This window comes from Lentzea sp. NPDC036949 (assembly GCF_055608075.1).
The window spans coordinates 1-57,671 of record NZ_JBVJRA010000025.1 but is presented as its reverse complement, the minus strand read 5'-3'; the positions used below and the strand labels follow the sequence as shown (position 1 = coordinate 57,671).

Sequence of the window (57,671 nt, the reverse complement as noted above, 5' to 3'; positions counted from 1 at the left end):
TTCCAGCGGGAGGAGGACCTGGAACCGCGTGTCACCCGGCTGTGACTCCACCCGGATGTCGCCGTGGTGCTTGTTCACCACGATCCGCCAGGAGATCTCCAGCCCGAGCCCGGTGCCCTCACCGACCGGTTTGGTGGTGAAGAACGGCTCGAAGATCCGGCTCCGCACCGCCGCCGGGATGCCGGGCCCGGTGTCGCCGATCTCCACCACGAGGTGCCGGTCCCGCCGGAACGTCCGCAAGGTCAGCGTGCCCGACCCGCCCATCGCGCTCAGCGCGTTGTCGATGATGTTCGTCCACACCTGGTTCAGCTCGCCGGCGTAGGCGGGGACGGAGGGGAGCGTCCGGTCGTAGTCCTCGACCACCCGCACGTCGCCGAACTTGCCGCCGAACATGACCAGGGTGGAGTCGAGCAGCTCGTGCACGTCGACCACCCGGAACGGTGCGCGGTCCATCTGCGAGTACTGCTTCGCGGCGGCGACCAGGGTGGACACCCGCGTGGTGGCGTCCTCGATCTCGTTCATCAGCATCTCGGTCTCGACCGTGTACCGCAGCCAGTGCACGGCCGAACCGGTGACGGCCGCCGGGCACGGCAGCAGCGAGGTCTCCAGCCACTCGACGTCCAGGCCGCCCGCGACCAGGACCGGTGCCACGTCCCAGCCGCCGCTGACGCCGTGGTCGTCGAGCCAGTCGGAGACCTCGTCCTCGGCGTCGCTGGTCTCCAGCGGGCTGAGCTTCGGTGCCTTGGCGACCCGTTCGACCGCCTTCTCCTGCAGCTTCACCAACGCCGGCAGTTCGGACGGGTCGAGCGCGCCCTGGGCGAGCAGGGCCAGTTCGTGGCGCATGCCCGCGACGCGTTCGCGCAGGGCCGCAGTGGCACGCACGGCGGCCGCGGCCGGGTTGTTCAGCTCGTGGGTCAGACCCGCGGACAACGCGCCGAGCGCGGTGAGGCGTTCGTGCTGGCCCACCGTCGCCTGGGTGTTGCGCATGCCCCAGAACAGGCCCTCCAGCAGGTGCATGGCCATCGGGAACCACGTGCGGACCATCGGGCCGAACTCGTCGGCGTCGAACTGCAGCATCGACGTGGCCGTGATCGACTCGACGGTCATCTGGTAGGTGGGCTGGTCGAGCTCCAGGTAGGCCTGGGTGGCGCCGAAGTACGAACCGCGCAGGTCGCTGCGGCTCACCTCGATGCGCTGGCCGCCGATGGTGCGGCACAGCGCGACGGTTCCTCCCAGCAGCACGAAGAAGCACGTCGCCGGCTCGCCCTCGGTGAGCACGGGGGTGCCCGCCGCGCGGGTCTCGACGTGACCGTGGGCGGCCAGCCAGTCCAGCTGCGCTTCGTCGAGCTTCTCGAACAGGAACAGCTCGCGCAGTTCCGCCGGGGTGAGCCGCTGCATCAGGACCTCTCCAGGTAGCGGTGGACCAGCGTGACGGCCATGGCGCCCTCGCCGACCGCGGACGCGACGCGCTTCACCGACTCCGCGCGGACGTCGCCCGCCACGAACACGCCGGGCAGGCTCGTCTCCAGGTGGTACGGCGCCCGCTCCAGGTCCCAGCCGGGCGGGGAGGTGCCGAGGTCGGGCCCGGCGAGCAGGAAGCCGTGCTCGTCGCGCTCCAGCGTGCCGTCCAGCCAGTCCGTGCGCGGGGCGGCGCCGATGAACGCGAACAGCCAGCTCGCCGGGACCGCCGTCGTCTCGCCGGTCTTGTTGTTCAGCAGCGTCAGCGTCTCCAGGTGGCCCTCACCCGCGCCGCCGCAGACCTCGGTGTGGGGGCGGACCTCCACGTTCCCGATCGCGTCGAGCTGGTCGATCAGGTACCGCGACATCGACTGCTCCAGCGAGTCGCCGCGCACCAGGATCACGACCTTGCGCGCGTGCCCGGAGAAGTAGACGGCCGCCTGGCCCGCTGAGTTCGCGCCACCGACCAGGTACACGTCCTGGCCCGCGCAGTTCGGGCCCTCGGTCGTCGAGGCGCCGTAGTACACGCCCCGGCCGGTCAGCTCGCCGAGGCCGGGCGCGTTCAGCAACCGGTACGACACCCCCGTGGCGAGGATGACGGTGTGGGCGGAGAGCTCGGTGCCGTCGCCGAACCGCACGACTCGCGCGGCACCCCGGCGTTCGAGCGCGACGACGTCACGGGTGGTGAGCAGCTCCACGCCGAACTTCACCGCCTGCCTGCGGGCCCGTTCGGTCAGCTGCCCGCCGGACACGCCGTCCGGGAAGCCCAGGTAGTTCTCGATGCGGCTGCTCGTACCGGCCTGGCCGCCGGTCGCGATCCGTTCCACCAGGACGGTCCGCAGGCCCTCCGACCCGCCGTACACCGCGGCACCGAGGCCCGCGGGGCCGCCGCCGACGACGATCAGGTCGTAGAAGTCGGCCGACGGCTGCGTGCTCAGGCCCACCTCGGCGGCGAGCTCCGCGTCGGACGGGTCGACCAGTGCCTTGCCCGAAGCCGTGACCACGACCGGCAGCGTCGTCCCGTCCTGGTGCGCCGCGGTCAGCAGGCAGCGCGCCTCCGGCTCGTCGAGCGCGTGCCAGCGGAACGGGACGTTGTTGCGCGCCAGGAAGTCGCGCACCTCGTAGGACCGCGGCGACCAGCGGTGCCCGACCACCCGCACCCGCTGCGGCGGCTGCCGGTCGCTCACCGCCCACGCCCGCAGCTGCTCGTCGAGCACCGGGTAGAGGTTCTGCTCCGGCGGGTCCCACGGCTTGAGCAGGTAGTGGTCGAGGTCCACGACGTTGATCGCCTGGATCGCCGCGTCGGTGTCGGCGTAGGCGGTCAGCAGCACCCGCCGTGCCTGCGGGAACACGTCCATCGCCTGTTCGAGGAACTCGATGCCGCTCATCTGCGGCATCCGGTGGTCGGCCAGCAGCGCCGCGACCTCCTCACCGCGCAGCTTGATCTCGTGCAGCGCCTCCAGCGCCTGCGGCCCGGACTCCGCCCGCACCACGCGGTACTGCTCGCCGTACTTCCGCCGCAGGTCGCGCGCCACCGACCGGGACACGGCCGGGTCGTCGTCCACCGTGAGAATCGAAGGCCGCGCGACGCGACCGGCAGTCGTCATGCGCCCAGTCAAACACCAGAAGTTGTTGAAAGCTGCAATGGAGGTACCGTCGGGCCGTGACCACCACCACCTGCGAACACGTCGCCGACCTGGGCCCGGAGCCCACCCCCAGCACGACGGAGGGCTGCGAGGACTGCCTGGCCACCGGAGGCAGGTGGGTCCACCTGCGCCTGTGCCTGGGCTGCGGCAAGGTCGCCTGCTGCGACTCCTCGCCGGCCAAGCACGCCTCGAAGCACTTCGCCGAGGAGGGGCACCCGATCATCCGCTCGTTCGAGCCGGGCGAGGCCTGGCGCTGGTGCTTCGTGGACAGCACGCTCGTGTGAGCCGCGCGGTGCCCGGCCGGCTGAGTTCGCGTCGGCCGAGGCACCGCGCTCGTCATTCCACTCCAGATGGACAGAACGCCGCGGCGACGTCTCCGCCGCGGGGATTCACGGGACAGTCCGTCGAAGTCCTTTTGTGGTGCGGGTTGTCTTGCCACGTACCGCTCCTACCCGCATTGACGGGTCGAATCCGATGGGCAGCTCCTGGCCGTCCTGCCTGCGGGAAAAGCAAGGAACTCTCGGGTAACGCCCCGCTTCCCGATGTCGCAGATTCCTAAACATATGAACTTTTGATGTCGGAATGTGGACATATCAAGAATGCTCCTTTCGGCGGTGTTTGCGGCAGTGTCGGGGAGACACTGTTGTCCTCGGATTGCGTTCGTGGCTGGTTTCTGCGCGGGTTCCCTCGGATGATCGGGATTCGGCTGGGCTCCGGCACGTCCGCATCCGCTGCTGACGATCGACAGAAGAAGGAGAAAGTTGTGACCGACGACACCTACCAGGTCCTCGTGAACGACGAGGAGCAACACTCGTTGTGGCCTTTGGGCAAAGAGGTCCCGCACGGCTGGCGTGCCGAGGGCAAGCAGGGGTCGCGGCAGGAGTGCATGGACCACGTCGACACCGTCTGGACCGACATGCGGCCCCGTAGCCTGCGTGAACAGATGGCGGCCGAACAGAACGGCTGATCACTCGCCGTTGTCCGCAGGGGCGGCCGGAGTCGACGGCCAGGTGAACGGCGCCCGCTGCGGCAGGGCCCGGCGCACAGTTCGCCGTACACCGCAGAACTCACTTCGGGACTCCGCAGGCATTGATCTGCGGAGTTGTTCGACGCTGTCCTGCTGTCGATCGTGTGCATGGATTCCGAATGTTATTCGGGACAGCGTGGAATTTGTGTGAGGTGGGGTTGCGGCGGGTACCAAGGTTTGTCACGGGTTATGTGTGCCCGGTATTCAGCTTTTTGCGGAGTTCTACGGAAGGGTGATGGTGGACCACTTACGCGGGGTGCTCGAACGAGCGGCTCTCGCCAACGACGTACCGGGCGCACAGCTCGTGGTCCGGTGCGGCGGTGAGGCCTTTGAATTCGAGTTCGGAGAAGAGCGGCACGGTACGGGTTGCGCGGTCCGGCGGGACAGCAAGGTGCCCATCGGGTCAATCACCAAGACATTCACGGCGACGCTGTTGATGGTTCTGGTGTCCGACGGTGACGTCGACCTGGACGAGCCGGTCGTGGAGTACCTGCCCGAGCTGCGGCAGGCGCTCGGCGCCAACGCCGACGTCCTCACCGCCCGCCACCTGCTGAGCCACACCGGCGGCCTGCAGTCGGAGCTCATCGCCGCCGACGACCGGGCGGCGCTCGCGGCCTCCGTGCGGGACGTCGTGCAGCCGCCGGGAGCCGGGTTCTCCTACTCCAACACCGGCTACGCCCTGGTCGGACGCCTGATCGAGGCGGTCACCGGCATGGAGTGGGCGGAGGCGCTCCGCGCCGTGCTGCTCAAGCCGCTCGGCCTGGAGCTCGGGTTCATCGCCGGCGCCGAGGACGTCACCCCGGCCGCCAGCGGGCACACCGTCAACCGCGCGCTGCGGCTGGTGCGGCCCGTCGAGCAGGAGCTGACGCCGGTCGAGGCGCCGGCGGGCGGGCTCACCGCGAGTGCCGCGGACCTGGTCGAGCTCGCGCGGATGCACCTCGACCCGCGACACGGCGGCATCGACCCCGGCCTGGTCACGCCCGAGCACCTCGCCGAGATGCGCAGGCCGGTGCCCGGAGCGGACCCGTTCGGCCTGGCCGACGGCTGGGGGCTGGGGCTCGCCCTGTTCCGCAGCCACGGCGCCGGCTGGTTCGGCCACGACGGCACCGCCGACGGCACGTCCTGCCACCTGCGGCTCAACCCCGCGTCCGGCACGGTCGTCGCGCTGACCGCGAACTCCTCGACGGGTGCCGCCCTCTGGCGCGACCTGCTGCCCGAGCTGCGCGCGGCCGGCATCGACCTCGCCGACAGCGCCGCGACGATCAACGCCGAACCGCGCGCGTCCATCCCGGGCGAGTGCACCGGCACGTACGTCAACGGCGACACCGCCTTCTCCGTCGTCGTGCAGGGCGACGAGCTGCACCTGGTCGTCGACGACGAACCGGCCGCGCGGCTCGCGGTCCACGACGGGTTCGTGTTCTCGGTGACCGAGCTCGCCGGCGGCGCGACCGGTCACCCCGGCCGCTTCCTGCGCGATCCGCGCAGCGGCCGGATCGACCGCATCCAGATCGGCGGCCGGGTCGCCGGCCGGCGAGGCCGCGACCGCGACGTGGCCTGACCCCGCCGCAGGTCCCCGCACCCCCTTCCCCCAGTACCCGTGGCGCTGCTGCGCGCCCGAAAGAGGTTGAACGGCGATGACGCTCCACGAGACGGTGCCCGCCGGCACACCGCTCTGCTCCCAGTCGCGCGACACGGTGGTCAGCCTGTTCACCGAGCAGGTCCGGCGCACGCCCACCGCGGTGGCGGTGGTCGCCGAGGACGGCGAGCACACCTACGCGGAGCTGGACGTGCGGTCGGACCGGCTCGCCCGGTGCCTGCCGGCGCTGGGGGTGCGGCCGGAGCGGCCGGTCGGCGTGCTGGTGGAGCGGTCGGCCGAGCTCGTGGTGGCACTGCTCGCCGTCCTCAAGGCCGGTGGCGCGTACGTGCCGCTCGACGCCCGTGCGCCCGACGAGCGGATGACGACCGTGCTGGCGGAAGCCGGTGCGTCGCTGCTGCTCACCGACACCACGTGGAAGGCGGTCGCCGACCGCGTGCACATCGGCCACGTGCTGGTCGTGGGCGACGAGGAGGCGCACGAGGGCACGGGTGGGCTGGCGGAGGTCCACCCGGACAACCTCGCGTACGTCGTGTTCACCTCCGGCTCCACGGGCGTGCCGAAGGGCGTGGCGGCACGGCACCGCGACGTCGTGGACCTCGCCCGTGACGCGCGGTTCAGCGGCGGTGCGCACGATCGCGTGCTGGTGCACTCGCCGATGGCGTTCGACGCGTCCACTTACGAGCTGTGGGTGCCGCTGCTCTCCGGAGGTACCGCCGTCATCGCGCCTCCCGGTGACGTGGACGGACCGGTGCTGCGCAAGGCGATCGGCGAGCACGGCGTCACCGGGATCTTCGTCACGTCCGGCCTGTTCCGCGTGCTGGCGCAGGACGACCCCGCGTGCCTGACGGGTCTGCGGGAGGTGTGGACCGGCGGTGACGTGGTGCCCGCGGCGGCGGTGCGGCGGGTGCTGGAGGCGTGTCCCGGCACGACCGTGGTGGACGTCTACGGCCCCACCGAGACCACCACGTTCGCCACCAGCCACCCACTGCCCGACCTCGGCTCGGTGCCCGACGTCCTGCCGATCGGCACGGCCCTGGACGGCATGCGCCTGCACGTGCTGGACGACGACCTGGACCCGGTGCCGGACGGGGCGACCGGCGAGCTGTTCATCGCGGGCACGGGACTGGCCCGCGGTTACCTCAACCGGCCCGGCCTGACCGCGGACCGGTTCCTCGCCGACCCGTTCGGTGCGCCGGGCGACCGCATGTACCGCACCGGCGACCTGGTCCGCTGGACGCCGGAGGGCACCGTCGACTTCGTCGGCCGCGTCGACGACCAGGTCAAGATCCGCGGCTTCCGGGTCGAGACCGTGGAGGTCGAGGCCGTGCTGGCCAAGCACCCCGGCGTCGTGCAGGCCGCGGTGCAGGCGCAGCTCGACCACAACGGCGTGAAGCGCCTGGTCGCCTACGTCGTCGGCACCGCACCGTCCGACGACGAGCTGCGCGACTTCCTCCTGCGGACGCTGCCCGACTACATGGTGCCGTCGGCGTTCGTGGCACTGGACCGCCTTCCGCTCAACACCAACGGGAAGGTCGACCGCAAGGCGCTGCCGGCCCCCGACTGGGGCTTCGACCGGCGCACCGCGCACGTCGCACCGCGCACCCCCGCCGAACGCGCCATCGCGCAGGCCTGGGCAGAGGTCCTCGCGGTCGACCCCGGCCGCGTCGGCGCGCAGGACGACTTCCTGTCCCTGGGCGGCGACTCGATCCAGGCCCTGCGGGTCGTGTCCCGGCTGCGCACGGCGCTCGACGTGCCGCTGTCCACCGGCGACCTGCTGGACGCGCGGACCGTCGCGGGTCTGGCCGACCTGCTCGCCGACCGCCTGCCCATCGCGGCGGACGACCGGATCACCGCGGTGCCGCACGACGCCGTGCTGCCGCTGTCCCCGGCGCAGCAACGGTTGTGGTTGCAGCACAAGATCGACCCGACGGGCACCGACTACAACACCGGTGTCGCCCTGCGGTTGCGCGGCCCGCTCGACCTCGACGCCCTGCGGACCGCGCTGAACGGCCTGGCCGAACGGCACGAGACCATGCGCACCACCTTCGCCGAGGTCGACGGCCGCGGCGTGCAGGTCATCACCCCGGCCGCGGTGGTGCCGCTGCGCGTGGAGGACCTTTCCGCTGCCGCACACCGGGACGAGGCGCTCGACCGGCTGTGCGCGGAGGAGCTGACCACGCCGTTCGACCTGAGCACCGGCCCGGTGGTGCGCGCCGTGCTGGCCACGCTCGCCGACGACGACCACGTGCTGCTGCTCGACCAGCACCACATCGTCACCGACGGCTGGTCGGTCCGGGTCCAGGTCGACGACCTGCTGGAGCTGTACCGGGCCGCGGTTCGAAGAACAACACCCGACCTGAAGCCGCTGCCCGTCCGCTACGGCGACTTCGCGGCCTGGCAACGCCGCCGCGTCGAGGACCCGGCCGTCACCGGCCAGCTCGACCACTGGCGCACCGCCCTCGCGGGCCTCGAACCCCTCGACCTGCCCACCGACCGGCCCCGCCCCGCGCAGCGCACCACCCGCGGTGCCGTGCACCGCGAAACCCTGCCGGGACAGCTGGTGCAGCGCCTGACCGAGGTCGGTCACACCGGTGGCACCACCCTGTTCACCACGCTGGCCGCCGCCGTGCAGCTGCTGATGGCCCGCTACACCGGCCGCCGCGACGTGGCCGTCGGCACCGCCTCCGCCGGACGTGGCCGGCCCGAGCTCGACGACCTCGTCGGCTTCTTCGTCAACACCCTCGTCCTGCGGTCCACAGTGGACCCGGCTGTGCCGTTCGAGCGTTTCTTGGCCGACGTGCGCGAGACCGTGCGCGACGCGTTCGCCCACGACGAGGTGCCGTTCGACCGGCTCGTCGACGAGCTGCGGCCCGACCGCGACCCGAGCCGCACCCCGCTCGTGCAGGCGCTCGTGGTGCTGCAGCAGGAGATGGTGCGGTCCACGGCGGTCGGCGACCTGGACGTCACCGAGCACCACCTGCCCCGGCCGCGGGCGCGGTTCGAGCTGCTGGTGGAGTTCTGGCCGCGGGACGGCGCGCTGGAGCTGACCCTGGAGTACAACACCGACCTGTTCGACGCCACCACGATCGAGCGGATGGCCGGTCACCTCAGGACCCTGCTGGAGGCCGTGGCCACCGAACCCGGCCGGCCGCTGGGCGAGCTCCCGCTGCTCGACCGGCAGGAACGCCACCAGGTCCTCGACGCGTTCAACGACACCGCCGTCGACCGGCCCGCCGCCACGATCACGGCCCTGTTCGCCGACCAGGTCCGCCGCACGCCGCAGGCCGAGGCCGTCGTCGCCGGCGGCACCACGCTGACCTACGCCGAGCTCGACGCCCGTGCCAACCGCCTGGCGCACCACCTGCTCCGGCACGGACTGCGCGCGGAGGAACCGGTCGCGGTGCTGCTGGGCCGCTCGGCCGACCTCGTGGTCGCCGAGCTGGCCGTGCTCAAGGCGGGCGGCGCGTACGTCCCGCTCGACACCAGGGCACCCGCCGAACGCCTGGCCGTCCTGCTGGCGGGCAGCGGCGCCGCCGTCGTGCTCACCGACCGGACCTGGCAGGCCACCGCGCAGGAGGTCCACGAGGGCCACGTCGTCGTGCTGGGTGACGAGGACGGGGCGACCTCCGCGCCGGACGTGGTCGTGCACCCCGACCAGCTGGCGTACGTCATGCACACCTCGGGCTCCACCGGCGTGCCCAAGGGCGTGGCCGTGCGGCACCGCGACGTCACCGACCTCGCCCGCGACCGGCGGTTCACCGGCGGCGCGCACGAGCGGGTCCTGCTGCACTCCGCGCCCGCGTTCGACGCCACCACCTACGAGCTGTGGGTGCCGCTGCTCTCCGGCGGCACCGTCGTGGTCGCCCCGGCGGAGGACCTGGACGCGGACCGGTTGCGCGACCTCGTCACCGGGCACGGGCTGACCGGGCTCTGGCTGACCGCCGGCCTGTTCCGGGTCATCGCGCAGGACGACCCCGACTGCCTGGCCGGGCTGCGCGAGGTGTGGACCGGCGGCGACGTCGTGCCCGCCCCCGCGGTCCGCCGGGTGCTGCGCGCCTGCCCCGGCATCGTCGTGGTCGACGGCTACGGCCCCACCGAGACCACCACCTTCGCGACCTCCCACCGCATGGCCGACGCCGACGCCGTGGACGACGTGGTGCCGATCGGCCGCCCGCTGGACGGCATGCGGCTGCGCGTGCTCGACGAGAGCCTGACGCCCGCCCCGGTCGGCGTGCCGGGCGAGCTGTTCATCGCGGGCTCCGGCCTCGCGCGGGGGTACGCGGGCCGGCCGGGGCTGACCGCGGACCGGTTCGTCGCCGACCCGTTCGGAGCGCCGGGGGAGCGGATGTACCGCACCGGCGACCTGGTGCGGTGGCGGCCCGACGGCACCGTCGAGTTCGTCGGCCGCACCGACGACCAGGTCAAGATCCGCGGGTTCCGCGTCGAACCGGGCGAGGTCGACACCGCCCTGTCCGCGCACCCGGCGGTCGGCCAGTCGGTGACGGTCGTGCGGGTCGACGACACCGGTCGGAGACGGCTGGTGACCTACCTGACCGCCGTGGACACCGCACCCGAAGCGGCGGCGTTGCGGGAGTTCCTCGGCCGCGTGCTGCCCGACTACCTCGTGCCGTCCGCGTTCGTCGTAGTGGAGGCGTTGCCGCTCAACGCGAGCGGCAAGGTCGACCGGCACGCCCTGCCCGACCCGGTGTGGGCCACCGCCACCGGCGCGCACGTCGCCCCCGCCGACGGACCGGAGGCCGTGCTGGCCGGGATCTGGGCGCAGCTGCTCGGCGTCGACCGCGTCGGCGCCGGCGACAACTTCTTCGAGCTGGGCGGCGACTCCATCCTCAGCATCCAGGTGGTGTCGCGCGCCCGGCAGGCCGGGCTGTCGCTGAGCCCCGGCGACCTGTTCCGCCACCCCACCGTGGCGGCGCTCGCGACCGTGGCGACCGTCGCCGGACCAGCCGAGACCGACCAGGGCCGGGTCGTGGGAGACGTGCCGCTCACACCGGTGCAGCGCTGGCTGTTCGCCACGAACCCCGACCACCCCGAGCACTTCAACCAGGTCCTGACCGCCGAGCTGGCGTCCGATGTGGACGTCAACGCCCTGCGCACGGCCCTGGCCGCGCTGGTGGAGCACCACGACGCGCTGCGGATGCGGTTCGAGCGCACGGACTCCGGCTGGCGCCAGCACAACGCGGCGGCCGAACCGGCCGAGCTGCTGACCACGAGCCCCTGCACGGGTTTCGACCTCGCGACCGGGCCGCTGCTGCACGCCCAGCTGCACGAGTCGGTGCTGCGCCTGACGATCCACCACCTCGTCGTGGACGGCGTGTCGTGGCGCGTGCTGCTCGAAGACCTCGTCACGGCCTACGACCAGGCGGCCCGCGGTGAGCCCGTCCGGCTGGCCGCCAAGACGACGTCGTTCCGCGACTGGGCGCACCGGCTCACCCGGCACACCGCCGACGGCGGGTTCGACGACGAACGCGACCACTGGACCGCGACCGCGGCGGTGGACCCGTCCCTGCCCGTCGACCACGACGGCCCCAACACCGCCGGGTCCACCCGCGCCGTCTCCGTGCGGCTCGACGGCGACACCACCAGGGCGTTGCTGCAGGACGTGCCCGGCGCGTACCGCACGCAGGTCAACGACGTGCTGCTGAGTGCACTCGGCCGGGTGCTCGCCGACTGGACCGGCCGCTCGCGGGTGCCGGTGGACCTGGAGGGCCACGGCCGCGAGGACGTGCTCGACGGCGTCGACCTGTCCCGCACGGTCGGCTGGTTCACCTCGATCTTCCCGGTCGCCCTCGACGTGCCGGAAGGCGACTGGGGACCGGTCCTCAAGTCGGTCAAGGAACAGCTGCGCGCGGTGCCGCGCAAGGGCATCGGCCACGGTGCCCTGCACGAGCCCGGCACCGGTGGCCCGCAGATCAGCTTCAACTACCTCGGCCGGCTCGACTGGACGGGCGTCGAGGGCGGCGTGCTGCACGCCGTGCGCGGCAGCCTGGAGCTCGACGGCGCACCGCGGGCGCCGCGCCCGCACCTGCTCGACGTCGTCGGCGCGGTCGAGCACGGCTGCCTGGAGCTCACCTGGTACTTCAGCGACCAGGTGCACGACGAGACGACCGTGCGGCGCCTGGCCGAGGCACTGGCCACGGCGTTGCGCGAGGTCGTGGTCCACTGCTCCCGGCCGGGTTCCGGCGGTCGCACGCCCTCGGACTTCCCGCTGGCACGCCTGGACCAGGCGGCGGTGGACCGGCTCACCGGTGACGGCCGCGACGTCGAGGACCTCTACCCGCTGACGCCGATGCAGGCCGGCATGGTGTTCCACGGCCTGGTCGACGGCACCACCTCCGGCGCCTACTTCAACCAGGTCCGCTTCCGGCTCACCGGCGTGACCGACCCGCACGCGCTGGCCGAGGCCTGGCAACGGGTCGTGGACCGCAACGCCGTGCTGCGCAGCGAGGTCGTGTGGGACGGGCTCGCCGAACCGCTGCAACGCGTGCGGCCCGAGGTGACCCTGCCGGTCACCCACCTCGACTGGACCGGCCTCGACGAGGACGCCGAGTTGCACGCGCTGCTGGAGAGCGACCGCGCAGCCGGGATGGACCTGACCGCCGCACCGCTGATGCGCGTCGCGATCGCCCGCCTGGCGCACGACGAGGTGCTGGTGCTGTGGACGTTCCACCACGTCCTGCTCGACGGGTGGAGCGCGGCCCAGCTGTTCACCGAGGTCTGCGAGCACCACGCGGCCATCACCCGCGGCACCGCGGGACCGGCCACGGCCCGCCCGCCGTTCCGCGAGTACCTGCACTGGCTGGACCGCCAGGACGGCGCCGAGGCCGAGAGGTACTGGCGGAGGGTGCTCGACGGCTTCGCCGAGACCACGCCGCTGCCGTTCGACCGCCGCCCCGTGGACGCGCACCGCGCCCAGTCCGGTGGCACCGTCCGGTTCGAGCTGAGCGCCGAGAGCACCGAACGGCTGCGCGAAGCGGCCCAGCGCAACGGCCTGACCGTGAACACCGTGGTGCAGGGCGCCTGGGCGGTGCTGCTGGCCCGCTACGCCGGCACGTCCGACGTCGTGTTCGGCACCACCGTGTCCGGCCGGCCCGCCGACCTGCCCGGTGTCGAGTCGACGGTCGGCATGTTCATCAACACCGTGCCCACCAGGGTCGCCGTCGACCGCGGCCGCGACCAGCTGTCGTGGCTGCGCGAGCTGCAGGCCGACCAGGCGGAGGCGCGGCGCTTCGAGCACGTGCCCCTGTCGCGGCTGCGCGGGTGGAGCGACCTGCCCGGCGGCGCGAACCTGTTCGACAGCATCCTCGTGTTCGAGAACTACCCGTTCGACGAGGACGCCATGGCCGAGCACGGCCTGCGGCTGCACGACGTCTACGCGCACGAGCCCACCAACTACGCGCTCACCGTCGTGGTCTCGCCCGGCCGGCACCTGGTCGTCGAGCTCGACCACGACCCCGACCTGTTCGACGAGGCCACCGTGCAGCGGCTCGGCGGGCACCTGCGGCTGCTCCTGGACGACCTGCTGGCTGAGCAGGACCGGCCGCTGCGCGAGCTGCGGCTGCTCGACGACGCCGAACGCGAGCAGGTGCTGGTCGAGTGGAACCCCACCGGCGGGAACTACCCGGTGGCGACGCTGCCGCGGTTGTTCGCCGAGCAGGCCGCGCGCACCCCGGACGCCGTCGCGGTCACCTGCGGGGACGAGCACCTGACCTACGCCGAGCTGGACGCCCGCGCCAACCGGCTGGCACACCTGCTCGCCGACCGCGGTGCGGGACCGGAGGAGTACGTCGCGCTGCGGCTGCCGCGGTCCACCGACCTGGTCGTGGCGGTGCTGGGCGTGCTCAAGTCCGGCGCGGCCTACCTGCCGATCGACCCGTCCTACCCGGAGGACCGGATCGCGGGCATGGTCGAGGACACCCGGCCGGTGACCGTGCTGACCGAGCTGCCGGACCTGTCCGGGCTGCCCTCGACCGCACCGGACGTCGTGCTGCGGCCGGAGAACCCCGCGTACGTCATCTACACCTCCGGCTCCACCGGCAAGCCCAAGGGCGTCGTCGTCCCGCACGCCAACGTGGCCCGGCTGTTCTCGGCCACCGACGCCTGGTTCGGGTTCGGCGCCGACGACGTGTGGACCCTGTTCCACAGCTACGCCTTCGACTTCTCCGTCTGGGAGCTGTGGGGACCGCTGCTGCACGGCGGCCGGCTCGTCGTCGTGCCGCACGAGGTGTCGCGCTCGCCACGCGAGTTCGCCGACCTGCTGGCACGGGAACGGGTCACGGTCCTCAACCAGACGCCGTCCGCGTTCTACCAGCTCATCGCCGAACAGCCGCGAGACCTCAGCCTGCGCTACGTCGTCTTCGGCGGTGAGGCGCTGGACGTGCGCAAGCTCGCGGCCTGGAACGGCCCCGGCGAGCTGATCAACATGTACGGCATCACCGAGACCACCGTGCACGTCACGTGGACGCCCGCAGACGGCACCGTCGGCGAACCCATCCCGGACCTGCGCGTGTACGTCCTCGACGAGGACCTGCGACCGGTCCCGCCCGGTGTCGTCGGCGAGATGCACGTCGCCGGCGCCGGCCTGGCGCGCGGCTACCTCAAGCGGCCCGGCCTGACCGCGTCCCGGTTCGTCGCCGACCCGTTCGGCGCGCCCGGCTCCCGCATGTACCGCACCGGAGACCTGGCGCGCTGGAAGGACGGCCGGCTCGACTACCTCGGCCGCGCCGACCACCAGGTCAAGATCCGCGGCTTCCGCATCGAGCTCGGCGAGATCGAGGCCGCGCTCGAAGCCCACGACGACGTCACCGCCGCCGTCGCCGACGTCCGCGAGCACGCCGGGCGCAAGGTCATCGTCGGGTACGTCGTCGGTGGCCGTGGCGCCGACCTGCGCGGGTTCCTCGCGCAGACGCTGCCCGAGCACATGGTGCCCTCGGCGTTCGTGCACCTGGACCGGCTCCCGTTGACCGGCAACGGGAAGCTCGACCGCAAGGCGCTGCCCGCACCGGAGTGGGAGACGACCGGCACCCGGCACGTCGAGCCGCGCACGGAGACCGAGCGCGTGCTCGCCGGCATCTGGGCGCAGGTGCTGGGGCTCGACCGGGTCGGCGTCGAGGACGACTTCTTCGAGCTGGGCGGTGACTCGATCATCAGCATCCAGGTCGTGTCGCGCGCCCGGCAGGCCGGGTACGCCCTGGCGCCACGCGACCTGTTCAGCCGTCCGACCGTCGCCGCGCTCGCCGCCGCCGTGCCCGCGGTCGCCGCGGAACAGCAGGACGTGCCGCGGGGCCCGGTGACCGGCGACGTCCCGCTGACCCCGATCCAGCGGTGGTTCCTCGACGCGGAACCGCCGCACCCCGAGCACTTCGACCAGGTCGTCGAGGTGGAGTTCACCGACGAGGTCGACCGCACGGCGTTGCGCACGGCGTTGGCGGCACTGGTCGAGCACCACGACGCCCTGCGGATGCGGTTCGAGCACACCGCGACCGGCTGGCAGCAGCACAACCCGCCGGTCGGACCCGTTGACGTCCTGTCCGAGGTGGACGGTTTCGACCTGGGACGCGGACCGCTGCTGCGGGCCACGCCGCTCACGTCGCACCGGGTCCGGCTCACCGCGCACCACCTCGTCGTGGACGGCGTGTCGTGGCGGGTGCTGCTGGAGGACCTGGAGACCGCCTACCTCCAGGCCGTGCGCGGTGAACGGGTCCTCCTCCCGGCGCGGACCACGTCGTTCCGCGACTGGGCGCTGCGGCTGGCCGAGCACACCGCGGCCGGCGGGTTCGACGACGAGGCCGGGCACTGGGCCGGCGTCACCGGTGACCCGGGCGTGCCCGTGGACCGCACCGGCACCGGCACGACCGGTTCCGTGCGGGGCGTCACCGTCGAGCTGAACGCCCAGGAGACCAGGGCCCTGTTGCAGGACGTGCCCGCCGCGTACCGCACGCAGGTCAACGACGTGCTGCTGAGCGCGTTGGGACGGGTGCTGGCCGGGTGGACCGGCCGCGACCGGGTGCTCGTGGACCTGGAGGGCCACGGCCGCGACGGCGACTTCCTCGACGGCGTCGACCTGTCCCGCACGGTCGGCTGGTTCACCGCGGTGTTCCCGGTGGCGCTCGACGTGCCGGCGGGGGACTGGGGCGCGGTGCTCAAGGCCACCAAGGAACGGCTGCGCGCGGTGCCCCGCCGCGGCATCGGCTTCGGCGCGCGGTACGGCGGGGTGCAGCCGGCGGTGGCGTTCAACTACCTCGGGCAGTTCGACGGCGTGGCGGGCACGGCGGTGCGCACGGCCGGTGGGATCAGCGCCGACGCCGCACCGGACACGCCCCGCCACCACCTGCTCGACGTCGTCGGCGCGGTGCAGGACAAGCGGTTGCAGCTCACCTGGTACTACAGCGACGAGGTCCACGACGAGCCGACCGTGCGCGTGCTGGCCGAGGCGATGGCGGTGGCGCTGCGGGAGATCGTCGCGCACTGCGCCCGGCCGGGAGCGGGCGGCCGGACACCGTCGGACTTCCCGCTGGCGGGCCTCGACCAGCCCGCGGTGGACCGGATCGTCGGCGACGGCCGCGCCGTCGAGGACGTCTACCCGCTGACGCCGATGCAGGCGGGCATGGTGTTCCACAGCCTGTCCCACGGCCACGAAGGCCTGTACACCGAACGGATCTCGTTCGTCCTCGACGGCGTCACGGACGTCGAGGCGCTGGCCCGTGCGTGGCGCGAGGTCGTCGCACGGACCCCGGTCCTGCGCAGCCGCGTCGTGTGGGAGGGCGTCGATCGGCCCGTGCAGGTGGTCTGCCGCACGGTCGACGTGCCGATCAACGACGGGACCGGCGGCGAGCTCGACCTCGGCACCGCGCCGCTGCTGCGGCTGGAGCTGACGCGCGAGTCCGCCACCTCCGTGCGGGTCGGCTGGACGTTCCACCACGTGCTGCTCGACGGGTGGAGCACGTTCCAGGTGCTGACCGACGTCTTCACCTGCTACGCGGCGTTCACCGCCGGTCGCGAGCCGGACCTGCCGGCCCGCCGGCCGTTCGGCGACTACCTGCGCTGGCTCGCCGCACAGGACGCGACCGAGGCGGAGGAGCACTGGCGGCGGGTGCTCGGCGGGTTCGCCGCACCCACCCCGTTGCCGCTCGACCGCCCCGCCGCACCGGGTCACGCCACCCGGACCGCCGCCTGGACCACGGTCACCCTGCCCGGTGGCGAGCTGCGCGAGTTCGCCCAGCGCAACGGGTTGACGCTCAACGCCGTCGTGCAGGGCGCCTGGGCGCTGCTGCTGGCGCGCTACAGCGGCCAGGACGACGTGTGCTTCGGCTCCACGGTCTCCGGCCGCCCGGCCGACCTGCCCGGCGCGGACGCCATCACGGGCATGTTCATCAACACCCTGCCGGTGCGCACGGAGGTCGTGCCGGACGAACCGGTCGCGGCGTGGCTGCGGCGCTTGCAGGCCGACCAGGCGGAGGCGCGGCGGTTCGAGCACGTGGCGCTCGCCGACCTCCAGGCCTGGAGCGACGTGCCGGGCGGCGTCGACCTGTTCGCCAGCATCGTGGTGTTCGAGAACTACCCGATCGACGAGGCCGCGGCCCACGGGGTCGTGCTGCGCGACCTGGACGCGGTCGAGACGACCAACTTCCCGCTCAGCCTGGGCGTCCGGCCCGGCGCGGAGCTGGAGTTCCGGCTCAGCTACGACCCCGACCTGTTCGACCTCGCCACGGTCGAGCGCATCGCCGGTCACCTGACCGCGGTGCTGCGCGGTCTGACCGCCGACCCCGGCCGCGCGCTGGGCGAGGTCGACCTCCTCGACGACGCCGAACGCCGGCTCGTCCTCCCGGAGCGCGTGCGGAGCAGCGTCCCGGACGCGACCGTGGCCGAGCTGTTCGCCGCCCAGGCGGACCGGGCCCCGGACGCGACCGCGGTGGTCGCGGGCGGCACGTCGCTCACCTACGCCGAGCTGGACGCCCGCGCGAACGCGTTGGCACAGCGGCTGATCTCGCTCGGTGTGCAGCCGGAGGAACGCGTCGGGCTGCTGCTGCGCAGATCGGCCGACGTGGTGGTCGCGGTGCTCGCCGTGCTCAAGGCGGGCGGCGCCTACCTGCCGCTGGACAGCCGGGCGCCGGTCGAACGCCAGGAGCTCGTGCTCGACCAGGCCGGGAGCCGGGTGCTGATCACCGACTCCGACACCGTCCCGTTCGACGGGCACGTCGTCGTCCCCGGCGGTGAGACGTCAGCCGAACGGCCCGCCGTGGCCGGACACCCCGACGGCCTCGCCTACGTGGAGTTCACCTCCGGCTCCACCGGCACGCCGAAGGGTGTGGCGGTGCGGCACCGGGACGTCGTGGCGCTCGCGCTCGACTCCCGGTTCGACGGCCCGGCCCACCGGACCGTGCTGGTGCACTCACCGCTGGCGTTCGACGCCTCCACCTACGAGCTGTGGGTGCCGCTGCTGCGCGGCGGCCGGATGGTCGTCGCGCCGCCGGAGGACCTGGACGCGGCCGCGCTGCGCGAGCAGATCACCGCGCACGGCGTGACGGCGCTGTGGCTGACCGCGGGCCTGTTCCGGGTGCTGGCGCAGGACTCGCCGGACTGCCTGGCCGGCGTGAGCGAGGTGTGGACCGGCGGTGACGTCGTGCCCGCCGCCGCGGTCCGCCGGGTCATGGCGGCCTGCCCCGGACTGGTGGTGGTCGACGGCTACGGACCCACCGAGACCACGACGTTCGCCACCTCCCACCGGATGACCGGCCAGGACGACGTGCCGGACACCGTGCCCATCGGCTCCGCGCTCGACGGCATGGCCACCTACGTGCTGGACGAGCGGCTGCGGCCCGTTCCGGTCGGCGTGCCCGGCGAGCTGTACCTCGCCGGGGCCGGCCTGGCCCGCGGCTACCTCGACCGGCCGGGCCTGACCGCGTCCCGGTTCGTCGCCTGCCCGTTCGGTGCGCCGGGGGAGCGGATGTACCGCACCGGCGACGTCGTGCGGTGGCTGCCCGGCGGCGTGCTGGAGTTCGCCGGCCGCGCCGACGACCAGGTGAAGCTGCGCGGGTTCCGCATCGAGCTCGGCGAGGTCGAAGCGGTCCTGGGCCGGCACCCCGGCGTGGGCGGGCTGGTCGTGGTGGTCCGCGAGGACTCCCTCGGCGGCAAGCAGCTCGTGGCCTACCTGGTGCCCGCCGACCCCGCTCGGGCACTGGAACCCGCGAAGCTGGCCGCGTTCGCGGGACGGACCCTGCCCGACTACATGGTGCCCTCGGTGTTCATGGTGCTCGACGCGCTTCCGCTGAGCACCAACGGGAAGGTCGACCGGGCCGCGTTGCCGGAACCGTCGGCCACCGCGTCCGCCGCGCCGTACGTGGCGCCCAGGACGGAGACCGAGGAGGTCATGGCCGGCATCTGGGCCGAGGTGCTGGGCGTGGAGCGCGTCGGCGCCGAGGACGACTTCTTCGCACTCGGCGGCGACTCGATGCGCAGCCTGCTCGTCACGTCCCGGTGCCGCGCGGCCTTCGACGTACCGCTGACCCCGCACGACGTCCTCACCGCCCGCACGGTCGCCGACCTGGCGGGGCTGGTCGAGGAGAAGATCCTGCTCGAGCTCGAACGACTCGCCCTCGAAGACGGCGCCAACCAGGAACTGTGAGGAGACACCACACCATGTCGTCGTCGATCGAGGACCGCATCGCCGCGCTGCCCCCGCACCTGCGGGAGCAGATGCGCCGCCGCCTCTCCGGCCGCTCGCAGCAGGCCGACGCCATCAGACCGGCCGACCGGACCCAGCCGCTGCCGCTGTCGTTCCCGCAGCAGCGGCTGTGGTTCCTCGACCGCTTCCAGCCCGGCGGTTCCGGCTACAACAGCGCGCTGGCGCTGCGCCTGACCGGACAGCTCGACGTGGCCGCGCTGACCGCGGCGCTCACCGGTCTGGTGGCGCGGCACGAGTCGTTGCGCACGACGCTCGACGAGGTCGACGGGGTCGGTGTGCAGGTCGTGCACCCGCCGTTCGACCTCGCCCTGCCCGTGGTGGAGCCGGCCGGCGACCTGGACGAGCTGCTGGTCGAGGAGTACTCCCGCCCGTTCGACCTGCGGCGCGGACCGCTGGTGCGGGCGGTGCTGGTGCGGCAGGCGCCGGACGAGCACGTGCTGCTGGTCACCGCGCACCACGTCGTCACCGACGGCTGGTCGATGGGCGTGCTCACCGAGGAGCTGGGCGAGCTGTACGGCGCGGCCGTGGCCGGACGGGACGCCGTGCTGCCCGCGTTGCCGCTGCAGTACGCCGACTTCGCGGCCTGGCAACGGGAGCGGCTCTCCGGTGAGGCGCTGCGCGGCCAGGTCGAGCACTGGACTCGGCGGCTGAGCGGCACCACCCCGCTGGAGCTGCCCACCGACCGGCCGCGACCGGCGGTGCGCACCACGAACGGCGCGGTGCAGGCGTTCACCGTGCCGGCCGCGACCACCGCGGCGTTGCGGGCGCTCGCCCAGGAGCGCGGCACGATCCTGTTCTCCGTGCTGATGGCCGGGTGCCAGGCTCTGCTGGCCCGCTACGCCGGGCAGGACGACGTGGCCGTGGGCACCGTGACCACCGGCCGCGGCCGCCCCGGTCTGGAGCGGCTGGTCGGGTTCTTCGTCAACACCGTCGTGCTGCGGTCCACAGTGGACTCCCGTGCCACGTTCGCCGAGTTCCTGGACCAGGTCAAGGACAACGTCAAGGAGGCGTACGCCCACGACGAGGTGCCGCTGGAGCACGTGGTCGACGCGCTGCGCACCGACCGCGACGTCAGCCGCAACCCGCTGTTCGACGTGATGGTGCTGCTGCAGAACGCCGATCGCACCCCGCCGCGGCTGCCCGGCCTGGCGGTCGAGCAGGTCGGGTTGTCCCGCCGTGCCGCCATCTTCGACGTGACCATCGAGTTCCAGGAGCGCGCCGGCCTGCTCGACGGCGTGGTCGAGTACAACACCGACCTGTTCGACGCCGCCACGGTCGCCCGCTTCTGCGACCACCTCGTGCGGCTGCTCGACGGCCTGGCGAGCGACCCGCACCGGCCGCTGGGCGAGCTGCCGTGGCTGTCGGACGCCGAACGCGACCAGGTGCTGACCGGCTGGAACGACGCCTCCCGCGCACCGGTCGACGCCACCGTCCCCGGCCTGTTCGCCGAGCAGGTGCGCCGGACGCCGGACGCACCCGCCGTGCTCTCCGACGACGAGGTCCTCACCTACGCCGAGCTGGACGCGCGGGCCAACGCGCTCGCTCGGGAACTGGTGGACCTCGGCGTGCGGCCGGAGGACCCGGTGGGGCTGCTCGTGGAGCGGTCGGCCGACCTGGTCGTGGCCGAGCTGGCGATCGTGAAGGCCGGCGCGGCGTACGTCCCGCTCGACGGTCGTGCACCGGCCGAACGGACCCGGCGGGTCATCGCCGACTCCGGCATCGCGGTCGTGCTCACCGATGCGCGCAACCGGGACGCGGTCGCGTCCGTCCACACCGTACTGCTCGACGGCGAGCGGACCGGCGCCGCCGATCCCGCTGTCGCGGTGCACCCGGACCAGCTCGCGTACGTCATGCACACCTCCGGCTCCACCGGCGTGCCCAAGGGTGTCGCCGTGCGGCACCGCGACGTCGTGGCGCTGGCGCTGGACTCCCGGTTCGCGGGCGGTGCGCACGACCGGGTGCTGCTGCACTCGCCGTCGGCGTTCGACGCCTCGACCTACGAGCTGTGGGTCCCGCTGTTGCGCGGCGGCCAGGTCGTGGTGGCACGGCCGGGTGACGTCGACGCCGACGTGATCAGGGCCGCCGCCGGTCGCGGTGTGACCGCGATCTGGCTGACCGCAGGACTGTTCCGGCTCGTCGCCCAGGAGGCACCGGACGCGTTCGCCGGGCTGCGGGAGGTGTGGACCGGCGGTGACGTCGTGCCCGCCGCGGCCGTGCGCGGGGTGCTCGAAGCGTGCCCCGGCCTGACCGTGGTCGACGGCTACGGCCCGACCGAGACCACGACGTTCGCCACGTCGTTCCCCATGACCGACACCGTGCCCGACGTCATCCCCATCGGCCGGCCGCTGGACGGCATGGCCGTCTACGTGCTCGACGAAGGCCTGCGCCCGGTTCCCGTCGGCGTGCCGGGGGAGCTGTTCCTCGCGGGCGCCGGCGTGGCCCGCGGCTACCTCGGCCAGCCCGGCCTGACCGCCGAGCGGTTCGTGCCCGACCCGTTCGGCCCGCCCGGCTCCCGCATGTACCGCACCGGTGACATCGGCCGGTGGCGCGCGCACGGCGTGGTCGAGTTCGTCGGCCGCACCGACGACCAGGTCAAGATCCGCGGCTTCCGCGTCGAGACCGGCGAGATCGACGCCCTGCTCGTGCGCCACCCCGGCATCTCCCAGTCGATCACCGTCGCCCGCACCGACGACGGCCGCAAGCAGCTGGTCGCCTACCTCGTGGCCGACGCCGCCCCGGCGCACGCCGAGCTGCGCACGTGGCTCACCCGCGAGCTGCCCGACTACATGGTCCCCTCGGCGTTCGTGGTGCTGGACGCGCTCCCGTTGAGCGGCAACGGCAAGGTCGACCGCCGCGCCCTGCCCGCACCCGAGGCCCGCACCGCAGCCGACCGCCACGTCGAGCCCACCACGCCGGTGGAACGGGAGCTGGCGCGCGTCTGGGCCGAGGTGCTGCGCGTCGACCGCGTGGGCATCGAGGACAACTTCTTCGAGCTCGGCGGCGACTCCATCCTCAGCATCCAGCTCGTCGCCCGCGCCCGCCGGGCCGGTCTGCGGTTGTCGTCCAAGGACGTCTTCCTGCACCCCACCGTCGCCGGGCTGGCCGCGACCGCGACCGCGGTGGCCGACACGGTGGCGGACGCGGTGGTGTCCGGACCCGCGCCGCTGACGCCGATCCAGGAGTGGTTCTTCGACACCGCTCCCGCGAGCCCGCACCACTTCACCATGTCCACGCACGTGGAGCTGGCGCCCGAGGTGGACGAACGAGCGCTGGCCACCGCCGTGGACACCGTGGTGGCGCACCACGACGCCCTGCGGACCCGCTTCCGCCGCGACGACGCCGGTCAGCCCTGCAACGCCCAGCCTGGCAACGCCCAGCCTGGCAACGCCCAGCCTGGCAACGCCCAGCCCGGCGCCGCCCAGCCCGGCGCCGCCCAGCCCGACCCCGCCCAGCCCGACCCCGCCCAGCCCGACCCCGCCCAGCCCGACCCCGCGAGCGCCGCTCCCGAGACCGCCCGCTGGGTCCAGGACCTCGCCCCCACCCCGCCGACCGGCGTCCTCCAGGTGCTGACCGGCCTCGACGACCACGCCTGCGACGAGGCCGCATTCGCCGCCCAGTCGAGCCTGGACCTCACCGAAGGCCCCCTGCTGCGGGCCGTCCTGTTCCGCCTCGCCGACGGCCGCTGCCGCCTCTTCCTGACCGTGCACCACCTCGTCGTGGACGGCGTGTCCTGGCGCGTGCTGCTCGCCGACCTCGACACCGCCTATCAGCAGGTCGTCCGCGGCGAACCCGTTGCGCTGGAACCGGTGCCCACCGCGTTCGCCACCTGGGCCCGCCGCCTCACCGACCGGGTGCGCGCCGGAGAGCTGGACGCCGACCTCGACCACTGGACCGGCTTCGCCGCCTCCGCCCCCGCCGAGCTCCCGCTGGACCACGACGGCGACCCCGCCGAGGACGTCCGGTCGGTCACCGTGCGGCTCAGCCCCGCCGACACCGACGCGCTGCTGCACCAGGTGCCCGGCGTCTACCGCACCCAGGTCAACGACGTGCTGCTCAGCGCGCTCGGCCGCGCGCTGGCCGGGTGGACCGGCCACGACCGCGTGCTCATCGGACTGGAGGGCCACGGCCGCGAGGACGTGCCCGACGACCTCGACATCTCCCGCACCGTCGGCTGGTTCACCAGCCAGTTCCCGCTGGCCCTGCACGTTCCGGCCGGTGGCTGGGGCGGTGTGCTCAAGTCGGTCAAGGAACAGGTCCGCGCACTGCCGCGCCGCGGCCAGAGCTACGCCGCGCTGCGCTACCTGGCCGCACCCGGTTCGCCGGCCGCCGCGTTGCGCGACGACCCGCACCCGTTGATCAGCTTCAACTACCACGGCCAGTGGGACGTCGCGGCCGACGCCGACGGGCTCGTCCGGGCCCGCTGCGCCCCGCTCGGCCGCGACAGCGCCCCCGGCAACGCCCGCGCGTACCTGATCGACGTCGTCGGGCTGGTGGAGAACGGCCGGCTCGAGCTCACCTGGCTGTACTCCGGGCAGGTGCACGACGAGTCGACCGTGCGGGGCGTCGCCGACGCGATGGTGCGCGGGCTGGCGGAGATCGTCGAGCACTGCGCGGAGCCGGGTGCCGGTGGCCGCACGCCGTCGGACTTCCCGCTGGCACACCTGGACCAGGTCGCGGTGGACCGGCTGGTCGGGACCGGTGCCGAGGTCGAGGACGTCTACCCGCTGACGCCGTTGCAGGAGGGGATGCTCTTCCACGGCTTGGCCGACCCGTCGTCCACGGCCTACTTCGACCAGGTGCGCCTGCGGCTGACCGGCGTCACCGACGAACGGGCCCTCGCCACCGCGTGGCAGCGCGTCGTCGACCGCACGCCGGTGCTGCGCGGTGCGCTGGTCTGGGAGGGCGTCGAGCGGCCCGTGCAGGTGATCCGCTCGCACGTCGACCTGCCGACCGCGCACCACGACTGGCGCTCGCTGTCCGAACAGGACCGTGGACGCGAGCTGGAAGCGCTGGCGGCACAGGACCTCGACCTGCGCCGGGCACCGCTGATGCGGATCGACCTCGCCCGGTTGCCCGGCGACGAGGTGCTGCTGGTCTGGACGTTCCACCACGTGCTGCTGGACGGGTGGAGCCTCGCCCAGGTGTTCGCCGAGGTGTGCGAGCAGTACCGGGCGATCACCGCGGGCAGCGCACCGGAGGTCGTCTCGCGGCGGCCGTTCCGCGACTACCTGCGGTGGCTGGACGCCCAGGACCGGTCCGAGGCCGAACGCCACTGGCGTGCCGTGCTGGCGGGCTTCTCCGCACCCACCGCCCTGCCGTACGACCGGCCGCCCGCCCGCGACCACGCCACCGAGTCCTCCACGGCGGTGCCCGTCGCGCTCACCGCCGAGCAGACCGACCGGCTGCGTCACACCGCCCGCCGCCACGGCCTCACGGTCAACACCGTCGTGCAGGGCGCGTGGGCGTTGCTGCTGGCGCGCTACAGCGGCGAGTCCGACGTCGTGTTCGGCACGACGGTCTCCGGCCGCCCCGGCGAGCTGCCCGGTGTGGAGCAGATGATCGGCCTGTTCATCAACACCGTGCCGGCACGGGTGTCCGTGCGCCCCGACGCCGAGGTCGCGACCTGGCTCGCGGAAGTGCAGGCCGCGCAGACCGAGTCGCGGCGGTTCGACTTCGTGTCGCTGGCCGACCTGCGGTCGTGGAGCGACGTGCCGGCGGGGTCGGCGTTGTTCGACAGCGCCGTGGTGTTCGAGAACTACCCGCTCAACGACGTCACCGAGGTCGGCGGCATCCGCGCGACCGAGGTGCAGGCGCGGGACACGACGACCTTCGCGCTCACCCTCAGCGCCGTCCTCGACGACCGGCTGCGCCTGGACCTCGCCTACGACCCGCACCTGTTCGACGCCGACACGGCCCGGCGCCTCGCCGACCGCCTGCTCCTGGTGGTCGACGCCATCGCCGCCGACTCCGCGCGACCGGTGGCGGACCTGCCGCTGATGACCGGCGACGAACGCCACCAGGTCCTCACCGAGTGGAACGCGACCACCCGTGACGTGCCGGAGAAGTCGGTCGTCGAGGTGTTCGAAAGTCAAGCCAGGACCACGCCGGACGCCACCGCACTGGTGGTGGGGGAGCGGTCGCTGTCGTTCGCGGAGCTGAACGCGTGGGCGAACCGGGTGGCGCGCGCTTTCGTCGCCGCCGGTGTGGGGCCGGAGCGCGTGGTGGCGTTGTCGCTGCCGCGGTCGGTGGAGTTCGTGGTGGCGCTGCTGGCGATCTGGAAGGCCGGCGGCGTGTACCTGCCGGTCGACCCGACGCTGTCCGCCGACCGCGTGGAGTTCCTGCTGCAGGACGCTGATCCGGTGCTCGTGGTGCGCGACGCGCTGCCCGAGGCCGACCGCTCGGACGACCTCGCACCGGTGGGACCCGAGCACGCGGCGTACGTGATCTACACGTCCGGCTCGACCGGGCGCCCCAAGGGCGTGGTGGTCGAGCACCGCAGCCTGGTGAACCTCCTGGTGAACCACCGCGAGGACTTCGCCGCCGGCAAGCGGTTGCGGGTGGCGCTGTCGGCGGTCTTCTCGTTCGACACGTCGCTGGAAGGCATCGTGCTGATGGCCGACGGCCACGAGCTGCACGTCCTCGACGACGACACCCGGCTCGACCCGCCCGCCCTCGTCCGGTACGTGACCGGCCACCGGATCGACTTCCTCGACCTGACCCCGTCCTACGCACGGCAACTGGTCGAAGCGGGCCTGCTCGACGGCGAACACCGCCCGCAGGTGCTGATGCTGGGCGGAGAGGCGATCGGCGAGGACCTGTGGCGGCGCCTCGCGGACGCCCAGGGCACCGCGAGCTACAACTTCTACGGCCCCACCGAGTCCACGGTGGACGCGCTGTCCGCCAGGATCAGCGGGCACGGGCGCCCGGTCGTGGGACGTCCGCTGCTCAACACCCGCGCCCACGTCCTGGACGACGACCTGCGCCCGGTGCCCGTCGGCGTGCCGGGAGAGCTGTTCCTGGCCGGGGTGCAGGTCGCCCGCGGCTACCTCGACCGGCCGGGGCTCACCGCGGACCGGTTCCTCGCCGACCCGTTCGGCGGACCGGGGGAGCGGATGTACCGCACCGGCGACCGCGTCCGGTGGCTCGCCGACGGCACCCTCGACTACCTCGGCCGCACCGACGACCAGGTGAAGATCCGCGGTTTCCGGATCGAGCCCGGCGAGGTCGAGGCCGTGCTGTCCCGGCACCCCGACGTCCGCGAGGCCGTCGTCATCGCCCGGCAGGACCACGGCCACCAACGGCTCGTCGCCTACGTCACCGGCGCCGCGACCGACCTGCGGACGTGGCTGGCCGAGCGGCTGCCCGACTACCTGGTGCCCTCGGCGTTCGTCGAGCTCGACTCGATCCCCCTCAACGCCAACGGCAAGGTCGATCGCCGGGCCCTGCCCGCACCCGACTTCACCGAGGCCCGCACCGAGCACGTCGCACCGCGCACGGACGTCGAACGCGACGTGGCCGACATCTGGTCCGAGGTGCTGGGCGTGCCCGGCATCGGCGTGCGGGACAACTTCTTCGAGCTCGGCGGCGACTCCATCCTCAGCATCCGGGTGATCTCCCGGCTGCGGGCCGCGTTCGACGTGGAGATGTCGCCGCGGGCCCTGTTCAGCCACCCGACCGTCGCGGGGATCGCCGCGCTGGTCGCGGAGTCGGCGCAGGCGCGGCTGGACGAGATCCCCGTGGTGCCGCGCGACGGCGGTCTGCCGTTGTCGTTCGCGCAGCAGCGGCTGTGGTTCCTCGACGAGTTCGAACCCGGCGGTGTGGAGTACCTGTCGCCGTCGATCCTGCGGCTGCGCGGACCCCTGGACGTCGGCGCGCTGGCCGCGGCGCTCACCGCGCTGGTCGCGCGGCACGAGTCGTTGCGCACCACGTTCGAGACGGTCGACGGGCGCGGTGTGCAGGTCGTGCACCCGCCCCAGCCCGTCGAGGTGCCGGTGGTCGACGTGACCGAGGACGAGCTGGCCGACGTGCTGACCCGCGAGACGACCACGCCGCTGGACCTGCGGCACGGCCCGCTGGTGCGGGTGCTGCTCGCGCGGCTCGGTGCGGACGACCACGTGCTCTCCCTGGTGCTGCACCACATCGTCACCGACGGCTGGTCCAACGGCGTGCTGCTCGGCGAGCTGGGCGCCTGCTACGAGGCCGCGACGTGCGGCCGGGACGCGAAGCTGCCCGACCTGCCCGTGCAGTACGCCGACTTCGCGGTGTGGCAGCGCACCGCTGCGACCGAGGAGGTGTTGCGGGAGCACCTGGCGCACTGGCGGCACGCGCTCGACGGCGTGCGACCGCTGGAGCTGCCCACCGACCGGCCCCGGCCGGCCGTTCGCGGCAAGCAGGGCGCGCTGGTGCACTTCCAGGTGCCCGCCGAGGTCACCGAACGGCTCAGGGCGCTGGCCCGCGAGCATGACGGCACGTTGTTCATGGCACTGGTCGCCGCCTGCCAGGCGGTGTTCGCCCGGTGGTCGGGGCAACGCGACGTCGCCGTCGGCACTGTCGTCTCCGGCCGCGACCGCACCGAGCTGGAGGGCCTGGTCGGGTTCTTCGTCAACACGCTGGTGCTGCGCAGCGACGTGGACCCGCGCCAGGGCTTCGGGCAGCTGCTCGGCCAGGTGCGGGAGACCGTCCTGGACGCCTTCGCCCACCAGGACGTGCCGTTCGAACGGGTCGTGGACGAGGTCCACCCCGTGCGCGACCCCAGCCGCACCCCGCTGTTCCAGGCGATGGTCGTGCTGCAGAACACCGGCGGCGACGAACCGCGCCTGCCCGGCCTGCGCGTCGAGGAGCTGCCGCCGCCGTCGGTCGCGGCCGGTTTCGACGTGTCGTTCCAGTTCCAGGAGGTCGACGGCCGGCTGGAGGCGGTGCTCACCTACGACACCGCGCTGTTCGACACCTCCACGGCCGAACGGCTCGTCGCGCACGTCGGCGTGCTGCTCGACGGCGCGACCGCCGAACCCGGCCTCCCCGTGGCCGACCTGCCGCTGCTCACCGACGACGAGCTGCTCGACGTGCTGGAGCGGTGGAACGACACCGGCACCGCCGGCCCGGTACCGACCTACCACGAGGTCTTCCAGGCCCGCGCCGCCCGCACCCCGGACGCGACCGCGCTGGTCGACGGCCTCCGGTCGTGGACCTTCGCCGAGCTCAACGCCGACGCCAACCGGATCGCCCACCACCTGATCGCCGCGGGCGTCGGGCCGGAGTCCGTGGTGGCACTGGCGCTGCCCCGCTCCGCCGAGCTGGTGCTCGCGATCCTCGCCGTGCTCAAGGCCGGTGGCGCGTACCTGCCGGTCGACCCCGAGCACCCCGCGGAGCGCATCGCGTTCGTGCTCGACGACGCCCGGCCCGTGCTCGTGGTGGCCGGGACCGACGTCGGCGGCGACCTGCCGCACGTGCGGCTCGACGACCCCGCCGTGGCCGCGCGCCCCGCGACCGACCCCACCGACGCCGACCGCACGGCACCGCTGCGCCCGGAGCACGCCGCGTACGTCATCTACACCTCCGGCTCCACCGGCCGCCCCAAGGGCGTCGTCGTCGAGCACCGCAACCTCGCCGCGCTCGTCGCCGACCACCACGCCCGCCTGCTGCCCCAGGACGGCACGGTGCTGCGCGGCATCGCCACCGCCGCCTACACCTTCGACGCCTCCTGGGAGGGCCTGCTCCTGCTCGCCGGCGGCCACGAGCTGCACCTGCTCGACGACGACGTCCGGCTCGACCCGCGGGCCGTCGTCGAGCACATCGCCCTGCACGGCATCGACTTCCTCAGCTGCACCCCGTCCTACCTGCACCAGCTCCTGCCGGAAGGCGTGCTCGAACGGCCGCTGCTGCTCGCACTGGGCGGTGAGGCCATCAGCGAACCGCTGTGGCGCGCGCTGGCCGAGGCCGAGGGCGTCACCGCGGTCAACCTCTACGGCCCCACCGAGTGCACGGTCGACTCGGTCTGGACGGAGGTCACCGACCGCGACCGGCCGGTGATCGGCACGCCGGGGCAGGGCCTGCGCGCCTACGTGCTCGACGACGGGCTGCGCCCCCAGCCGGTCGGCGTGCCCGGTGAGCTGCACCTGGCCGGTGACCAGGTGACCCGCGGCTACCTGCACCGGCCCGGCCTGACCGCGGACCGGTTCGTCGCCGACCCGTTCGGGCCGCCCGGCAGCCGGATGTACCGCACCGGCGACCTGGTCCGCTGGACCGCCGACGGCGTGCTGGAGTACCGCGGCCGCGCCGACGACCAGGTCAAGATCCGCGGCTACCGCGTCGAACCCGGCGAGGTCGAGGCCGCACTGGCCGGCCTGCCCGGCGTGGCGGAGGCCGTGGTCGTGGCCCAGGAGTTCGAACCCGGCACCCACAGACTCGTCGGCTACGTCGTCGGTGCGGCCGACGCGGACTCGCTGCGCGCGCAGCTGAAGCGGCAGCTGCCCGACCACCTGGTGCCCTCGTTGTTCGTGCTGCTCGACGAGCTGCCCACCACCGACAGCGGCAAGGTCGACCGCCGCGCCCTGCCCGCCCCCGACGCCGCGGGCTCGCAGGACCACGTGGCACCGCGCACCACCGTGGAACGGGAGCTGGCCCGGGTCTGGGCCGAGGCGCTGCACGTGGAGCGCGTCGGCGTGCACGACAACTTCTTCGGCCTCGGCGGCGACTCGATCCTGAGCATCCAGGTCGTGTCCAAGGCCCGCCAGGCCGGCCTGGAGCTGGTCACCAAGGACCTGTTCACCCACCAGACCATCGCCGAGCTGGCGACCGTCGTCCGCACGAGCGGGCAGAAGACCGCGCTCCCGGAGATCGCCGGCCCGGCGCCGCTCACGCCGATCCAGCGCTGGTACCTCGACTCCTGCGGCGGTGCCCCGCACCACTTCACCATGTCCGCGCACCTGGAGCTCACCGACGACGTCGACACCGGCGCGCTGGCACGAGCCCTGGCCGCGGTCGTGGCGCACCACGAGGGTCTGCGCACCCGCTTCACCCGCGTGGACGGCGAGTGGGTCCAGGACGCGGCCGACACCGTGGTCGAGCTGGAGGGCCACGCCGTGTCCACAGTGGAGGAAGAAGCGCTCGTCACGGCCGCCCAGGCCGGACTGGACATCGAGCACGGTCCGGTCGTGCGCGCGTTGTTGTTCTCCGGCAAGCGGTTGAGCCTGGTGGTCCACCACCTCGTCATGGACGGCGTGTCCTGGCGGATCGTGCTCGGCGACCTGGAGACCGCGTACCGCCAAGCGCTTGCGGGACAGCGGATCGCGCTTGACCCGGTCGGCACCCGGTTCACCCAGTGGGCGCACCGGCTGGCCGAGCACGTGCGGTCGGGCGCGTTCGACGGCGAGCTGCCGCACTGGACCGCCGCGCTCGACGTGCCCGGTGACGTGCCGGTGGACCGCGACGGCCCCAACACCGCGGGCTCCACGCGCGTGGTGTCGGTGCGGCTGGACCGCGAGCACACCGACGCCCTGCTGCACCGCGTCCCGGACGTCTACCGCACGCAGGTCAACGACGTGCTGCTCAGCGCGCTCGGCCGGGCGTTGTCGGCGTGGACCGGACGGGACCGCGTCGCCGTGACGATGGAGGGCCACGGCCGCGAGGACGTCCTCGACGGCGCCGACATCTCCCGCACGGTCGGCTGGTTCACCACGCAGTACCCGGTCGCGCTCACCGTGCCCGCCGGCGACTGGGGTGCCGCCCTCAAGTCGGTCAAGGAACAGCTGCGGGCCGTGCCCGGCCGCGGCTTCGGGTTCGAGGCGCTGCGCCAGCTCCGCGCGAGCTCCCTGGCCGGATCGGCGTTGCCGCCGGTCAGCTTCAACTACCACGGCCGGTTCGACGTGGCGGCTGCCGGGGAAGGTCTGGTCCGCGGCCGGCTGGAGGACAGGGGAGCCGACGCGGCCGCCGACAGCACCCGGCCGTTCCAGCTCGACGTCGTCGGCGGTGTCGAGGACGGCGAACTGGTGCTGTCCTGGTTCTACTCCGAGCACCTGCACGACGAGTCGACCGTGCGGACCGTGGCCGAGGCCGTGGTGCACGGGCTGGCGGAGATCGTCGAGCACTGCGCCGAGCCGGGTGCCGGTGGCCGCACGCCGTCGGACTTCCCGCTGGCACGACTCGACCAGGCGGCGGTGGACCGGCTGGTCGGCACCGGCGCCGAGGTGGAGGACGTCTACCCGCTGACGCCGTTGCAGACCGGGATGCTGTTCCACACGCTCGTGGACGACACCTCGACGGCGTACTCGAACCGGTTCCGGCTGCGGCTGTCCGGGGTGACCGACCCGGACGCGCTGGCCGAGGCCTGCCGCCGGGTCGTGGACCGCACACCGGTGCTGCGCGGCGGCGTGGTGTGGGAGGGCGTCGAAACCCCCGTGCAGGTCGTGCGGCACCGGGTCGACGTGCCGATCACCGTGCACGACTGGCGCCACCTGCCCGTCGAGGAGCACGACACCGCGGTCGGCGGCGAGGAGCTCGACCTCACCACGCCACCGTTGCTGCGCCTGGCCATCGCACGGCTCACCGACGACGAGGTCGTGCTGTTCTGGACCGCCCACCACGTCCTGCTCGACGGGTGGAGCTTCGCGCAGGTGCTGGCCGAGGTGTGCGAGCAGTACACCGCCCTCGCCCGCGGAGCGGAGCCAGAGCTCCCGCCGCGCCGGCCGTTCCGCGACTACCTGCGGTGGCTGGCCGACCAGGACACCGCCGCGGCCGAACAGCACTGGCGGCAGGTCCTCGCCGGCGTCGAGTCACCGACCCCGCTGCCCTACGACCGGTCACCCGTGCAGGCCCACCGCGCCGAGTCCAGCGCGTCCGTCCACGTCGAACTGGACGCCGACCGGTCGGCCGCGCTGAACCGGGTCGCCCGCGCCGCCGGCCTGACCGCCAACACGGTGGTGCAGGGCGCGTGGGCGTTGCTGCTGGCGCGCTACAGCGGTGAGTCCGACGTCGTGTTCGGCACCACGGTCTCGGGACGTCCGGCGGAACTGCCGGGCATCGGGTCCATGGTGGGCATGTTCATCAACACCGTTCCCACCCGCGTCCAGGTGGACCCGGCCGCCGCGGTGCTGCCGTGGCTGCGGGACGTGCAGGCCGCGCAGACCGAGTCGCGGCGGTTCGACTTCGTGTCGCTGGCCGACCTGCGGTCGTGGAGCGACGTGCCCGCCGGTTCGGCGTTGTTCGACAGCGCTGTGGTGTTCGAGAACTACCCGATCGACGAGCTGCTCGACGACGCCCAGGTCGTGCGGGTGCTGGAGGTCGAGGGCGCCGACACGACCAGCTTCCCGCTGGCCCTCAGCGCCAACCTCGGCGACCGGCTGCGCCTGGAGCTGGACTACGACCCGCGTCTCTTCGACACCGGCACCGTCGAACGCCTCGCCGCGCGGCTCGCGTTGGTGCTGGAAGGCATCGCGGCCGACCCGCACCGGTCGCTCGGCGAGCTGCCGCTGATGACCGGCGACGAGCGGCACCAGGTGCTCGTGGAGTGGAACGCCACGGCCGGTGAGGTGACCGCGGCCTCGGTGGTCGAGGTGTTCGAGGACCAGGTGCGTGCCACCCCGGACGCCACCGCACTGGTCGTCGGCGACCGGTCGCTGTCGTTCGCGGAGCTGAACGCGTGGGCGAACCGGGTGGCCCGGTCCTTCGTGGCCTCGGGTGTCGGCCCGGAGCGGCTGGTGGCGTTGTCGTTGCCGCGGTCCGTGGAGTTCGTGGTCGCGCTGCTGGCGATTTGGAAGGCCGGTGGCGTCTACCTGCCGGTCGACCCGACGCTGCCCGCTGACCGGGTGGAGTTCCTGGTGCAGGACGCTGATCCGGTGCTCGTGGTGCGCGACGCGCTGCCCGACGCCGACGACCAGGACACCTCGAACCTGGCACCGGTGCGCCGCGACCACGCCGCCTACGTCATCTACACCTCCGGCTCCTCCGGCCGCCCCAAGGGCGTGGTGGTCGAGCACGGCAGCCTGGTGAACCTGCTGGTGAACCACCGCGAGGACTTCGCCGCCGGCAAGCGGTTGCGGGTGGCGTTGTCGGCGGTGTTCTCGTTCGACACGTCGCTCGAAGGCATTGTGCTGATGGCGGACGGCCACGAGCTGCACGTCCTGGACGAGGACGTGCGACTCGACCCGCCCGCACTGGTGCGGTACGTCGTGGACCAGCGCATCGGCTTCCTGGACCTCACGCCGTCCTACGCCCGCCAGCTGCTGGAGGCCGGCCTGCTCGACGGTGAGCACCGCCCGCAGGTGCTGATGCTGGGCGGAGAGGCGATCGGCGACGACCTGTGGCGGCGGCTGGCCGACGTCCCCGGGGTCGCGAGCTACAACTTCTACGGCCCGACCGAGTCCACTGTGGACGCGCTGTCCTGCCGGATCACGACCGGCGCTCCGGTCGCGGTCGGCCGGCCGTTGCGCAACGTGCGCGCCTACGTGCTGGACGAGCAGCTGCGGCCGGTGCCCGTCGGCGTGCCGGGAGAGCTGTTCCTGGCCGGCGACCAGCTCGCCCGCGGCTACCTCGGCCGGCCCGGCCTGACCGCGGACCGGTTCCTCGCCGACCCGTTCGGCGAGCCGGGGGAGCGGATGTACAGCACCGGTGACCGGGCGCGGTGGCTGCCCGACGGCACCCTGGACTACCTCGGCCGCACCGACGACCAGGTCAAGATCCGCGGCCACCGGGTCGAACCCGGCGAGGTCGAGGCCGTGCTGTCGCAGCACCCCGGCGTGCGCGAAGCCGTGGTGGTCGCCCGTGCGGTCGACGGGCACCAACGGCTCGTCGCCTACGTCACCGGCGCCGCCACCGACCTGCGCACGTGGCTGGCCGAGCGGCTGCCCGACTACCTGGTGCCCTCGGCGTTCGTCGAGCTCGACTCGATCCCCCTCAACGCCAACGGCAAGGTCGACCGCCGCGCCCTGCCCGCACCGGACCTCCAGGCCGCCGCCTCGGCGTACCGCGCCCCGCGCACCCCGGCCGAGGACCACGTCTGCCGCATCTGGGCCGACGTGCTGGGCGTGCCGCGGGTCGGGCTCGACGACAACTTCTTCGAGCTCGGCGGCGACTCCATCCTCAGCATCCGGGTCGTGTCCCGGCTGCGCGCCGAGCTCGACGCACCGGTGTCACCGCGCGTGCTCTTCACCTCGCCCACCGTCGCCCGGCTGGTCGAGGAGATCGGAGCCGGGACGGGTGCGGCCGAGGACGTCATCCCGCGGACGCCGCGCAACGGCGCGTTGCCGCTGTCGTTCGCGCAGCAGCGGCTGTGGTTCCTCGACCAGTTCGAACCGGAGAGCACCGACTACCTGTCGCCGTCGATCCTGCGGCTGCGCGGTCACCTCGACGTCGGCGCGCTGAACAGGGCGCTGACCGCGTTGGTGGCGCGGCACGAGTCGTTGCGCACCACCTTCGACGGCGTGGACGGCCACGGCGTCCAGGTCGTGCACCCGCCGCACGTCGTCGAGGTGCCGGTGCTCGACGTCCCGGACAACCTCGACGAGGTGCTCGCCCGCGAGTGCACCCGGCCGTTCGACCTCTCCCGCGGCCCGCTGCTGCGACCGCTGCTGCTGCGCGTCGCCGACGACGACCACGTGCTCCTGCTGCTGGCGCACCACATCGTGACCGACGGCTGGTCCAACGGCGTGCTGACCAGCGAGCTCAACCACCTCTACCGCGGCGGCACGCTGCCCGACCTGCCGATCCAGTACGCGGACTACGCGGCCTGGCAGCGCGACCGGCTCACCGGAGCGTTGCTGGACGAGCAGCTCGCGTTCTGGCGGGACCGGCTCGCCGGCGTCCCCCCGCTGGAGCTGCCGACCGACCGGCCCCGCCCGGCGGAGCGCACGAACCACGGCGCGGTGCACCTGTTCAGCCTGCCCGTCGAGGTCGCCGACAAGCTCAAGGCGCTTGCGCGGCACCAGGACGGCACCCTGTTCATGGCGCTGGTCGCCGCGTGCCAGGTGCTGTTCGCCCGCTGGTCGCGGCAGGACGACATCGCGGTCGGCACGGTGGCCTCCGGCCGCGACCGCGCCGAGCTGGAGGGCCTCGTCGGGTTCTTCGTCAACACGCTGGTGCTGCGCTCCACAGTGGACGGCGCGACCACGTTCCGCGAGTTCCTCGGCCAGGTCCGCGGTGGCGTGCTGGACGCGTTCGCTCACCAGGACGTGCCGTTCGAGCGCGTGGTCGACGAGCTGCGGCCCGAGCGCGACACCAGCCGCACCCCGCTGTTCCAGGCGATGGTGATCCTGCAGAACACCCCCGACGCCGCACCGGACCTGCCCGGTCTGCAGGTTGAAGACCTGCCGCTGCCCGTGGTGGCGGCCAACTTCGACCTCACCTGGGAGTTCCAGGAGGACTCCGACGCCCTGCACGCGGCGGTCAACTACAACACCGACCTGTTCGACCTCGCGACCGTCGAGCGGATGGCCGGGCACCTGCGCGTGCTGCTGACCGCCGCCGTCGCCGACCCCGACCGGCCGCTGTCCGACCTGCCGCTGATGGACGAGGACGAGCAGCGGGCCGTGCTGCACGAGTGGAACGACACGGCCCACGCCGTGCCGGACGCCACCATCACGGAGCTGTTCGAGGCCCAGGTGGTGCGGACGCCGGAGGCCACCGCGGTGGTGGACGGCGGCGAGACGTGGACGTACGCGCAGCTCAACGCCCGTGCCAACCGGGTGGCGCACGGTCTGATCGCGCAGGGCGTCGGCCCCGGCCGGTACGTCGCGATCTCCCTGCCGCGCTCCGCCGACCTGCTCGTGGCCGTGCTGGCGGTGCTCAAGGCGGGCGCCGCGTACGTGCCGGTCGAGCCCGACCAGCCCGCGGACCGGGTCGCGTTCGTGCTCGACGACGCCCGGCCCGTCCTGGTGCTCGACGACCGGGACCTCCTGCGCGCCGACGGCAGGGACGACAACCCCCGTGACCACGACCGGATCGCACCACTGTCCACTCGCGACCCCGCGTACGTGATCTACACGTCCGGGTCGACCGGCCGGCCCAAGGGCGTCGTCGTCGAGCACCGCTCGGTGGTCGACTACCTCGTCTGGGCCAGCGAGGTCTACGGCGGCCTGCGCGGTGCGGCGGTGCTGCACTCACCGGTCTCGTTCGACCTCACCGTCACGACGCTGTTCGGCCCGCTGCTCGCCGGCGGCCGGATCGTCGTGAGCGACCTGGAGGAGGACGCGGCGCCGGTGGAGCAGGCGGCGTTCCTCAAGGCCACGCCCAGCCACCTGGCCCTGCTCGGCACGGTGCCGGCGCAGCTGTCGCCGACCGGTGACCTCGTCGTCGGCGGCGAGCAGCTCGTCGGCGCGGTCGTGGACGAGTGGCGGCGTGCGCACCCGACGGCCGTGGTGATCAACGAGTACGGCCCCACCGAGGCGACCGTCGGCTGCATGGAGCACCGCGTCGAACCCGGCGCGCCACTGGACCCCGGACCCGTGCCGATCGGCCACGCGGCCTGGAACACCCGCCTCTACGTGGTGGACGACCAGCTGCGGCCGGTGCCGCTCGGCGTGCCCGGTGAGCTGTGCATCGCGGGCGACGGCCTCGCCAGGGGCTACCTCAACCGGCCCGGCCTCACCGCGGCCGCGTTCGTGGCGTGCCCGTTCGGCGCGCCGGGGGAGCGGATGTACCGCTCCGGCGACCTGGTCCGCAGGCGCGCCGACGGCGTGGTCGAGTACCTGGGCCGCATCGACGACCAAGTCAAGATCCGCGGCCACCGCGTGGAACCGGGCGAGGTCGAGTCCGCGCTCCTGCACCACCCGCTCGTCACCGAGGCCGCCGTCATCGCCGCCGACACCGGCCAGGGTCACGCCCGCCTGGTCGCGTACCACGTCGCCGGTGGCGAGGTGGGGTCGGCGGAGCTGCGCGCGTTCCTCACGGACCGCCTGCCCGCCTACATGGTGCCGTCCGCGTTCGTGGCGCTGCCCGTCCTGCCGGTGACGCCCAACGGCAAGCTCGACAAGGCGGCACTGCCCGCGCCCGAACCGATCACCGACACGACCGCGCACGTCGCACCGCGCACACCGGTGGAGACCACGCTCGCCGAGGTGTGGGCGGACGTGCTGGGCGCCGACCGGGTCGGGGTGCGGGACAACTTCTTCGAGCTGGGCGGTGACTCCATCCTGGTGATCCAGGTGGTGTCCCGCGCGCGGAAGGCAGGACTCGCCCTGACCACCAAGTCGTTGTTCCGCAACCAGACCATCGAGGCACTGGCGCCGTTCGTCACCGAGATCGACACCGCGCCGGCGAACACCGCCGAGGTCGTCGGCGACGTCCCGCTCACCCCGATCCAGCGCTGGTTCTTCGAGACGCACACGCTCGCGCCACACCACTACGCCCAGTCCATGCTGCTGGAGCTCACCCCGGACGTGGCCGAGGACGCGCTGGAGAAGGGACTCGCGGCCGTGGTGGCGCACCACGACGCGCTGCGCATGCGCTTCGAGCACGTCGACGGCGAATGGCGCCAGCACAACGCCCCCGTGCAGCACGGCACCGTGCTGGAACGCCGCGACCTCAGCTCCACCGCCGAGCCGGAACGCCAGGCGCACCTGGAGAAGATCGCCGACGAGGCGCACGCGAGCTTCGACCTCGCCACGGGTCCGCTGTACCGGGTCGTGCTGTTCCACGCCGACGACATGCCCTCACCACTGCTGTTCCTGACCGTGCACCACCTCGTGGTCGACGGCGTGTCCTGGCGCATCCTGCTCGACGACCTCGACACCGCCTACCGGCAGGCCGTCCGCGGCGAGGACGTGGACCTGGGTGCGAAGTCGACGTCGTTCCGCGACTGGGCGAACGGCTTGGCGCAGCACGTCGCCGACGGCGCGCTCGACCACGAGCTCGACCACTGGGAGGCGGCACTCGACGCGGCACCGCTGCCCGTCGACCACGACGAGCCCACGCCCGGCACACCGCCGGGCGAGGTGCACGTGGTCCTCGACGCCGCGGACACCGACGCGTTGCTGCACGACGCCCCCACGGCCTACCGCACCAGGATCAACGACGTCCTGCTCGCCGCACTGGCCCGCGCGCTGTCGCGGTTCACCGGCGAACAGACCGTGTCGCTGGACATGGAGGGCCACGGCCGCGAGGACGTCCTGGGCGCCGACCTGTCCCGCACGGTCGGCTGGTTCACCACCCTCTACCCGGTCCGCCTGACGCTGCCGGGCGAGGACGCGTCGTGGCGTGACGTGGTCAAGGCGGTCCGCAGGCAGCTGCGCACGGTGCCGGGCAACGGTTTCGGCTTCGGCGCGCTGAGAAACCTGGGAGCAGGGGACCGTCTCGCCGGTCAGGGTCCGCAGGTGGTGTTCAACTACCTCGGCCAGTCCGGCAGCACCGCGGACCAGGCCGACGGCGGTCTGTTCCGGACCGTCCTCGACGCGATCGGGCAGGACAGCTCCCCGGCCGACCGCGGACCGCACCTGCTGGAGATCGTCGGCGGTGTCGCGGGCGGCGAGCTCCGCTTCACCTGGCACCACCAACCCGACCGGCACGACGAGACCACCGTGCGCCGCGTCGCGGAGGACTTCCTCGAAGCCCTGCGCGGCATCGCCGCCGACTGCCGGAGCACCCGATGACCACGTCCCTGTCGCGCAACCGCGACTACCGGCTCCTCTGGGTCGGCCAGGCGCTTTCCGAGGCGGGGGCGAGCGCGTCGGTCATCGCGCTGCCCCTGCTCGTCCTGACCCTCACCGACTCGGCGGCGACCTCCGGCTTCGTCCTCGGCGCCTCCGCCGCGGCCCAGCTCGTCGTCGGCCTGCCCGCGGGGGCACTGGTCGACCGCTGGAACCGCAGAACGGTGATGCTGATCTGCGAGGCCGTGCAGGCCCTCGCCGTGGCGTTCCTGGTCGCCGCCCTGTGGTGGCAGGCGGTCGGCGTCGAACACGTCGTGCTGGTGGTGATCGTGCTCGGCGTCTGCCGCGCACTGTCAGAACCGGCCGAGGACGCCGTGCTGCCCGCCATCGTGGCCGAACGCCACCTCTCCGACGCCGTCGCGATGAACACCGCCCGCGGCTACCTCGGCCAGCTCTCCGGCACCGCGCTGGGCGGCCTGCTGTTCGGCCTGGGCCGCTGGCTCCCGTTCGCCGTGGAGGCGGTGACCCACGTGGCCACGTTCCTGGCGCTGCTGTTCGTCCGCGTCCCGCCACGTCAACGGGAACCCGCACCCCTGGGCCGGTTCCACCGCGAGGTCGCCGAGGGTCTGCGCTGGGTGTGGACCCAGCCGGTGGTGCGCGTGGTGGCGTTCTGCGCGGTGGGCCTCAACCTGTTCTTCCAGGCGTTCTACCTGCTGATGATCGCCATCGCCCACCAGGAGGGCGTGCCCGCGGGCCAGATCGGCCTCATGGGCGCGATGCTCGGCGTCGGCGGCATCCTCGGCGCCCTGGTGGCCCCGCGGCTGCACCGCACCCTGCGCCCGCACCGCGCCATCGTCGGCGTGTTCTGGGTGATCACCGCCCTGATCCCGGTCGCGCTGTTCCTCGACCCCGGCCTGCCCATGGGCGTGCTGTTCGCGGCCGCCGCGTTCCTGGCCCCCACCGCCAACACCACCATCACCACCTACCAGCTGCTGCTCACGCCCGACGAGCTGCGCGGCAGGCTCAGCAGCGTGATGGGTGTGGCCCTGGGCGTCGCGGCGATCGCCGGCCCCGCGGTCGGCGGCCTGCTAGTGGACTTCCTGACACCGACGCAGGCCATTCTCACGTGCACGGTGGGCACGGCATTGTTGACCGTCTTCGCGACGACGAATCGCACGCTGCGCCGGTTCTCCCAGGAGGAAAGCGCGAAATAGCTCGCTCACCGACTGTTTCGACGTGCCTTTGTGACGTACTCCCGCAGCAACGCTCGCAGCGTGTCGGCGTTGTAGCCGTTCAGATCGATCAAGTAGGTGACGCCGTCGAGGCCGAACTGCACGGTCTCGATGTCGTCCGCGGTGGTGCCGTCCAGGTCGTCGGTCAGCTGGACGAGGAATTCATGCGCCATTCATCGGCTCGCAATGTTCGACGAGTGATCGGCGGTCTGCTCGAAGTTAGCAGCCGCTCGAGCTGCTCGCGAACCTTCCCGCATGGTGAGCACGCTGGTTGTGCGCAGCGTTTGTGCCGCATGTGGTCCGCGATGCCTCGTCGATGAACCCGCGGGTCTCGCAACCCCAGGAAGCCGCTACGGCCTGTTGTGAGCGGGGCTCGTTGCGGTGGTGTGAGTCCGAGGGAACGGCTGGGACTGCGAGATCTCCCGTTGCACGAACCTCGTGAGGTCTAGGTCCAAACTCTGGCTGCTTTCGTCTGCGGCGAGTGCGGCGTCCAGTGCGGCTTGAGCCTTTGCTCGATTGCCGGCATGCGCCCAGATGACGGCCAAGTCGACCAGATCGATCACAACGGTGGGGTGCTCGGCGCCGAATTCCCGAGTGCGGTCGAGGACAACTCCTTCAAGTTGCTTCGCCGCCTCATCGGGGTTTCCGGTCCGCCAGAACCATCGTGCGATGACTCCCCGCGTCGAGAGGGTGTGTGGATGATTATCTCCAAGCACTCGCGCCCGGTTTTCCAAGACCGCTCGCAGGGCGGCTACTGCTCCGACCGGATCCCCGGCCATTCCTCGCCAGTGCGCGTAGTTGTGGGCAGCGGTCAGCGTCGCGGCGTGGTCCTCGCCCAGCACCCGGCGCAGGTCGGGTAGCAGTTCCCGATATGCGGAGACCGCGGCACACGGATAGCCAGCCTCACCGTAGAAGCGGGCAGCGTTGCCCCTTGCGGTGAGCGTGAGGAGGTCGTCCTCTCCCAGTTCAGCGATGAAATCGGGCACCATGGCCACGAAATCGAACAGTGCGCCGTGTGGGTCGTCCGCCTGTCCACGCCAGTGTGCGAGATCGCTGCGTGCCTCCAAGACGGCCCGGCTTGTTCCACCCTTTGCACGCACGACGTCGGACAACAAGGTCTCCATCTGTTCGACCGCCTGCGTGGGATACCCGGCCTCGCCGGTCCACCGCGCCAGGTACTTCCGTGCTTGCAAGGTGGCTGGGGCATCTTGTCCGAGGAGACGTTCGGCGGACGCCGTCAAGCTGAGGAACGCTGTACGCGCAGCCACCACTCCACCGTTGTGCCCCAGGCTGATTGCCGCTCGAAACAGCACCTCACGGCAGGAGCACCGCCAGAGCAACTCTCCTGTCGATGCTGCGAGTGCATCTGTGTTCGCCCTCAACGACTGCCCGAGCACTGCGTCTTTGAACTCCTCCGGCCACACCTCCACCAACGCCTTTGCGTCGGCATGAGTGAGTTCTTCGAGCTGTTCGGTTGTGATCGTGTCCCTGGTGACCCGCTGAACCAGTCTGTGCACCCGGACGGCCTGGTCATCCGGGTTGCGGGCGGAGCTGATCAAGCTCAACCTGTGCAGGCACCACAACCCGTCACGGCTTTCCTCAGCGCTCACCCGGCGGCCTGCCGACCGTGTCAACCACTCCAGCACGGACGGCGTGGAGAAGACGTCGAGCGGAATGCCGTTGGGATCGAGGAGACTCGCCACCATCAACAACGGCCTGGCAAGTCCGGCAGGAACCAGCTGGTCGGCGAGTTCGACGGACAAGGACCAGGTAGCTGCGACGGTTCGCTGGTGCCCATCGGGCAGATGTTCGCGATCGGGGAACAGCGTCGCGAGTGTCCGTTGCCTGTCCGCGAACCGGGCGCGGTAGCGATCACAGGGAAGATTGAGGTCGACCATGTATGCGCTCGCTTGCGCGAGCGCCAGTGGTAGGTGCCCCAGATCAGGCCCCAACTCCGCAGCTTCGGACAGGAGGTGCGTGTGGTCTTCCAGCGCGCTTTCCAGATAGGACAGCGACTCCGCAGGGTGGAAAACTCCGATGTTGATCAGTTTGCGCCCATCGCCTCGAATCGCCGCATCGGTTCGCCGGGTGGTGACCACCGTGCGTCCGTTCGGCGATTTGGGAGGCCAGAGCCGATTCAAGTCGGTTGGACGCATCACGTCGTCCAGCACGACGAGCCACCGCGCGCTCGTGCGAGCCAGCCATTCCCACAGTCGGACCGCGCCTCGTTCGAGGTCGACGTCCTCGATACCGGTGAGATCGCGGGCGAGAGACGCGTAAGCGCTTACCACCGCGTCCCTGGAGTCAGCGGTAACCCATACGAGCAGGTCCACCTGCCCTGCCTCCCACGCACGTTCGGCATGGTCGAGCGCTAGTTGTGTCTTGCCCACGCCACCAAGACCGGTCAACACGATCGTCCGTGTCTCCGGTTCCACTGGCAGCTCCACCTGGCGCGGCTGGAAGAAGCCCGCCCTCACAGGAGAAGCTCCCGCCCGGTGCGGCAATTCGACCACCTGTTGCGGGCGCTGGTTCATGTGCACGTCGCCGTTGATCGTGCCGGCCATCAACGTCTGGCCATGCACATCGCCGCCCACCACGTTATGAGTGTGACGGTCGCCCAAGTCGTCCATCTCGCTGAACACCCCGATTTTGGTTTGATCAAAGCTACGAAGTTTAGGCAGGTCCGTAATTCCACATGACAAGAGGTGGCGGGTGCTGCCTCGGAACTCTTGGGCCTGCGGTGACAGCAAAGCGGTATAGCAGCCGAACGGGTGATGTATCAGCTATAAATAGCATTCGGTAACGGCGCACTGGCCTGCACAGATCGTCGGCAACCACGCACTCGATGGGCCAGCGTCGGGCAGTACCGGGACCATGGCGCGAGAACGAGCGAAGAAGCAGCCCAGACACGGTTCAGCCACGGCGACGCGAATCTTTGTGGTGAGAGCGCTAACGCTGCAACTACGTGGGTTGGGCTGCGGTCGTGGTAACGGCGGTCGTCGCGATCACACTGACTGTTCCCGCGTTGCCGTTGCAGCGGGGCAGGCTATCCGACTGGAGCAATGGCACGACCGTCCTGACATGTCACGAACTCCGGCGGCTGGTTGACCCGCGGGCAAGATGTTCTGCACAGCCAACCGCCTGTTCGGCACACCTGAGCGGCAGGTATACCTCTGCCGACGACCATCATCGGCCAGGACGGTGCCGACCCTGCTGCGGCGTTGTAGTGGCACTCGACATGAACGTCGCATATGGAACCCGAGTTCGCCACGCCCTGGTGTGCGGCGGTGGCCTGGCCTGAGCCCTGAACTTCGATCACGGCTGTCTCCGTCCCGGCCGACTGGGGCTCCTCGACGGACACGGGCGAGGCGGGTGACGAATGCCGGGGTTGGTCACCGATCCCGGCCGCGTCGCTGACGCGTTCCCCGGCTCGCTCACGCGCACCGTGCCGACATCGGTGAGCTCGGCACCACGACCTCGCGGTAGTCCTCCTCCGGCAACTCGTCGGTGTACTCGCGGTAGACCGGGTTAACTTGCTCCTCCACCGGGTCGAAGGCAACGCCCCCGGCTTCGAGCAACGTGAGCAGCGCGGGAGCGGCGTCCTCGCCCACCGTCCGGACCCACTCGCGCCGTTCAATCTTCATGAACCACCTCCTGCCCGTCGGACAACACGGACAAAGCCTGTTCCGGGTGATCATCCGGTACCGCCGGTGTGCCAGAATCTCCTGCAGCGCCGGAAAGTCGGCTCGGTGTGGAATCGGCAGCGAGCCGCTGCGGTCCACAGTGGAGTCAGGTCCGCGCAGTACCCGGAGGAGTTGACGTGCCCGAGTCGAACGACGAGCCCTTCCCGTTGCCGGGCGTCGACCTGACGCGACCGAGCGTCGCCCGGATCTACGACTACTACCTCGGCGGGACCACCAACTGGGAGGTCGACCGGCAGTTCGCCGAACGCGTCCTGCGCGACTACCCGGTGATCAGGTCGGTCGCGTACGCCAACCGGATGTTCCAGCGCAGGGTGGTGCGGCACCTCGTCCGGCTGGGCATCCGCCAGTTCATCGACATCGGGTCCGGGGTGCCCACGATGGGGCACGTGCACGAGGTGGGCGAGCAGGTCGCGCCGGGTGAGGTGCGGGTCGCCTACGTCGACCACGAGCCGGTGGCCGTCGACCACGCGAACCTGCTGCTCCAAGAGCACGGTGACCCGAGCCGGCACGCGGCCGTCCACGCGGACCTGCGCGACCCGGACCGGGTCTGGTCGCGGATCTCGGACACCGGGGTGATCGACCTGCGGGAACCGGTGGCGGTGCTCCTCATGGCGGTGCTGCACATCCAGCAACCACCCGCACCGGGCAGCGGCGACACCGAGGACCTCGGCCCCCGCCTCGTCGCCACCTACCGCGACCTGCTCGTGCCGGGGTCGTACCTCTCCCTGTCCCACGTCACCGACACGGAGGTCTCACCGCGCAGCGCCGCGATGCTGGGCGAGCTGAAGAGCATGTACGCGAACTCGGTCAGCCCGGCCATCTTCCGCGACCGCCGGGAGGTCACCGCCCTCTTCGGGGACTTCACCCTCCTGGAGCCCGGCGTCACCTGGGCGCCCGACTGGCATCCGGAGGAGGCGAGCGAGCACGACCAGGTGGTGGACTTCAGCGATCCGAGCGGGTCGCTGCTCCTGGTCGGCACCGCTCGGAAGTGACGCGTCGGACCGGAGTGGGCCGGTCCGGCGCCGAAGCCGGTCAGCCGGGGCGACGGGCCGTGCGCCACATCGGTTGGAGCAGTTCCTGGCCGTCGAGGACGACCGGCGGACCGAGCGGCGTGTAGTCGCGGGCACCGAAGAAGCCCACCAGCCGCTTGCTCGACGCTTCGCCGTAGGCATCCCGGCCCAGCTCGTCCAGGACCTGGTGGTGGTGGTTCAGCAGCAGGGTGGCCGCACCGTTGTTCTGCTCGGTCGGGCGCACGGCGAGGTAGGCGCCGTAGTAGTGGGACTGGTGCGGGTGCGCGGAGAGGAAGGCCGCCTCGAACCGGGCGAACCGTTCGAAGTACGGACCGGTGAGGTCCCTGAGCCAGCTCTCCCGTTCCGGCGTCGGCTCTGGCTCGACCGCGTGGTCGAACGCGACGAGGGCGGCGGACAGGTCCGGGAGGGTGTAGACCACACCGCAGGCGATGGCGTCCCGAACCTCCCGTTCGAGGTAGTGCGGACCGATCTTCCACCAGTCCTCCAGGTCGTCCACCAGCCAGCCGGTGAGGTCCAGGTCGCGGAACGACTCCGTGATGAGTTCGCCGAGCGCCGGAGCGTCCGACTCTGTCGCGAGCACGATCTGCATGGCAGAACTCCTAGGTGAAAACCGGGCGGCCGGTGGGGACCGCCGCGCGGTGCATCGTCACAGCGGGCACGGTCGGCCCGCTGACCCGTCCACGACCTCCCGCTCGAATGCGCCAGGAGGTCCGCCCCGTGCGGCTCACCGGGACTCCACCAGCCCTGTTTCTTCCGCCGCGACGGCGACGACCTGGTCGAGCAGGGAGCGGTAGTCGGCGCCCGAGGCGTTCGGGTGCAGGAGGGTGAGCTTGAGCCACAGCTTCCGCTGACCGTCCACTGTGTCCGGAAGTGCGGCCCGCCCCACGATCGCGGTCCCCCTGGCCAGCAGCTCACGCCGGACGCGGCCGACGAGCGCGTCCCCCGCGGCGATCGGCAGGTCGTCGAGGACGGTCGGCCGGAAGAGCACGGTGGACAAGGACGGGCTCTGCCACAACCTCAGGTCGGACCGGCAGTCGATCTCCGCCGCGACCTCCCGCGCGGTCGCGCAGCAGTGCTCGACCAGGCGACCGAGCCCGTTGGTGCCCAACGCCATCAGCGTGACCGCCATCCGGAACGCGTCCGCGCGCCGCGAGGTCCAGATCGACCTGCCGAGCAGGTCCGGCAGGCCGGCGTCGACGTCGTCGGAGGCGTTGATGTAGTCGGCGCTGATCGTGAGCGCACCGAGGTCCGCCGCGTTGCGGGTCGCGAGGAGACCGGCCGCGATGGACTGCCAGCCGAACTTGTGCATGTCCAGCGTCACCGAGTCCGCCAGCTCGACGCCGTGCAGGTGCCGGCTCCACTCCTCGCTGCACAGCGCGAGCCCGCCGTAGGCCGCGTCCACGTGCAGGCGCACCCCGAACCGGCGGCACATCCCGGCGATCTGGTGGAGCGGGTCGATCCGGCCGGTGTTGGTGGTGCCCGCCGTGGCGACGACGAGGGTGGCCGGGCCGAGCCGCTCCAGAGCGGCCTCCAGTGCCGCCGGGACCATCCGGTCGTCCTCGCAGGCGACGACGACCGGGGTGGGCAGTCCGAGGAGCCAGGCCGCCCTCGTCACGCTGTGGTGGGCGTTCGCGCCGCACACCACCTGGAGGCCGGCACCGAGCAGGGTGCGCGCGAGGAGCAGCGCCAGGAGGTTCGACTCGGTTCCGCCGGAGGTCACCACGGCGTCGGGGGAGGGCTCGGCCGGGTAGCAGAGCCCGGCGATGCCCGCGGTGAAGTCCCGCTCGATCTCACTGGCCATCGGCGCCAGCTCCCACACGTCCATGGACGGGTTGAGCGCGCTCGCCACGACGTCCGCGGCGACGGACACCGCCAGCGACGAGCAGACCAGGTGGGCCGCGCAGTGCGGGTGGGCGGGATCGGCGGAGCCCAGGCCGAGGAGCCTGCTCATCTCCTCCAGCGCGCGTTCCTCGCCGATGCCCTCGAGGGGCAGGCGGCCCGTTCCGCCGCCGGCTGCCGCGAGGGCGGCCGAGACGACGGCGGGCCCTCCCGCCGGCAGCGGGCCGCCGCGTTCGAGGATGCCGGCCTCCATGCCGCGCAGGGCCACCCCGAGCAGGGCGCCCAACTGCTCGGCGCCCTGCGGTCCGCTCGCCAGCTGGACACCGTTGTGTGCGCTCATGTCGACGCTCCTCCTCGAATCTGCGCTGCCGGGACCTCGACGGCTTCGACCGAGACCCGGTTGTCGTGGAACACCGCTCCACCACCCATGTCCGCATCCCGTTCGTCCACCGTGGCGTTGACCGTCGCGCCGCCGGTGAGCTTGAGCCAATGGCCTTTGGTGGTGCTGAGGACACCGCGGCGGACCCGTGCGTCGACCAGCACGTCCGCGGTGAACTCACCGCGGCTGTTGAACACCCTCACGCGGGTGCCGGTGGCGAGCCCGTGCGCGAGGGCGTCGTCGGGGTGCACGACCACGGTCGGCGAACCCGCTCTCCTCCGCAGTTCGTCGTTGTTGCCGAAGATCGTGTTGATGGCGAAGTGCGACGCGCCCGCTATGAGCACGAACGGATGGCGTGCGGCCATCTCGTCGTCCACGACCTCCAGCGGCGGGGTGTAGCCCGGCATGGGGTCGAGGCCGTCGGCGGCCGCCGTGGCCGAGACGAACTCGAACTTCCCCGACGGGGTGGGGAACCCGTGCTCGAACGGTGCGAGCGGGCTGGGGTAGTTGAGCCGGGCCCACCCGTCGGCCCGCAGCCCGTCGAGCGTGATCCCGTGCAGCGAGGGGTGGTCGGAGTCGAGGAGCTGCTCGGCGAGCCGTTCGTCGGAGTCGTAGAGGCTGGGCTCGCGCAACCCCATCCGCGCGGCCAGGTCGCGGAAGGTGTCCGTGGTCGACCTGCATTCGCCCGGCGGCTCGACGGCACGTTCGTTCCACGCGAGGTAGAGGTGGCCGTACGCGTCCATCAGGTCCGTGTGCTCGTGCTGCATCGTCGCGGGCAGGACCAGGTCGGCGTAGTCGACGGTGTCGGTCGGGAAGTGTTCGAGGACCACCGTGTACAGGTCCTTTCTGGACAGACCCGCGCGGACCCGGTTCTGGTCGCTGGTGCTGACCACCGGGTTGGCGCCGTACACGACCAGCCCCATCACCGGCGGGTCGCTCGCCTCCAGCAGCCCCTCGGCGAGCCGCGTCATCGACAGCGTGCGCACCGCTTTCGGGCGCAGGTCGTCGCGGAACAGCGCCTCGCGGTTGCCGCCGAAGTAGGTGTCGGTGGAGAACATCAGCCCACCGCCGGGCCGGTGCCAGTCGCCCGTGACCGCGGGGATGCAGGCGAGCGTCCGCAGCGTCGCGCCCGCACCGGCGTGCCGTTGAACCCCCTGGGAGGTGCGGATCGCGGTGGGCCTGGTGCGCGCGATCCGCTCACCCAGGTCCCGGATCTGCTCCGCGGGGACACCGGTGATGGACGCGGCGCGTTCCGGCGTGAAGGCCAGCACGCGTTCGCGGAAGTCCTCCCAGCCGAAGCAGTACCGCGACAGGAAGTCGTCGTCCTCCCGGCCACTCGCGACGATGACGTGCATCAGGCCGAGTGCGAGCGCGCCGTCGGTCCCGGGCATCGGCGCCAGGTGCTCGTCCGCGGCGGCCGCGGTCCGCGTGCGCATCGGGTCGATGGCGACGACGTGACCACCGTTCTTGCGGCCCGCCTCGATGAACCTCCAGAGGTGGTGCCCCGACGTCAACGTGTTCGTGCCCCACAGCAGGGTCAGCTTGGAGAGCGCGAAGTCCTCCGGGTCCATGCCCCTGCTGGTGCCCAGCGCGTACGTCAACCCGGTCAGGCCCGCGATCGAGCAGATCGTCATGTCGTGGTGGGACGCGCCGAGCACGTTCCACAACCTGGTGCCCGCTCGCCCCTGCACCCCCTGCAGGTACCCGAGCGCACCGGTGCCCTGGTAGGGCCACAGCGCCTCACCGCCGTGCTCGTCGACGATGCGGGAGAGGCGGTCGGCCATCTCGTCCAGCGCCTCGTCCCACCCGATCCGCTCGAACCGGCCCTCGCCCTTCGCCCCCACCCGGCGCATCGGGTGCAGGATCCGGTCCCGGTGCGAGGCCTGCTCCAGGTAGCGGTTCACCTTGACGCACAGGGTGCCCCTGGTGACCGGGTGCTCCCGGTTGCCGCGCAGCCCGGTCGCCACCCCGTTCTCCACGGTGACCAGCCAGCTGCAGCAGTCGGGGCAGTCGAGCGGGCACGCTCCGGCGACCTCGCTCGTGGCGCTGGTGATGGGCAGGTTCTGGCGTGGCACGACACTCCCTCAGGACGGTTGCAGTTCTTCCAGCCGCGAGGTGAGGCCGGCCGCCACCCGGCCCGTGGCGACGTGCTCGACCTCACCGGTCATGAGCACGGAGCCCCGGCGGTCGAACCGCGCGGTGAAGGCACCGCCGCTCATGACCACCTCGACCCGGTCCCCGACCAGGCCGAGGCGGCGTGCGGCCGCGGCGGCCGCGCAGCCACCGCTGCCGGAGGCCAGCACGCGGCCGGCGCCCCGTTCCCACACCACCACGCCGAGGACGTCCTGGCCGAAGACCGCGGCGAACTCGACGTTCACCCTGCCGGGAAACCGCGGGTGCGCGGACAGCAGGGGACCGACCGAGTCGGCCAGTTGATCGTCCACAGCGGACAGGACCAGCACCGCGTGCGGGTTGCCGTTGTTCAGCGCGGTGACCTGCCACCGGCCGCCGCCGACCTCGATCGGCACGTCCACGGCCTCACCGGCGCAGCCCAGCACGGGCACCGCCTGCGCGGAGAAGTCCGGGCGGCCGAGCTCGATCGACACGATCCCGGCGTCCACGTCGTCGACGAAGACCGTGGACGTGCAGAACCCCGTGTCCACGACCAGCTGCCGCGTCCCGTGCCGGCGCGCGTGTTCCAGTGCGAACGCGCGCAACCCGTTCGCACTCCGCTCGCACGCCGAACCGTCGGCGTTGTGGATGCGCACCTCGACCACGCCCGCCGCGGCCGGTCGTCCCAACGGTCCGAACACCACCCCGTCAGCGCCGACCCCGAAGTGGCGGTCGCACAGGACGCGTGCGGCGAGCGGACCCGCGGCCACGCCGTCCTGCGGCTCGACGAGCAGGTAGTCGTTGCCCATCGCGTGGTACTTGGTGAACGCCACCATGCCGGTCAGTCCGCCGCGGCACCGGACGGGGCGTCGGCGAGCGCCTGCGCGTCGTGCTCGTCGCCGTACCACTTCCGGCTCCACCGGGAGAACGCCGCGATGAAGATGTCCCTGTTGGCCGGGCGGCCGTCGATCGACTCCACGTCCGTGACGTCGTGCTGAATGGCCCGGTCGTCGAGCAGGACCGCCTGCCCCTCCTCGATGGTGCCGCTCCAGAAGGGTTCGTCCGCACCCGGCTTCCACAGCCTGGTCAGCGCGCCCCCGACGTTGGCCCGCCGGAGCACGCCGATCATCACGTAGTCGTGGCCGTCGTGGTGCACGCCCTCCGGGGTGAGCGGCGCGGTCACCGCGCTGGTCGCCTGCGACCGGTTCTGGTGCAGGTTGATCGACCAGTCCTCGGAGAGGTCGAGCGGGAACCCCTGCACGCCCGCGCGGAGCAGGTCGGTGAAGTCGGCCTCGACCGGCTCGTACCGGCGCCGGATACCGCCCGCCACCGGGTTGAACTTGACGAAAGTCGTGTAGTCGCGCTGCGGCAGCAGCTCGAACGAGCAACCGGAGTCCTGGTCCTGGGACAGCCGGTACTGGCAGAACCGCTTGAACCTCGTGCCGTGACCCATGTACTCGTCGACCGGCAGGTCGTCGTAGCTCGCCAGCAGCTCGGTTGACGCCGCCGGGAGGTCGATGATGCTGAAGCCTGCTTCGTTGAGTGCCACGTCCGGGAACCCCTTCCTCGTGAAGATGCGGGACGGCCGCTCACCCGGCGGTCGTGAGCCTCGCGGACAGGTCCACTTCGGACATGCGCTCGTCGAGGTAGCGCTGCGACGAGTTCAGCCGCCACAGCGTGCCGCGGGCGATCCCCCTGCGCATGGCCGGTGACGTGGCCGCGGGTTTGATGACGTTGTGGAACCAGCCGGCGGCGTGCTGGGCGTCCACGGTGATGTGCAGGCGGTGGTAGACGATGCCCACGTCCGGCAGGCCGAGCCGCTCCCAGGCGTGCACCACCTGGACGAAGCGGTCGGGGACCAGCCACTCGGTCATGCCGAGGAAACCGACCGCCTCCGGGTAGCTGGAGCGGTAGCGGCACAGCATGACCGCGAGGTTGCCGGACAGCAGCGCGTTGGCGGTGAGGGCGCTCTCCAGCTCGTCGTCGGTGATGTCGAAGACCTCGAAGATCTGCTTGAACAGGTGGGTGTGGACCTCCGCCGGGTTCCCGTTGCCCATCTCGTCCCAGAAGTTCCGCGCGATCTCCATCTTGGCCGGACCGTTCGTGCCCACCTGCATCAGCGCGAGGAGGTCGTCGAAACGCCCGTCGATCACCGACTCCTGGATCATGTAACGGCGGATCGCCTCCGCGTCGGCGTGGTCGCGGATGAAGTCGGTGTAGTACGGGTGCTTGAAGACGGTGTGCCCCCGCGCCAGCTTCTTCAGCCACGACACGAACTCGGCGGGGTCCGCGGGCGCGTCGTCGAGCGATCCCGCTTCGATCCGCGCGTCCTCCGCCGCCGCGGTCGCCCGCTCCAGCGAGCGCGTCACCCGGTGCACCGCGGTGGAACCCTCGGCAGACGGTTCACCGGGCGCCACCCGCAGCTGCATGCCGTAGATCCGCGACAGCAGGAGCTGCTGCCGGTAGAACATCTCCCGGTCACCGGCGGCGGCTCGGCTGTTGAGCTCGTGGACCGCACCGAGCACCCGTTCCAGCTCCACCGGGTGCACCAGCCGGTCGACCTCGTCCGCGGGCCGGCCGAGCCACTCCGACACCCGCTCCACTGCATCGCTCACTGGAAACCCTTTCCGGAGGCCAGGTCTGAACGACTGCGAGTGTCCCTCCGGTGTAGACGGAGCTCGACCGCCGTCCCAAGCGAGGACAGAGAATCACCCGCACAGGCCGGAGTGGCGTGCCGCACACCCCGACTGCCCCCGCGCACCAGCCGATCGACCCGAACACCCACGTGGAATACGTGCGGAACCAAATGCTCAGCCGCGGTGCGGTCGAGCGGCCGGATCTCCGCCGCGCCGGCCGGGAGCACGCTCACCTGAGCCCGGAGTGGGAGACGGCCAGCGCCTCCACCCGGTCGTGCAGCCGCGGGATGAAGTCCTCGAACTCCGGCTTCATCAGCACGCTGCGGATGATCCGCGCCTCGGGGGCATCGGCGGTGACACCGGGATGCCGGCGGACGAGTGCGTCGGAGCGCACCTTCACCGTGCTCAGGAACACGGGATCTGCTTCTGTGCCACCGCTTTCCAGCATCCTGGCCGACACCTGGTCCACCAGCCGCATGCTCGCGGGCCGGACGACCGGGAAGTAGGTGACGATGTCCAGCTCGGGTTCCTGGTACAGCTCGAGGGCCTCGGACGACGCGATCCTGGCCGACCAGTCCAGGGCGGCCCGCCTGCCGGCGCCCAGGACCCGGCCCAGTCCTGACGGGGTCGGCGGCAGGACCCGGAAGGTGAGCCAGAGAGCCGCCGCGGCCGCACCGGCCCGTGAGCACTCCAGGCTCGTCTCGCCGGGGTTGAACCCGGCCGGAGCGCAGTAGGTGTACGGGGAGTCGTGGGCGTAGAACCGGTTGACGTCCGGGTCGTTGAAGAGCACCGCGCCGCAACCGTAGGGCTGCAACCCGTGCTTGTGCGGATCGACCACCACGGAGTCGCACCGGGAGATCGCCCGCCACGGCTCCGGCGGCAGCGCCTCCGCGGTGTCCGATCCCGCGAGCAGCGTGAAGAAACCGCCGTAGGCGGCGTCGACGTGGATGCGGACGTCGTAGCGCTCCCGCAACGCGAGGACCTCGTGGATCGGGTCGACCGCGCCGAGACCGGTCGTGCCGGCGGTCAGGACGACCGTGCCGATCCGCTGTGTCCGCAGCAGCTCCTCCAGTGCCTCGACGTCCATCCGGCCCCGGTCGTCGACCCGCACCGCATGACTTTCCACGCCCAGGACGCGGCACATGCGGCTGTGCGTGAAGTGGGCTTCCTCGCTGAACGCGACGCCTTGGCCGGGCCGGAGCTCTCGTGCGACGTAGAGGGCTTCGAGGTTCGCGATCGTGCCGCTGGTGGTCAGGTGACCGAGCGGGGCCTCGAACCCGAACATGCCGGACAGCTGGGCGACGACCTCCTGCTCCATCTCGACGGTGGCCGGGCCGCCGTCGAACGCGTGGTTGTTCGGGTTCACCAGCATGGCCGCCAGATAGCCGATGGTGGCGGCGGAGTGCGGCGGGCGGACCATGTGCCCGGCGTACGACGGGTGGAAGAAGGGGTAGTTCTTCCCGAGCCGCTCCGTGAAGTCGTGGAAGGCCGCCGCGAACACGTCATCGTCGACCTCCATCGACGGGTGGGGTGAGAACGGCGGAAAGGAGTCCTGCCACCTGGCGTTCTCCTCCTGTGCCCGGATCATCCACTTGGTCAGGTCCACGGGTAGCCTCGGCCTCCGTCGAAGGAAGAATCGTGCTGAGGGCGCTGCTCGCCGATCGGCCAGAAGAGCCGGTTCTCCGTGCACTGCCGCAAGTACTCGATGCCGTCCGTGCCGCCGGTGCCGTTGCTGTCGCCGATCATCGATCGCGCGATGGAGTGGTGAGTGCGCTTCCACTTCTGATGACTCTGTTCCAGCAGGTGCACCGCGTTCGTCACCACCGCGCTCTCCGCGTCACTCCACCTGCTCTGCCGGCGACGGTGCCACGCGGACAAGGAGTCGAGCCCGGACAAGGCGCGCAGCCGCACGCGCGGAACGGAGAGGAAGGCGGGGGAGTCGAGGCGACCTTTCCTCGGCAACGCGCAGAAGATCTCCACCAGCTTGTACGCCTCCGACTGGATCGCGCTCGACCCGTCGGTCTGCATGCGGAAGGCCTGGAAGTTCGCCGGTGACATGGTGGCCAGCAGGCTGAACAACCCCGACGCCTGGTCCAGCGTCGTCGCAGCCGACTCGATCCGGGCGGCGACCTCGAAGGCGCATCCGGACTGCGCGACCGCTGCCGCCTCCTCCAGCGTGGCCGCCATCATCGTGAACACCGTCTCGTAGCACTGCAGAACTCGGATGAAGAGGTACTCGTCGTGGTGGTCGGAGACGGGGAGGACGCTGAAGCGGATCACGTCCTCGACCGGTTCCGCCACGAGCCCGGGTCTTGTTCCCAGCGGGTCGAAGTGCTCGCCCAGGGAGGCCGCCTTGCGAATCCTCTTGAGTGCGAGCTGACGGCGTGGCCGGCCGCTCGGGAGGAGCTCGCTCTCGTCGTCGTCCTTCATCGTCATCCACTCGAACTCGGCCAGGTCGCGCAGGAGGCGCGCGACGAGGGTCCGTCCGGTGTGGACGTTCTCGGCCGTCGGGAGGAGGGGCTTCAGGACGTCCAGGGCCAGGTAGCTGCGGTAGGAGTACCGGTCCTCCGCCTTGTCCAGAACGCAGTTGTAGAACTCCGCGACCACCGGTTCGGTCGCGGCGTCGGCGCGGCCCGCTCTGGCCTGTTCCAGGGCGTCGTCCCCGAGCCGGTCCTTGCCGTGCCGCAAAATCCGCAGGCGTATCGAGCTCGCCAGGTCCGGTGTCGGGCCGCCTTGCTGTGCGTCGATGGCGGAGGTTGTTGTCGCGTGCTCGTCCACTGTCGTCCCCCGTGGCTCAGACATCACGCTGGAGACCGGGCGGAACTGCCGCGCCCATCCTGCTCAGCGCGTAGGCCTGATACGGTCCGGAGTAGACGTTGATGGCGTGGTTCAACCCGGCATGGGCATCGCGCCAGAAGCGCTGCATGGGCCGATCCGACCGCAAGGCGTTCCCGCCTGAGTGGCTGTAGAGGCGGTCGAGTGCCTCCACAGCGCGCCGGCTGCCGCGGACCTGGTCGCAGCGGGCTGCCGCGCGGAGCTCGAACGGCACTTCCTTGCCGGAGTCGACGATGTCCCACATGCGGCCCACGTTGGCCATCATCTGGACCCGTGCGGACTCGACCTCGGAGCAGCACTCGCTCAGCTGTGCCAGGAGGAAGTTGTCCTCACGCACCAGCCGGCCGGACTCGTCGACCCGATCGCGCTGGTAGTCGAAGGACGCCGCCAGAGCGCCACGGCACATGCCGATGATGGACGCCGTGATCGCGTTGGGGAAGATGGCCGACCAGGGCATGCGGAAGAGGGTCTCGCTCCTGCCTGCCTCCCTGGCCGCGACGCCGCTGACGACGTCCTGCTCAGCGATCACGCGCTCGGCAGGCACGAACGCGCCGCTCACCGCGACGTCCTTGCTCCCGCTGCCACGCAGCCCGACCGCGTTCCACGACCCGTCGATGATCGTGTAGTCGCTCCGCGGCAGCAGCATGTGCAGCGTGCCCTCGGACCCGACGCGATCGCCCTCGGCATCGACCACGGTCGCACCCAGCCAGGCCCACTCGCAGTGGTCCGTGCCGGACGAGAACGCCCACCTGCCGCTCAGCAGATAGCCTCCCTCGACCTTGCGCGCCTTGCCGAACGGGGAGAACGGCGACGCCACCCAGGTGTCCGGGTCAGCCGCCCACACGTCGTCCTGAACGGACTCCGGCATCAGGGCCAGCTGCCACGGGTGCGACCCCACGACGCCCGCGACCCAGCCCGCGGCGCTGCAGGACTCGGCGGTCAGGATCACCGCGTCGAGGAACTCCCGCGGATCGGCCTCGAAACCACCGTGCTTCGCGGGTTGCAGCATTCTCACCACACCGGTCTTGCGCAAGATGTCCGCGGTGTGCGCGGGGAGTGCTCCCATCTCTTCTGCTTCCGCAGTCTGGGCCCCGAGTTGCACACGTGAACCCTCGATCTGCTCAAGAACATCGTTCACCATGTGAGTGGTCCTTCATCGTGAAGTGTTTGGTACTTCTGTCTTCGTTCGGAGCTTCAACCGCGAATGCAGCAGATGTGCGGCTGCGGCAGCGGACAACGCGCAGACGACCGGGAGGGAGAAGGTCGACCGGGCGCCCAGTTCGTCCGCGATCCTGCCGACGGTGGCGGTGCCCGCACCGAAACCGAGCGAGAGACTGGACCACACCCAGTTCATCCCCTCGGTCTGGATCGCCACCGGAACGAGCTCGTCGAGCAGGTGGAAGGCGTTGATGATGGTCGGCGCCATGCTGAGACCGTTGACCGCGGAGCAGGCCATGAGGACGAGCAGGCTGTCCGCGGTCAGGTAGAGGGCGGGGAGCAGGCCGAACGCCGAGGCGCTCAAGGCGAGCCGCAGCGACGTCGGCCCGCTCCGCGTCCGTGAGCCGTACAGAACGGCCGAGACTCCGCTGCCCACTGCGAAGCAGGTGAGGACGAGGCCGGCGCCACCCGGCTGACCGAGTTCAGCGGAACGCGCGACGAGCAGCACCTCCGCCGCGCCGCAGGTGGCTCCCAGCGCCAGGAGCAGGACGAGCAGCAGCGGCATGCCCGGATACCGTGCGGCGAGGCGCCGGTGCACGCGAGCGACGGGAGGCTGCCTGGGCGGCTCGGTGTGCCGCTGGAAGAGCAGCCAGGTCGCGCCGCAGGCGGTGAGGAGAACGGCCGAGGCGACGGCCAGGTACGGCGAGACCTGGATCGCGAGAGCCGCTGTCAGCAAAGGACCGATCGCGAAGACGACCTCGTCCAGAACCGTTTCGACCGAGTAGGCGGCGGATCTCTCGGTGCTGCCGTCCGGCCACATCGTCGCCCAGCGCGCCCGCGTCATCGGCCCGGTGTTGACCGCTGAGGCGCCCAGGAGAAGAGCCAGGAGCAGCGTGGCCGGAAGCGGCGCGTCCAGCGCGACCGATCCGAGCGTCATCGTGGCGAGCGCGAAATGCGCGAAGATGGACAGCAGCAGCGTTCTGCGCTGCCCGAAGCGGTCCGCGACGATTCCGGCGACGGGACTGCCGAGCGCGTTGCCGATCGTCCAGCAGCCGCTCACCAACGCGGCTTTCCCGTACTGACCGGTGGGCAAGGCCAGCAGGAGGAGCAGGCCGAGCGGGTAGATCCCGACGAACAGACGCGACAGCACGCCCGCGATGCAGAAGGACACGGCCCCTCGTCTGGCGAAGGCGCTGCGATAGCCTGCGAACACAGCGGACCTCCAACGGCGTTCGGACGAGTTGCTGAACGGGACAGCGGCAGTTCACCGCGCTCGTGGAGATCGGGTCGCCGCAGCGCTTCGACACTGTGCAGCGCGGAAGCCCGCGAATGCGAGCCGCGTTTCGCCTGGCGGGACGCTTTGTCGGGGAACCGGCCGGCGATGTCGCCGCCCGCGTCCGATCGGGAAGCCCGCCCAAGCGAACGGGCACACCTCTCCGGTTCGACGTTGACGGCCGGCGTCCGTCAGTCCCGCACGGGAACCAGGGCCTGTGTCGAGGTCCGTGTTCGCGACAGCCGGGCCTGAGGCGGCCCCTGGGGGCACGGGCGACCAGCCCACGTACAACACCGGTATGCGGGCTGTCCGCCCGCACCGCCAGGAACCACCTCAGGCGCGACTCTCATCGAACGGGACCTCGACACAGGCCCTAGCTTGAGTTTTAACCTGTTCGGCGTGGTCGCGGGTTGCTGGACTTGGTCTTCTTGCTGCGGCTGGATTTCTGCTTGTTTGTGCTGGTGACGG

22 protein-coding genes and 1 pseudogene (2 of these 23 only partly in view) are annotated in these 57,671 nt (G+C 71.9%); 8 read left to right on the top strand and 15 right to left on the bottom strand.

All coding sequences use genetic code 11. From position 1 onward, the window contains the following. Positions 1-45, top strand: partial view of a glutamate decarboxylase gene (locus ACZ7CD_RS38210; RefSeq protein ID WP_470380801.1) — the 3' end only. The gene continues 1,359 nt to the left of window position 1, outside the view; only the last 45 of its 1,404 coding nucleotides appear in the window; its start codon lies off the left edge, out of view; its stop codon occupies positions 43-45. On the opposite strand, the gene ACZ7CD_RS38205 is transcribed toward ACZ7CD_RS38210, so the two are convergent. Both ACZ7CD_RS38205 and ACZ7CD_RS38200 read right to left on the bottom strand, forming a co-directional pair. After that, a protein-coding gene (locus ACZ7CD_RS38205) for an ATP-binding protein (RefSeq protein WP_470380800.1) crosses the window boundary here: on the bottom strand, positions 1-1,398 show its 5' portion. The gene continues 15 nt to the left of window position 1, outside the view; only the first 1,398 of its 1,413 coding nucleotides appear in the window; it begins with the start codon at positions 1,396-1,398; its stop codon lies beyond the left edge, outside the window. The genes ACZ7CD_RS38210 and ACZ7CD_RS38205 overlap by 60 nt on opposite strands. Further along, entirely contained in the window at positions 1,398-3,065 is a 1,668-nt protein-coding gene (locus ACZ7CD_RS38200) for an NAD(P)/FAD-dependent oxidoreductase (protein WP_470372073.1), read from the bottom strand. The genes ACZ7CD_RS38205 and ACZ7CD_RS38200 overlap by 1 nt, the downstream gene beginning before the upstream one ends. 56 nt (positions 3,066-3,121) lie before the next feature. Between ACZ7CD_RS38200 and ACZ7CD_RS38195 the strand changes: the two genes are divergently transcribed. From ACZ7CD_RS38195 to ACZ7CD_RS38170, 6 genes are all read left to right on the top strand, one after another. After that, positions 3,122-3,388: a UBP-type zinc finger domain-containing protein gene (locus ACZ7CD_RS38195; protein WP_360400046.1), complete on the top strand. Its 267-nt coding sequence runs from the start codon at positions 3,122-3,124 to the stop codon at positions 3,386-3,388. 479 nt (positions 3,389-3,867) lie between these two features. Continuing rightward, positions 3,868-4,071, top strand: coding sequence for an MbtH family protein (locus ACZ7CD_RS38190; protein ID WP_360400043.1), 204 nt, complete (start codon positions 3,868-3,870; stop codon positions 4,069-4,071). A 295-nt stretch (positions 4,072-4,366) separates the two neighbouring features. Beyond that, on the top strand, positions 4,367-5,689 hold the full coding sequence (locus ACZ7CD_RS38185) for a serine hydrolase domain-containing protein (RefSeq protein WP_470380799.1): 1,323 nt from the start codon (positions 4,367-4,369) through the stop codon (positions 5,687-5,689). A gap of 76 nt (positions 5,690-5,765) precedes the next feature. Then, entirely contained in the window at positions 5,766-19,370 is a 13,605-nt protein-coding gene (locus ACZ7CD_RS38180; RefSeq protein WP_470380798.1) for an amino acid adenylation domain-containing protein, read from the top strand. Positions 19,371-19,384: 14 nt separating this feature from the next. After that, the gene (locus ACZ7CD_RS38175) at positions 19,385-39,007 is read left to right on the top strand and encodes a non-ribosomal peptide synthase/polyketide synthase (RefSeq protein WP_470380797.1); all 19,623 of its coding nucleotides are present in this window, start codon (positions 19,385-19,387) and stop codon (positions 39,005-39,007) included. Beyond that, the gene (locus ACZ7CD_RS38170) at positions 39,004-40,218 is read left to right on the top strand and encodes an MFS transporter (RefSeq protein WP_470380796.1); all 1,215 of its coding nucleotides are present in this window, start codon (positions 39,004-39,006) and stop codon (positions 40,216-40,218) included. Before ACZ7CD_RS38175 ends, ACZ7CD_RS38170 begins: the two co-directional genes overlap by 4 nt. A gap of 17 nt (positions 40,219-40,235) precedes the next feature. On the opposite strand, the pseudogene ACZ7CD_RS38165 reads toward ACZ7CD_RS38170, so the two are convergent. The 3 genes and pseudogenes from ACZ7CD_RS38165 to ACZ7CD_RS38155 all read right to left on the bottom strand — a co-directional run. After that, positions 40,236-40,409, bottom strand: a pseudogene (locus tag ACZ7CD_RS38165) (Lsr2 dimerization domain-containing protein); the annotation flags it as partial. Positions 40,410-40,586: 177 nt separating this feature from the next. After that, the gene (locus ACZ7CD_RS38160) at positions 40,587-42,866 is read right to left on the bottom strand and encodes a tetratricopeptide repeat protein (protein WP_470380795.1); all 2,280 of its coding nucleotides are present in this window, start codon (positions 42,864-42,866) and stop codon (positions 40,587-40,589) included. 804 nt (positions 42,867-43,670) lie between these two features. Further along, a complete protein-coding gene (locus tag ACZ7CD_RS38155) occupies positions 43,671-43,880 on the bottom strand; it encodes a hypothetical protein (protein WP_360400025.1) in 210 nt (69 codons plus the stop codon). A 176-nt stretch (positions 43,881-44,056) separates the two neighbouring features. On the opposite strand from ACZ7CD_RS38155, the gene ACZ7CD_RS38150 reads away from it, so the two are divergent. Beyond that, positions 44,057-44,932, top strand: a complete 876-nt coding sequence (locus ACZ7CD_RS38150) for an SAM-dependent methyltransferase (protein WP_360400022.1) — start codon at positions 44,057-44,059, stop codon at positions 44,930-44,932. 40 nt (positions 44,933-44,972) lie between these two features. Here the strand turns inward: ACZ7CD_RS38150 and ACZ7CD_RS38145 are convergent, their stop codons facing one another. From ACZ7CD_RS38145 to ACZ7CD_RS38100, 10 genes are all read right to left on the bottom strand, one after another. Then, the gene (locus ACZ7CD_RS38145) at positions 44,973-45,560 is read right to left on the bottom strand and encodes a hypothetical protein (protein WP_360400019.1); all 588 of its coding nucleotides are present in this window, start codon (positions 45,558-45,560) and stop codon (positions 44,973-44,975) included. A gap of 135 nt (positions 45,561-45,695) precedes the next feature. Next, on the bottom strand, positions 45,696-47,150 hold the full coding sequence (locus ACZ7CD_RS38140; protein WP_470380794.1) for a pyridoxal phosphate-dependent decarboxylase family protein: 1,455 nt from the start codon (positions 47,148-47,150) through the stop codon (positions 45,696-45,698). After that, positions 47,147-49,264, bottom strand: a complete 2,118-nt coding sequence (locus ACZ7CD_RS38135) for a molybdopterin-containing oxidoreductase family protein (protein ID WP_470380793.1) — start codon at positions 49,262-49,264, stop codon at positions 47,147-47,149. The genes ACZ7CD_RS38140 and ACZ7CD_RS38135 overlap by 4 nt, the downstream gene beginning before the upstream one ends. A gap of 9 nt (positions 49,265-49,273) precedes the next feature. Further along, a complete protein-coding gene (dapF, locus tag ACZ7CD_RS38130) occupies positions 49,274-50,137 on the bottom strand; it encodes a diaminopimelate epimerase (protein ID WP_360400010.1) in 864 nt (287 codons plus the stop codon). 5 nt (positions 50,138-50,142) lie between these two features. After that, positions 50,143-50,850 carry a 2OG-Fe dioxygenase family protein gene (locus tag ACZ7CD_RS38125; protein ID WP_360400007.1) on the bottom strand — a complete coding sequence of 236 codons (708 nt, stop codon included), beginning with the start codon at positions 50,848-50,850 and terminating at the stop codon, positions 50,143-50,145. 40 nt (positions 50,851-50,890) lie between these two features. Next, positions 50,891-51,916, bottom strand: coding sequence for an iron-containing redox enzyme family protein (locus tag ACZ7CD_RS38120; RefSeq protein WP_470372080.1), 1,026 nt, complete (start codon positions 51,914-51,916; stop codon positions 50,891-50,893). A gap of 250 nt (positions 51,917-52,166) precedes the next feature. Then, positions 52,167-53,543 carry a pyridoxal phosphate-dependent decarboxylase family protein gene (locus ACZ7CD_RS38115; RefSeq protein WP_470380792.1) on the bottom strand — a complete coding sequence of 459 codons (1,377 nt, stop codon included), beginning with the start codon at positions 53,541-53,543 and terminating at the stop codon, positions 52,167-52,169. Beyond that, entirely contained in the window at positions 53,534-54,739 is a 1,206-nt protein-coding gene (locus tag ACZ7CD_RS38110; protein WP_470380791.1) for a tryptophan 2,3-dioxygenase family protein, read from the bottom strand. Before ACZ7CD_RS38110 ends, ACZ7CD_RS38115 begins: the two co-directional genes overlap by 10 nt. Next, positions 54,732-55,838: an acyl-CoA dehydrogenase family protein gene (locus ACZ7CD_RS38105; protein ID WP_470372083.1), complete on the bottom strand. Its 1,107-nt coding sequence runs from the start codon at positions 55,836-55,838 to the stop codon at positions 54,732-54,734. The genes ACZ7CD_RS38110 and ACZ7CD_RS38105 overlap by 8 nt, the downstream gene beginning before the upstream one ends. An 87-nt stretch (positions 55,839-55,925) precedes the next feature. Continuing rightward, on the bottom strand, positions 55,926-57,101 hold the full coding sequence (locus ACZ7CD_RS38100; RefSeq protein WP_470372084.1) for an MFS transporter: 1,176 nt from the start codon (positions 57,099-57,101) through the stop codon (positions 55,926-55,928). Between the last annotated feature and the right edge of the window lie 570 nt (positions 57,102-57,671).

Bases quoted from the DNA above. Each gene is read 5' to 3' on its own strand.
- ACZ7CD_RS38200 (WP_470372073.1), bottom strand. From the start codon at position 3,065: ATGACGACTGCCGGTCGCGTCGCGCGGCCTTCGATTCTCACGGTGGAC.
- ACZ7CD_RS38185 (WP_470380799.1), top strand. From the start codon at position 4,367: ATGGTGGACCACTTACGCGGGGTGCTCGAACGAGCGGCTCTCGCCAAC.
- ACZ7CD_RS38180 (WP_470380798.1), top strand. From the start codon at position 5,766: ATGACGCTCCACGAGACGGTGCCCGCCGGCACACCGCTCTGCTCCCAG.
- ACZ7CD_RS38175 (WP_470380797.1), top strand. From the start codon at position 19,385: ATGTCGTCGTCGATCGAGGACCGCATCGCCGCGCTGCCCCCGCACCTG.
- ACZ7CD_RS38170 (WP_470380796.1), top strand. From the start codon at position 39,004: ATGACCACGTCCCTGTCGCGCAACCGCGACTACCGGCTCCTCTGGGTC.
- ACZ7CD_RS38160 (WP_470380795.1), bottom strand. From the start codon at position 42,866: ATGGACGACTTGGGCGACCGTCACACTCATAACGTGGTGGGCGGCGAT.
- ACZ7CD_RS38155 (WP_360400025.1), bottom strand. From the start codon at position 43,880: ATGAAGATTGAACGGCGCGAGTGGGTCCGGACGGTGGGCGAGGACGCC.
- ACZ7CD_RS38145 (WP_360400019.1), bottom strand. From the start codon at position 45,560: ATGCAGATCGTGCTCGCGACAGAGTCGGACGCTCCGGCGCTCGGCGAA.
- ACZ7CD_RS38140 (WP_470380794.1), bottom strand. From the start codon at position 47,150: ATGAGCGCACACAACGGTGTCCAGCTGGCGAGCGGACCGCAGGGCGCC.
- dapF (WP_360400010.1), bottom strand. From the start codon at position 50,137: ATGGTGGCGTTCACCAAGTACCACGCGATGGGCAACGACTACCTGCTC.
- ACZ7CD_RS38110 (WP_470380791.1), bottom strand. From the start codon at position 54,739: ATGTCTGAGCCACGGGGGACGACAGTGGACGAGCACGCGACAACAACC.
- ACZ7CD_RS38105 (WP_470372083.1), bottom strand. From the start codon at position 55,838: ATGGGAGCACTCCCCGCGCACACCGCGGACATCTTGCGCAAGACCGGT.